50 protein-coding genes and 1 riboswitch (2 of these 51 cut by a window edge) are annotated in these 56,363 nt (G+C 71.0%); of the genes, 39 read left to right on the top strand and 11 right to left on the bottom strand.

The features are described from left to right. Window positions 1–992, bottom strand: partial view of an alanine racemase gene (locus J7654_RS05210; RefSeq protein WP_209738803.1) — the 5' portion only. It extends 79 nt beyond the left edge of the window; only the first 992 of its 1,071 coding nucleotides appear in the window; its start codon is at window positions 990–992; its stop codon lies beyond the left edge, outside the window. A gap of 115 nt (window positions 993–1,107) precedes the next feature. Here J7654_RS05210 and J7654_RS05205 point away from each other — a divergent pair, with 115 nt between their 5' ends. Genes J7654_RS05205 through J7654_RS05165 form a run of 9 tightly spaced genes read left to right on the top strand, consistent with a single transcriptional unit; the run spans window position 1,108 to window position 10,299 of the window. Continuing rightward, on the top strand, window positions 1,108–1,491 hold the full coding sequence (locus J7654_RS05205) for a RidA family protein (protein WP_209738802.1): 384 nt from the start codon (window positions 1,108–1,110) through the stop codon (window positions 1,489–1,491). Then, the gene (locus J7654_RS05200) at window positions 1,488–2,288 is read left to right on the top strand and encodes an IclR family transcriptional regulator (RefSeq protein ID WP_245195654.1); all 801 of its coding nucleotides are present in this window, start codon (window positions 1,488–1,490) and stop codon (window positions 2,286–2,288) included. Before J7654_RS05205 ends, J7654_RS05200 begins: the two co-directional genes overlap by 4 nt. 2 nt (window positions 2,289–2,290) lie before the next feature. Continuing rightward, entirely contained in the window at window positions 2,291–3,772 is a 1,482-nt protein-coding gene (locus tag J7654_RS05195) for a M81 family metallopeptidase (RefSeq protein ID WP_209738800.1), read from the top strand. Between the two features lie 46 nt (window positions 3,773–3,818). Then, window positions 3,819–5,339: an ABC transporter substrate-binding protein gene (locus J7654_RS05190; RefSeq protein WP_209738798.1), complete on the top strand. Its 1,521-nt coding sequence runs from the start codon at window positions 3,819–3,821 to the stop codon at window positions 5,337–5,339. Between the two features lie 11 nt (window positions 5,340–5,350). Then, window positions 5,351–6,301, top strand: a complete 951-nt coding sequence (locus J7654_RS05185) for an ABC transporter permease (RefSeq protein ID WP_377946501.1) — start codon at window positions 5,351–5,353, stop codon at window positions 6,299–6,301. Further along, window positions 6,298–7,158 carry an ABC transporter permease gene (locus tag J7654_RS05180; protein WP_209738797.1) on the top strand — a complete coding sequence of 287 codons (861 nt, stop codon included), beginning with the start codon at window positions 6,298–6,300 and terminating at the stop codon, window positions 7,156–7,158. Before J7654_RS05185 ends, J7654_RS05180 begins: the two co-directional genes overlap by 4 nt. A 3-nt stretch (window positions 7,159–7,161) precedes the next feature. After that, a complete protein-coding gene (locus tag J7654_RS05175) occupies window positions 7,162–8,958 on the top strand; it encodes an ABC transporter ATP-binding protein (RefSeq protein WP_209738795.1) in 1,797 nt (598 codons plus the stop codon). Further along, window positions 8,955–9,908 (top strand): sugar kinase, encoded by a 954-nt coding sequence (locus J7654_RS05170; protein ID WP_377946502.1) that lies wholly within the window; start codon window positions 8,955–8,957, stop codon window positions 9,906–9,908. The genes J7654_RS05175 and J7654_RS05170 overlap by 4 nt, the downstream gene beginning before the upstream one ends. Window positions 9,909–9,948: 40 nt before the next feature. Next, window positions 9,949–10,299, top strand: coding sequence for a RidA family protein (locus J7654_RS05165; RefSeq protein ID WP_209738793.1), 351 nt, complete (start codon window positions 9,949–9,951; stop codon window positions 10,297–10,299). 55 nt (window positions 10,300–10,354) lie between these two features. Here the strand turns inward: J7654_RS05165 and J7654_RS05160 are convergent, their stop codons facing one another. From J7654_RS05160 to J7654_RS05150, 3 genes are all read right to left on the bottom strand, one after another. After that, complete coding sequence (locus J7654_RS05160; protein ID WP_209738791.1) at window positions 10,355–11,788, bottom strand: NAD-dependent succinate-semialdehyde dehydrogenase; 1,434 nt, start codon at window positions 11,786–11,788, stop codon at window positions 10,355–10,357. Between the two features lie 91 nt (window positions 11,789–11,879). Beyond that, complete coding sequence (locus tag J7654_RS05155; RefSeq protein WP_209738789.1) at window positions 11,880–13,922, bottom strand: TRAP transporter permease; 2,043 nt, start codon at window positions 13,920–13,922, stop codon at window positions 11,880–11,882. A gap of 85 nt (window positions 13,923–14,007) precedes the next feature. Beyond that, on the bottom strand, window positions 14,008–15,042 hold the full coding sequence (locus J7654_RS05150; protein ID WP_377946503.1) for a TAXI family TRAP transporter solute-binding subunit: 1,035 nt from the start codon (window positions 15,040–15,042) through the stop codon (window positions 14,008–14,010). Between the two features lie 218 nt (window positions 15,043–15,260). On the opposite strand from J7654_RS05150, the gene J7654_RS05145 reads away from it, so the two are divergent. The 6 genes from J7654_RS05145 (at window position 15,261) to J7654_RS05120 (ending at window position 19,548) form a co-directional block, all read left to right on the top strand. Beyond that, the gene (locus J7654_RS05145) at window positions 15,261–15,716 is read left to right on the top strand and encodes a thiol-disulfide oxidoreductase DCC family protein (RefSeq protein ID WP_209738787.1); all 456 of its coding nucleotides are present in this window, start codon (window positions 15,261–15,263) and stop codon (window positions 15,714–15,716) included. Between the two features lie 177 nt (window positions 15,717–15,893). Further along, window positions 15,894–16,622 carry a GntR family transcriptional regulator gene (locus J7654_RS05140; protein ID WP_245195653.1) on the top strand — a complete coding sequence of 243 codons (729 nt, stop codon included), beginning with the start codon at window positions 15,894–15,896 and terminating at the stop codon, window positions 16,620–16,622. Window positions 16,623–16,642: 20 nt separating this feature from the next. Further along, window positions 16,643–17,428 carry a transporter substrate-binding domain-containing protein gene (locus J7654_RS05135; RefSeq protein ID WP_209738783.1) on the top strand — a complete coding sequence of 262 codons (786 nt, stop codon included), beginning with the start codon at window positions 16,643–16,645 and terminating at the stop codon, window positions 17,426–17,428. A 65-nt stretch (window positions 17,429–17,493) separates the two neighbouring features. Beyond that, complete coding sequence (locus J7654_RS05130; protein ID WP_209738782.1) at window positions 17,494–18,165, top strand: amino acid ABC transporter permease; 672 nt, start codon at window positions 17,494–17,496, stop codon at window positions 18,163–18,165. Further along, a complete protein-coding gene (locus J7654_RS05125; RefSeq protein WP_209738780.1) occupies window positions 18,165–18,824 on the top strand; it encodes an amino acid ABC transporter permease in 660 nt (219 codons plus the stop codon). Before J7654_RS05130 ends, J7654_RS05125 begins: the two co-directional genes overlap by 1 nt. Beyond that, entirely contained in the window at window positions 18,802–19,548 is a 747-nt protein-coding gene (locus tag J7654_RS05120; RefSeq protein WP_209738778.1) for an amino acid ABC transporter ATP-binding protein, read from the top strand. The genes J7654_RS05125 and J7654_RS05120 overlap by 23 nt, the downstream gene beginning before the upstream one ends. Window positions 19,549–19,599: 51 nt before the next feature. Here J7654_RS05120 and J7654_RS05115 read toward each other — a convergent pair whose 3' ends face one another. Beyond that, window positions 19,600–20,283, bottom strand: a complete 684-nt coding sequence (locus J7654_RS05115) for an SH3 domain-containing protein (protein WP_209738776.1) — start codon at window positions 20,281–20,283, stop codon at window positions 19,600–19,602. 180 nt (window positions 20,284–20,463) lie between these two features. On the opposite strand from J7654_RS05115, the gene J7654_RS05110 reads away from it, so the two are divergent. Then, window positions 20,464–22,827, top strand: a complete 2,364-nt coding sequence (locus J7654_RS05110) for a bifunctional diguanylate cyclase/phosphodiesterase (RefSeq protein ID WP_209738774.1) — start codon at window positions 20,464–20,466, stop codon at window positions 22,825–22,827. Here the strand turns inward: J7654_RS05110 and J7654_RS05105 are convergent. The 3 genes from J7654_RS05105 to J7654_RS05095 all read right to left on the bottom strand — a co-directional run bounded on the left by J7654_RS05105 (window position 22,802) and on the right by J7654_RS05095 (window position 25,396). Beyond that, complete coding sequence (locus tag J7654_RS05105) at window positions 22,802–23,185, bottom strand: response regulator transcription factor (RefSeq protein WP_209738772.1); 384 nt, start codon at window positions 23,183–23,185, stop codon at window positions 22,802–22,804. The genes J7654_RS05110 and J7654_RS05105 overlap by 26 nt on opposite strands. A gap of 95 nt (window positions 23,186–23,280) precedes the next feature. Beyond that, a complete protein-coding gene (fixJ, locus tag J7654_RS05100) occupies window positions 23,281–23,901 on the bottom strand; it encodes a response regulator FixJ (protein ID WP_209738770.1) in 621 nt (206 codons plus the stop codon). After that, window positions 23,891–25,396 carry a PAS domain-containing sensor histidine kinase gene (locus J7654_RS05095; protein WP_209738768.1) on the bottom strand — a complete coding sequence of 502 codons (1,506 nt, stop codon included), beginning with the start codon at window positions 25,394–25,396 and terminating at the stop codon, window positions 23,891–23,893. The genes fixJ and J7654_RS05095 overlap by 11 nt, the downstream gene beginning before the upstream one ends. A gap of 147 nt (window positions 25,397–25,543) precedes the next feature. Between J7654_RS05095 and J7654_RS05090 the strand changes: the two genes are divergently transcribed. The 5 genes from J7654_RS05090 to J7654_RS05070 are packed head-to-tail and all read left to right on the top strand — an operon-like array spanning window position 25,544 to window position 31,959. Continuing rightward, window positions 25,544–26,215 (top strand): helix-turn-helix domain-containing protein, encoded by a 672-nt coding sequence (locus J7654_RS05090; protein WP_209738766.1) that lies wholly within the window; start codon window positions 25,544–25,546, stop codon window positions 26,213–26,215. 31 nt (window positions 26,216–26,246) lie between these two features. Then, a complete protein-coding gene (locus tag J7654_RS05085; RefSeq protein ID WP_209738764.1) occupies window positions 26,247–28,937 on the top strand; it encodes a cation-transporting P-type ATPase in 2,691 nt (896 codons plus the stop codon). An 18-nt stretch (window positions 28,938–28,955) separates the two neighbouring features. After that, window positions 28,956–29,804 carry a universal stress protein gene (locus J7654_RS05080; protein WP_209738762.1) on the top strand — a complete coding sequence of 283 codons (849 nt, stop codon included), beginning with the start codon at window positions 28,956–28,958 and terminating at the stop codon, window positions 29,802–29,804. A 41-nt stretch (window positions 29,805–29,845) separates the two neighbouring features. Further along, window positions 29,846–30,802, top strand: a complete 957-nt coding sequence (locus J7654_RS05075; protein ID WP_245195652.1) for a bifunctional enoyl-CoA hydratase/phosphate acetyltransferase — start codon at window positions 29,846–29,848, stop codon at window positions 30,800–30,802. Further along, complete coding sequence (locus tag J7654_RS05070) at window positions 30,799–31,959, top strand: acetate/propionate family kinase (protein WP_209738758.1); 1,161 nt, start codon at window positions 30,799–30,801, stop codon at window positions 31,957–31,959. Before J7654_RS05075 ends, J7654_RS05070 begins: the two co-directional genes overlap by 4 nt. A gap of 94 nt (window positions 31,960–32,053) precedes the next feature. Here the strand turns inward: J7654_RS05070 and cydC are convergent, their stop codons facing one another. Together cydC and cydD are read right to left on the bottom strand one after the other, a co-directional pair. Next, complete coding sequence (gene cydC / locus J7654_RS05065; protein ID WP_209738756.1) at window positions 32,054–33,721, bottom strand: thiol reductant ABC exporter subunit CydC; 1,668 nt, start codon at window positions 33,719–33,721, stop codon at window positions 32,054–32,056. Then, window positions 33,718–35,487: a thiol reductant ABC exporter subunit CydD gene (gene cydD, locus J7654_RS05060; protein WP_209738754.1), complete on the bottom strand. Its 1,770-nt coding sequence runs from the start codon at window positions 35,485–35,487 to the stop codon at window positions 33,718–33,720. Before cydD ends, cydC begins: the two co-directional genes overlap by 4 nt. Before the next feature lie 151 nt (window positions 35,488–35,638). Between cydD and J7654_RS05055 the strand changes: the two genes are divergently transcribed. From J7654_RS05055 to cydX, 3 genes are read left to right on the top strand one after another with little or no spacing between them, the layout of a single operon-like run. Then, window positions 35,639–37,225, top strand: a complete 1,587-nt coding sequence (locus tag J7654_RS05055) for a cytochrome ubiquinol oxidase subunit I (protein WP_209738752.1) — start codon at window positions 35,639–35,641, stop codon at window positions 37,223–37,225. Window positions 37,226–37,255: 30 nt separating this feature from the next. Then, on the top strand, window positions 37,256–38,404 hold the full coding sequence (gene cydB / locus J7654_RS05050) for a cytochrome d ubiquinol oxidase subunit II (RefSeq protein ID WP_209738750.1): 1,149 nt from the start codon (window positions 37,256–37,258) through the stop codon (window positions 38,402–38,404). A gap of 12 nt (window positions 38,405–38,416) precedes the next feature. After that, the gene (gene cydX, locus J7654_RS05045; protein WP_209738748.1) at window positions 38,417–38,575 is read left to right on the top strand and encodes a cytochrome bd-I oxidase subunit CydX; all 159 of its coding nucleotides are present in this window, start codon (window positions 38,417–38,419) and stop codon (window positions 38,573–38,575) included. Between the two features lie 40 nt (window positions 38,576–38,615). Here cydX and J7654_RS05040 read toward each other — a convergent pair whose 3' ends face one another. Then, the gene (locus J7654_RS05040) at window positions 38,616–40,097 is read right to left on the bottom strand and encodes an MFS transporter (protein WP_209738746.1); all 1,482 of its coding nucleotides are present in this window, start codon (window positions 40,095–40,097) and stop codon (window positions 38,616–38,618) included. Window positions 40,098–40,208: 111 nt separating this feature from the next. Between J7654_RS05040 and J7654_RS05035 the strand changes: the two genes are divergently transcribed. From J7654_RS05035 to J7654_RS04965, 15 genes are all read left to right on the top strand, one after another. Then, on the top strand, window positions 40,209–41,045 hold the full coding sequence (locus J7654_RS05035) for a universal stress protein (RefSeq protein WP_209738744.1): 837 nt from the start codon (window positions 40,209–40,211) through the stop codon (window positions 41,043–41,045). A 201-nt stretch (window positions 41,046–41,246) separates the two neighbouring features. After that, window positions 41,247–41,981 carry a FadR/GntR family transcriptional regulator gene (locus J7654_RS05030; protein WP_209738742.1) on the top strand — a complete coding sequence of 245 codons (735 nt, stop codon included), beginning with the start codon at window positions 41,247–41,249 and terminating at the stop codon, window positions 41,979–41,981. Continuing rightward, window positions 41,978–42,988, top strand: a complete 1,011-nt coding sequence (locus J7654_RS05025; RefSeq protein WP_209738740.1) for an ABC transporter ATP-binding protein — start codon at window positions 41,978–41,980, stop codon at window positions 42,986–42,988. Before J7654_RS05030 ends, J7654_RS05025 begins: the two co-directional genes overlap by 4 nt. Next, on the top strand, window positions 42,985–44,124 hold the full coding sequence (locus J7654_RS05020; protein ID WP_209738738.1) for an ABC transporter ATP-binding protein: 1,140 nt from the start codon (window positions 42,985–42,987) through the stop codon (window positions 44,122–44,124). The genes J7654_RS05025 and J7654_RS05020 overlap by 4 nt, the downstream gene beginning before the upstream one ends. A 57-nt stretch (window positions 44,125–44,181) precedes the next feature. Continuing rightward, window positions 44,182–45,696 carry an ABC transporter substrate-binding protein gene (locus J7654_RS05015; protein WP_209738736.1) on the top strand — a complete coding sequence of 505 codons (1,515 nt, stop codon included), beginning with the start codon at window positions 44,182–44,184 and terminating at the stop codon, window positions 45,694–45,696. A gap of 35 nt (window positions 45,697–45,731) precedes the next feature. Next, a complete protein-coding gene (locus J7654_RS05010) occupies window positions 45,732–47,237 on the top strand; it encodes an ABC transporter substrate-binding protein (protein WP_209738734.1) in 1,506 nt (501 codons plus the stop codon). 63 nt (window positions 47,238–47,300) lie between these two features. Beyond that, the gene (locus J7654_RS05005; RefSeq protein WP_209738732.1) at window positions 47,301–48,806 is read left to right on the top strand and encodes an ABC transporter substrate-binding protein; all 1,506 of its coding nucleotides are present in this window, start codon (window positions 47,301–47,303) and stop codon (window positions 48,804–48,806) included. Window positions 48,807–48,875: 69 nt separating this feature from the next. Then, on the top strand, window positions 48,876–49,820 hold the full coding sequence (locus tag J7654_RS05000; protein WP_209738730.1) for an ABC transporter permease: 945 nt from the start codon (window positions 48,876–48,878) through the stop codon (window positions 49,818–49,820). Then, on the top strand, window positions 49,820–50,707 hold the full coding sequence (locus tag J7654_RS04995) for an ABC transporter permease (RefSeq protein ID WP_209738728.1): 888 nt from the start codon (window positions 49,820–49,822) through the stop codon (window positions 50,705–50,707). The genes J7654_RS05000 and J7654_RS04995 overlap by 1 nt, the downstream gene beginning before the upstream one ends. 20 nt (window positions 50,708–50,727) lie before the next feature. Next, window positions 50,728–52,521 carry a gamma-glutamyltransferase family protein gene (locus tag J7654_RS04990; protein ID WP_209738727.1) on the top strand — a complete coding sequence of 598 codons (1,794 nt, stop codon included), beginning with the start codon at window positions 50,728–50,730 and terminating at the stop codon, window positions 52,519–52,521. A gap of 50 nt (window positions 52,522–52,571) precedes the next feature. Next, a riboswitch (TPP riboswitch) is annotated at window positions 52,572–52,684 on the top strand. Beyond that, entirely contained in the window at window positions 52,679–53,296 is a 618-nt protein-coding gene (locus J7654_RS04985) for a YkoF family thiamine/hydroxymethylpyrimidine-binding protein (RefSeq protein ID WP_209738725.1), read from the top strand. (Overlaps the previous riboswitch by 6 nt.) Before the next feature lie 48 nt (window positions 53,297–53,344). Continuing rightward, window positions 53,345–53,917, top strand: coding sequence for an ECF transporter S component (locus J7654_RS04980; RefSeq protein WP_209738723.1), 573 nt, complete (start codon window positions 53,345–53,347; stop codon window positions 53,915–53,917). Then, a complete protein-coding gene (locus J7654_RS04975; protein ID WP_209738721.1) occupies window positions 53,910–55,565 on the top strand; it encodes an ABC transporter ATP-binding protein in 1,656 nt (551 codons plus the stop codon). Before J7654_RS04980 ends, J7654_RS04975 begins: the two co-directional genes overlap by 8 nt. Beyond that, complete coding sequence (locus J7654_RS04970; protein ID WP_209738720.1) at window positions 55,559–56,284, top strand: energy-coupling factor transporter transmembrane component T family protein; 726 nt, start codon at window positions 55,559–55,561, stop codon at window positions 56,282–56,284. Before J7654_RS04975 ends, J7654_RS04970 begins: the two co-directional genes overlap by 7 nt. Before the next feature lie 43 nt (window positions 56,285–56,327). Beyond that, window positions 56,328–56,363, top strand: partial view of a response regulator transcription factor gene (locus J7654_RS04965; RefSeq protein ID WP_209738718.1) — the beginning only. It continues 639 nt past the right edge of the window; only the first 36 of its 675 coding nucleotides appear in the window; it begins with the start codon at window positions 56,328–56,330; the stop codon falls past the right edge of the window.

The raw sequence follows: 56,363 nt of genomic DNA, 5'->3' as shown, positions 1-56,363 counted from the left end.
ATGTTGGTGACGACGCAGGCGTGGTTGGGAACGATGGACAGGCGATCGCCCACCGCAAGGCCGACCGGCCCGTCGCAGACGATGCGGCCATGCTCCTCGGAGAGCTGGTCGATGGCCAGGTCCGGCCGGCCCAGCACCGCGCCGTGGCCCGTCAGCCCGAGAAGGTCGGAGGTCAGCACTTTGGAGCCCGCGTCGATGATGGCGCGGCCGGGCGCGGGAACGGAGACGACGGTGGCCAGCACGGTGAGCGCGCATTCCTCCAGCGTGGCCACGCCCCGCGCAACCAGCGAGCGGTCGTTGTAGACATAGGTGCCGGGCCGGTACTCGGTGAGGATGTCGTCGGTGCGCGACTGCCAGATGTCGGGCGTGCCGCCCGAGGTGACGCAGGGCACGGGCAGGCCCTCCGCCTCGATCAGCGCCTTGGCCGCCTTGAGGAAATCGGCCGCCCGCGCCGCGCCGCCGGCGGCCGGATAGGTCATCAGCCCGCCGAAGGCGAGGCCCGGCGCGGCGGCGATGGCGCGCGCCAGCGAGCGCGCAGCCTCCGGCGAGGCGACGCCGCAGCGCTGGCCGCCCGTATCGCACTCCACCAGCACGGCGAGCGGCTCGCCCGCATCCGCGAAGGCGCCCGAGAGGCCCGCGACCACCGCGTCGCTGTCGGCCACCACCGAGAGGCGGACGCGCCCGGCCAGCGCGCGCAGCCGGGCGAGCTTCTCCTGCCCGAGGATGTTGTAGGTGATGAGGATGTCGCGGATGGCCGGGTCTCCGGCCGCCATCGCCTCCGCCTCGCTCACCTTCTGGCAGGTGATCCCCACCGCCCCGGCCTCGATCTGGAGGCGGGCGAGCTGCGGCAGCTTGTGGGTCTTGATGTGCGGGCGCGCCGCAAGGCCGGCCGCATTCGCATGGGCCTGGAAGCGCAGGATGTTGGCCCGCGCCTTTTCGAGATCGACCACCACGGCGGGGGTCTGGAGGTCGAGGAGAGCGCGGTCTGCCATTGTTCGGACCCTTCGTCGAAAAGCGATTGACAACAAATGAAGCAGGCCTCCTTATACGTCAATCCGAAATTTCAGACTGATGTCCACTATAATGGACACTATGGCAGGCCCCTTCATGACCCTCATCCGATACGGCGCCGGCGAATCGGGCGCCGGAAAACAGGCCCTCCCCTTCGCCCGCGCGGTGGAGGCCGACGGCTGGCTCTACGTCTCCGGCCAGGTGGCGATGGAGAACGGGGAGATCGTGGGCGGCGGCATCGTGGCCGAGACGCGAAAGGCGATGGAGAACCTCGTCGCGATCCTGAAGGAGGCCGGCTACGGGCTGGAGGACGTGGTGCGCGTCGGCGTCTGGCTCGACGACTCGCGCGACTTCTGGAGCTTCAACGGGGTCTATGCCGAGTATTTCGACGGCCACCCGCCGGCCCGCGCCTGCGTCCAGTCCTCCATGATGGTGGACTGCAAGGTGGAGATCGACTGCGTGGCCTACCGGAAGAAGTGAGGGCGCGCGCGGTGGACGGCTCGGGGCAGGACAAGGCGAAGACCCAAGGGGCGGCCCGCTCGCGCGGGTTGGACCGGGCGCTCGACATACTGGACGCGCTGGCCTCCGCGCGCCGTCCCCTGCGGGCCAACGAGATCGCCGCGCTCCTGGGCGCGCCGCGCTCCTCCATCTACGAGCTGACCGCGCTTCTCCTCGGCCGTGGCATGCTGGAGGACGCAGGCGACGGGCGCCTCTTCCTCGGCGAGAAGCTCTATCTCCTCGGCGCGGCCTATGCGGCCGTCTCCGGCCGGCAGGTGGCGGTGGAGGCCGCGCTCAAGCGCATCGTGGAGGAGACCAGCGAGACGGCGCAGTTCTGCCGGCTCGACGCCAACCGCTATTATGTCGCCGCCATGCGCGAGGGCTCGCGCCCCTTCCGCATCTCCACCGATATCGGCGAGCGCGTGCCCCTCACCTGGACCGCCTCGGGGCGCGTCCTGCTGGACCATCTGCCGCGCGAGGGCGTGCTCGCCTTCCTTCAGGAGGGCGACCTCTCCCTGCCGGACGGCAGGCCCATCGAGCGCGAGCGCTTCCTGCGCGAGGTGGAAGGTGCGCGCGCGGACGGGCATTTCACCTTCGACAGCGCGCTCGACAGCTACACCCATTGCTTCGCCGTGCCGGTGCGCCGGGCGGACGGGCAGGCCGTCGCCACCTTGTGCATCGTCGCCCCGCGCGAGGACGCCCGGCGCAACCACGAGGCCTATCTCGCCAGCCTCAAGGGCGCGGCCGCCGCGCTCGCCCCGCATTTCGCCAACGGTTAGCCATGCGCATCTTCACCGCCTCCCTCGCCACGGAGACCAACACCTTCTCGCCGGTGCCGACCGACCTCGATTCCTTCAAGGCGGCCTTCTACGCCGGGCCGGGCGAGCACCCGGACACGCCCACGCTCTGCTCCTCGCCCGTGCCGATCCTGCGCCGCCGGGGCCGCGCGGAAGGCTTCACCGTGATCGAGGGCACCTCCTGCTGGGCCGAGCCCGCCGGCCTCATCCAGCGCCGGACCTACGAGACGCTGCGCGACACCATCCTGTCCGAGCTGAAGGCCGCCCTGCCCGTGGACGGCGTGGTGCTGGGCCTGCACGGGGCCATGGTGGCGCAGGGCTATGACGACCCGGAGGGCGATTTCCTCGCCCGCGTGCGCGCGCTCGTCGGCCCGGACGTGGTGGTGGCCGCCGAGTTCGACCCGCACAGCCATCTGACGCCGCTGCGCGTGGCGCAGCTCGACCTCATGGCCGCCTTCCTGGAATTTCCGCATACGGATTTCGAGGAGCGCGGCGAGCATGTGGTGGAGCTTGCGCTGCGCGCCGTGCGCGGCGAGATCCGCCCCGTGATCTCCACCTTCGACTGCCGGATGATCACCATCTACCCCACGAGCCGGGAGCCGATGCGCTCCTTCGTGGACCGGCTGAAGGCGCTGGAAGGCAAGGCGGGCGTGCTCTCCGCCTCCGTCATCCACGGCTTCATGGCCGGCGACGTGCCGCAGATGGGCACGCGCATCGTGGTGGTGACGGACGGCGACGGGCAGGCGGGCGACCGGCTGGCCGAACGGCTCGGCCGGGAGCTCTACGCGATGCGCCGCGACACCGCCATGCCCATGCTCGACACCGAGGCGGGGCTCGACCGGGCGCTGGCCCTGCGCGCGGCCGGCGCGGACAAGCCCGTCGTGATCGCCGATGTCTGGGACAATCCGGGCGGCGGCGTGGCGGGGGACGCCACCCATATCCTGCGCCGCATGATCGAGCGGGGCATGGACAGGATCGCGCTCGCCACGATCTGGGACGCCGTCGCCGTCTCCTTCGCCCACGCGGCGGGCGAGGGGGCCGAGATCGAGCTGCGCTTCGGCGGCAAGTCCTCGCCCCATGGCGGCCAGCCGCTCGACGCGCGCGTGAGGGTGCTGCGCACGGTCGAGGCCGGCTGGCAGAGCTTCCGCAACAGCCGCGTCACGCTCGGCCGCGCGGCGGTGGTGCGCATCCTGGGCACGCAGATCGACATCGTGCTGATCACCAGCCGCACCCAGACCTACGAGCCGGACATCTTCTCCAACCTCGGCGTCGACTTCGCGGGGAAGGACATCCTCCTCGTGAAGTCCACCAACCATTTCCACGCGGGCTTCGCCCCCGTCGCCGCCGAAATCCTCTACGTCGCGGCCCCGACGAGCTACCCCACCGACCCCGCGACGACCCCCTACGCCAAGGCCAGCCACGGGCTATGGCCGCGCGTGCCGGACCCGCTCGGCCTCGAAGGCTGACGCGAACCCCATCGCCATCCCAGCCCCCAAGACAGGAGCCATCGCCATGAAGAGAATGCTTCTTGCAGCCGGCCTCGCCGCCCTGATGGCGGGAACGAGCGGCATCGCCCTCGCGCAGACCGCCGGCGGCGGCGTCCTGACGGTCGCCACCATCGGCGAGCCGCCCTCGCTCGACGTCATGCAGACACCGACCGACATCGTGCTCACCATCACCCAGCACATCTTCGAGACGCTCTACATCTACGACGCCGAATGGCAGCCGCAGCCGCTGCTGGCCGCCGACATGCCGGAAATCTCCGAGGACGGCCTCACCTACCGCATCCCCCTGCGCGAGGGCGTGACCTTCCACGACGGCTCGGCCTTCGATTCGGCCGACGTGGTGGCCTCGCTCAACCGCTGGATGGAGATCAACTCCAAGGGCCGGCAGGTCGCCGAGGTGATCGAGACCATCGAGGCGGACGGCGACAACGCCGTCGTCGTCACGCTCAACTCGCGCTATTCGCCGCTCCTGGCCACCTTCTCTCAAGGCTCGCCCATCCTGCCGTCCGAAACCCTGGGCGGCGAGCTGACCGACTTCATCGGCACCGGCCCCTACCGGCTTCAGGAGCGCCGCCCCGACCAGTACACCCAGCTCGTCCGCTTCGAGGACTACGTCTCGCCGGAGGGCGAGCCCTCCAACTACGCCGGGCGCCGCGAGGCCATCGCCGACGAGATCCGCTTCGTGCCCGTGCCGGACGCCAACACCCGCGTCGAGGGCCTGATCGCGGGCCAGTACGACTATGCCGACTCCCTTCCCGTCAGCGCCTATGAGCGCGTGGAGGCGGCGGGCAATGTCGAGCCGGTGATCTTCGAGAATGCGGGCTGGACCTCGCTCAACATGAACATGGCCGAGGGTCCGCTGACCGACAAGGCGCTGCGCCAGGCCGTGCAGGTGGCGCTCAACCCCTCCGACATGATGCTGGCCGCCTTCTCCGACGAGCGCTTCTTCGCCGTGGACGGCGCCCTCTTCCCCGAGGGCTTCTTCTGGCACACGCAGGCGGGCGTGGAGCGCTACGGCGAGGGCGACCCGGAGGCGGCGGCCGCGCTGATGGAGGAAGCGGGCTACGACGGCACGCCGATCCGCATCCTCACCAGCCGCCAGTACGGGTTCCACTATTCCACCGGCGAGGTGGCCAAGGCCTATCTGGAGGCGGCGGGCTTTGCGGTGGACCTTCAGGTCGTGGACTGGGCGACCCTGACCACGCGGCGCGCCGACAAGGGCCAGTGGGACATCTTCATCACCCACTCCAACTTCCCGGGCGACCCCACCACCCTCAACACCATCACCGACACCTATCCGGGCTGGTACACCTCCGAGGCCAAGTCGCAGGCCGTCGCCGCCTTCATGAACGCGGTGACGAACGAGGAGCGCTTCACCGCCTGGGAGGGCATCCAGAGCGTCATCTACGAGGACGCGCCGCTGGTGAAGGTGGGCAATTTCAACGCGCTCGGCGGGCTGGCGAGCGGGGTTTCCGGCTATGAGCCGGCCTACTGGCCGCGCTTCTGGAACGTGGCGCCGAGGGGCTGAGGAGAGCGGCGATGCCACGGGTGTTCATGGCCCTCCTGAAGCGGGCCGGCGGCATGGCGGTGGTGCTGGCGCTCGTCGTCACCGTCGTCTTCCTCATCGTGCGGGTGACGCCGGGCGATCCGGCGGCCGTCATGCTGGGGTCGGACGCCACGCCCGAGGACATCGCCGCCCTTCGCGCCAGGCTCGGCCTCGACGCGCCGATCCTGGTCCAGTACGGCCGCTTCGTCCTCGACATCCTGCGGGGCGATCTCGGCCAGTCGATCTTCCTCGGCCAGCCGGTGACGACGGCGCTGGCCGCGCGGGCCGAGCCGACCTTCTTCCTCACGCTCTTCTCCATCCTCATCGCCGTGTCCATCGCCCTGCCCGTGGGCATCCTCTCGGCGGTGAAACGGGGCACGCTGTTCGACCAGATCGTGGTGGGCGCCACCATGGTGGCGGCCAGCGTGCCGAGCTTCTGGCTCGGCCTCATCCTGATCCAGACCTTCGCGGTCGGGCTCGGCTGGTTCCCCGCCTCCGGCTATGGCGGGCCGGGCACCCCCTTCCTCGAACGGCTCTCGCACCTCGTCCTGCCGGCCGTGGCGCTCGGCATCGTCAATTCCGCGCTCATCACCCGCTTCACGCGGGCCGCCATGCTGGACGTCCTCTCCGAGGACTATGTGCGCACCGCCAGGGCCAAGGGCGCCGGGCCGTCCCGCGTCATCCTCAAGCACGCGCTGAAGAACGCGATGATCCCGATCATCACCGTCATCGGCCTGTCCGTCGCCCTCCTCGTGGCCGGCGCGGTGGTGACGGAGACGGTGTTCGGCCTGCCGGGCGTCGGCAATCTCGTGGTGCAGGCGGTGCTGCGGCGCGACTACCCGGTGATCCAGGGCACGCTCCTCGTCGTCGCCGCCATCTACGTGCTCATCAATTTCGCGGTGGACATGCTCTATCTCACGGTCGATCCGAGGGTGCGCACATGACGCTCCTGTCCCTCTCCTCCCCCTTCGCGGCGGGGCTGCGCCGGTTCCTGGGCAACCGCGCGATCCTCATCGGCGTCCTGATCCTCGGCATCGTGGTGATCGCCGCCGCGCTCGCGCCGCTGATCGCACCCCATGCGCCCAACCGACTGTCCATCGTCAACCGCCTCCAGGCCCCCTCGGCCGCGCATCTCTTCGGCACCGACGAGTTCGGCCGCGACATCTTCTCGCGCGCCATCCATGCGGGGCGCGTCTCGCTGATGGTCAGCCTGGGCGTCGTGGCCATCGCCACGGTCATGGGCGTCTTCCTCGGCCTTCTGGCCGGCTATTTCCGGCGGCTGGACGCGCCGATCTCGCGCCTTCTGGACGCGATGATGTCGTTTCCCGACATCCTGCTCGCCATCGCGCTGGTGGCCGCCCTCGGCCCCTCGCTGGTGAACGTCATCCTGGCGCTGGGCATCACCTACGCGCCGCGCCTGGCGCGCATCGTGCGCGGCTCCACGCTGGTGCTGCGCGAGCTGCCCTATATCGAGGCGGCCGTGGCGCTCGGGCTGCCGACATGGCAGATCCTCCTGCGCCATGTGCTCCTGAACCTCGCCTCGCCCATCCTGGTGCAGGCGACCTTCGTCTTCGCCGCCGCCATGCTGGCCGAGGCAAGCCTGTCGTTCCTGGGCATCGGCGCCTCCTCCGACATGCCGACCTGGGGCACCATGCTGGCCTCGGGCCGGGAATACATGAACAACGCGCCGTGGCTGATGCTCTTTCCCGGCCTTGCCATCGTGCTGGCCGTCCTGTCCCTCCAGCTCGTCGGCGACGGGTTGCGCGACCTCGTCGATCCGCGCCTCGCCCGGGAGGTCTGAGCCATGGCCGATCACCAGCCCGTGCTCTCCGTCGAGAAGCTGACGACCTCCTTCCGCTCCGGCGGCGAGTGGCGCTCCGTCATCCGCGACATCTCCTTCACGGTGGATGCGGGCGAGACGGTGGCCATCGTCGGCGAATCGGGCTCGGGCAAGAGCGTCACGGCCCTCTCTGCCATGCGCCTCCTGCCCGCCGGCAAGGCGCGCACGCAGGGGCGCGCGATCCTGGAGGGGCAGGATCTCCTGGCCCTGCCCGAAAAGCAGATGCGCGCGGTGCGCGGCGGGCGCATCGGCATGATCTTCCAGGAGCCGATGACCTCGCTGAACCCGGTCTTCACCATCGGCAACCAGTTGGCCGAGGCGCTGGTCCTGCACCGCGACATGTCGTGGGCGCAGGCGGAGGCCGAGGCGCTGCGGATGATGGAGCGGGTGCGCATTCCCGCCGCGCGCTCGCGCCTCGGCGAATATCCGCACAAATTCTCCGGCGGCATGCGCCAGCGCGTGATGATCGCCATGGCGCTGGCCTGCCGGCCGAGGCTCCTCATCGCCGACGAGCCCACCACCGCGCTCGACGTGACCATCCAGGCCGAGATCCTGCACCTCATCCGCGAATTGCAGCGCGAGGAGACCATGGCCGTCCTCTTCATCACCCACGACATGGGCGTGGTGGCGGAGGTGGCCGACCGCACCGTGGTGATGCTGCGCGGCGACATGGTGGAGACGGGGGAGACGGCGGCGATCTTCGCCGCGCCGCAAAAGCCCTACACCAAGGCGCTTCTCGCCGCGATCCCGCGCCTCGGCACGATGGGCGAGACGCCGTTCCCCCGGCGCTTTCCGTCCGTGGACCCGGCGACCGGGGCGGTGGAGGAGGGGCGCGAAACGCGCGCCCCGCAAGCGGAGGCCCGGCCCATCCTCGAGGTGGAGAACCTCAGGAAGCGCTTCGACGTGCGGGGCGGGCGCATCCACGCGGTGGAGGATGTCTCCTTCTCCATCCAGCCGGGCGAGACGCTTTCGCTGGTGGGGGAATCGGGCTGCGGCAAGTCCACCACCGGCCGCTCCATCCTGCGCCTCCTGGAGCCGAGCGGCGGCACGGTGCGCATCGAGGGGCAGGATTTGGCCACGGCGGGGCGCAAGGGCCTGCGCGACATGCGCCGCGCGGCGCAGATGATCTTCCAGGACCCCTTCGCCTCGCTCAACCCGCGCCTCACCGTCGGCGCCGCCATCGCCGAGCCGATTCTCTCGCACGGCCTGATGGGCCGGGCGGCGGCGCGCGAGCGGGCGGTGGAGCTGATCGAGCAGGTGGGCCTGCCCGCCTCCGTCGCCGGGCGCTATCCGCACGAATTCTCCGGAGGCCAGCGCCAGCGCATCTCCATCGCGCGCGCGCTGGCGCTGGAGCCCAGGCTCATCGTCGCCGACGAGGCGGTCTCGGCGCTCGACGGGTCGGTGAAAGCGCAGGTCGCCAACCTCCTTCTCGACCTCCAGGAGAGGATGGGCCTGGCCTATCTCTTCATCAGCCACGACATGGCGGTGGTGGAGCGGATCAGCCATCGCGTGGCGGTGATGTATCTGGGCGAGATCGTGGAGATCGGCCCGCGCCGCTCGGTCTTCGACACGCCGCGCCACCCCTATACGCGCCGGCTGATCGAGGCCGTTCCGCTGCCGGACCCCGCCCGACGGGGCAGCCTGCCCCCGGCCCTGTCGGAGGAGCTGAAAAGCCCGATGCGCCCGCTCGACTATGCGCCGCCGCAGCGCCGCTACGAGGAGGTGGCCCCCGGCCACTTCGTCCAGATGGCCGCCGCGTGACCGGGCTGGGGCCGCGCCAGATCGTCGCCATCGGCGAGTGCATGATCGAGATGGCCGCCGGCGAGGCCGGGGCATGGAAGCTCGGCTTTGCCGGCGACACGCTGAACACGCTCTGGTACGCGCGCTCGGGCCTCGACCCGGCGGCGGGCGCGCTGGACTACGCGAGCGCGCTCGGAGACGATTCCTTCTCCGGGCGCATGGTCGCCTTCCTCGAGCGGCACGGGATCGGCACGGGGCACATCGCCCGGCTGCCCGGCCGGCGGCCGGGCCTCTACCTCATCGAGCAGCGCGAGGGCGACCGGCACTTCGCCTATTGGCGCGAGGCCTCCGCCGCCCGCAGCCTGGCCGATGACGAGGCGCGCCTCGCCCGTGCGGTGGACGGCGCAAGGGCCGTCTATTTCTCGGGCATCACGCTGGCCATCCTCGCCCCGCAAGCCCGCGAGCGGCTGTTTGCCGCCCTGTCGCGGGCGCGCCAGGCGGGCAGCCTCCTCGCCTTCGACCCCAATATCCGCCCCGCTTTGTGGGAGGACATGGAGACGGGGCGCGCGGCGATCCTGCGCGCCGCCGGCCTTGCCCATATCGTCCTGCCGAGCTTCGACGACGAGGCCGCCGCCTTCGGGGACGCCGACCCGGCCACGACCGCGCGCCGCTACCGCGCGGCCGGCGCGGCCGAGATCGTCGTCAAGGACGGCGCGCGGGCCGTGACGATCCTTGCCGGCGAAAGCCTCGACCACGTCCTGCCGCCCGCCGGCGTCAAGCCTGTGGACGCAACGGCCGCCGGCGATTCCTTCAATGGCGCCTATCTCGCCGCCAGACTAGGAGAACAGTCGGCGGCGCGGGCGGCGCGGGCCGGATGCCGGATGGCCGCCGCGGTGGTCGTCCGGCACGGCGCGCTCATCCATGCGCCGGACATGGAGCGGTGGAACAAGCCCGCGCCGCAGGGCGCGTGACCTCCCTCGCACGAAGATCTACGCAAACCAGGAGAATGACATGACCATCCAGCGCTTCAGCATCGGCAAGCGGATGAGCCAGGCCGTGCGGGCCGGCGACACGCTCTATCTGGCGGGACAGGTGGCCGATGACGGCCGCGCCACGATCGAGGATCAGACGCGCCAGGTGCTGGCCAAGCTCGACGCGCTCCTGAAGGAGGCGGGCGCCGACAAGTCGCGGCTCCTCGCCGTCAACGTCTTCCTGCCCAACATCGCCGATTTCGACGCGATGAACACGGTCTACGACGCCTGGGTCGATCCGGCCAACCCGCCCGCGCGCGCCTGCGTGGAAGCGCGCCTCGCCGATGCCGACCTGCGGGTCGAGATGACCGCCGTCGCCTATCTGGGCTGACCGAGGGGGGGTGCCATGCCGGCCGGTCCCCGAAGGGAGCGGCCGGCACGGATTTTCAGACCGCCTGCGTGACGAGCTTGGTGTTGAGATAGGCCTCGATGGCCTCCAGCCCCCCTTCCGAGCCGTAGCCGGAATCCTGCACGCCGCCGAAGGGCACCTCGGGCAGGCCGAGCCCGTGATGGTTGACCGAGAGCATGCCGCTCTCGATGTCGCGCGAGAGGTCCGAGATGGTCCTGGCCGAGCGCGTATAGGCGTAGGCCGCCAGCCCGTAGGGCAGCCGGTTCGCCTCCTCCACCACGCCCTCGTAGGAGGAGAAGCGGTTGACGAGGGCGAGCGGGCCGAAGGGCTCCTCGCTCATGGCCCGCGCCTCCAGCGGCACGTCGGTGAGGATCGTGGGCTGGAAGAAATAGCCGCGATTGCCGATGCGCTCGCCGCCGGCGCGCAGCGTTGCGCCCTTGGCGAGCGCGTCCGCCGTCAGCGCCTCGATGGCGTCGATGCGCCGCGAATTGGCGAGCGCGCCCATGGTGACGCCCTCGTCCAGCCCGTTGCCCACCCGGATCGCCTCCGAGGCCTCCACCATTCCGTCGACGAAACGGTCGAACACCGCCTCGTGCACGAGAAAGCGCGTGGGCGAGATGCAGACCTGGCCGGCGTTGCGGAACTTGGCGCCGGTCAGAAGCCTGGCCGCCTTCTCCACGTCCGCATCCTCGAACACGATGGAGGGCGCATGGCCGCCCAGCTCCATCGTCACCCGCTTCATATGCTCGCCCGCGAGGGCCGCCAGCTTCTTGCCGACCGCCGTGGAACCGGTGAAGGAAATCTTCTTCACCGTGGGATGCGGGATCAGATAGCCGGAAATCTCGGCCGGAACGCCGAAGACGAGCGAGAGGACGCCCGCGGGAAGCCCTGCGTCCTGGAAGGCCTTCGCCAGCTCCGCGCAGCTCGCCGGCGTCTCCTCCGGCCCCTTCAGGATCACCGAGCAGCCGGCGGCGAGCGCCGCCGAGACCTTGCGCACCGCCTGGTTGAGCGGGAAATTCCACGGCGTGAAGGCGGCCGCGACCCCGACCGGCTCCTTGATCACGAGCTGGGTGACGTTCGTGGCGCGCGAGGGCACCACGCGGCCATAGGCGCGGCGGGCCTCCTCGGCGAACCAGTCGATCGTGTCGGCCGCGCCCAGCGTCTCGGCCTTCGCCTCGGCGAGCGGCTTGCCCTGCTCCTGCGTCATGATGCGCGCCACGGCGTCGGCCCGCTCGCGCAGAAGCTCGCCCGCCCTGCGCATCAGCCTGGAGCGCTCGTAGGCGGAGGTATCGCGCCACAGGCGCAGGCCCTTCTCGGCCGCCGCCAGCGCCTCGTCGAGGTCGGCGCGCGAGGCGTGGGCCAGCGAGCCGATCCGCTCGGCGGTCGCCGGGTTGATCACCTCCAGCGCCTCGCCGCCGCCCTCGCGCCACTGGCCGTCGATCAGAAGTTTGGTGTCAGGATAGGATGTCATTGTCGGCTCCCGTCAGGCTGCTGGTGCGGTTTCCAGGATTTTCCCGCTCCCGTCCAGAGTCTCCGCCCGAATCATGAGGGGCGCGCCGCCCTTATGCCGCGCGCGTGGGCACCTTGCCCTCATGCTTCTTCCAGATGAGGGGGCGCAGGGCGACGGGGATGAAGATCGCCGTCCCGATGATCGTGGTGGTCAGCTCGGGGGCCACGAGCAGGAGCGCGGCGAAGGCGAGGAGAAGGCGCTCCCAGCCGAACAGGCGGTCGAGAAGATAGTCGGAGAAGGCGGCCGAGAGCGCGGTGATGCCTAGGATGCAGCCGAAGGTGGCGAGGAGGAACTCGTTCAGCGAGAAATCCTGCACCATGATCAGCATGGAAGGCGAGAAGACGAAGACGAAGGGCACGAGGATCTTGCCCATGCCGAGGCGAAACGCCGTGTTGCCGGTGGAGAACGGGTTGGAGTTGGCGATGCCGGCCGTGGCGTAGGCGCACAGGGCCACCGGCGGGGTGATGTCGGCCAGGATGCCGTAGTAGAAGACGAAGAAATGGGCGACCAGCGGCTCGACGCCCAGAAGCCCGAGGATCGGCGCGGCGACCGTCACCATGATGAGGTAGTTGGCGGTGGTCGGTACGCCCGTGCCCATCACGATGCACACCACGCCCGTCAGGATCAGCGTCATCAGGAGGGTCAGCCCGGCGGTCGTCATCAGGCCGAAGGGAATGAACGGCTCCACCGCCGCGGCCCAGCTCGCCGCCGTGCCGGTGACGATGTAGGCGACCTTGAAGGAGACGCCGGTCAGCGTCACGACGCCGATGACGATGCCCACCGTCGCGGCCGCCGCGCCCACCGCCAGCGCGTATTTCGCGCCCGTGACGAAGGCCTCGAACACGTCCGAGGGGGTCAGCCTGTTGCGCGGGTTGAGGAAGCCGATGACGATGCAGGCGGTGATGCCCCAGAAGGCGGCCAGATACGGCGTATAGCCGTTCATCAGGATGCCGACGAGGAGGAAGAGGGGAAAGAGCGTGGGCCAGTCGCGCTTCAGCACCTCCCATATCCTGGGCATTTCCTCCCTGGTCAGGCCGCGCAGGCCCTGGCGTTTCGCCTCGAAATGCACCTGCATGAGGACGCCGAAGAAATGCATGAAGGCCGGCACCAGCGCGGCGATCATGATGTGGGTGTAGGGAATGCCGAGGAACTCGATCATCAGGAAGGCGGCCGCGCCCATGATGGGCGGCGTGATCTGCCCTCCGGTGGAGGCCGCCGCCTCCACCGCCGCCGCGAAATGGCGCGGATAGCCGATGCGGATCATGGCGGGGATGGTCAGCGAGCCCGTCGTCACCGCGTTGGCGATGGAGGACCCCGTGATCGTGCCCATCATGGCCGAGGAGACGACCGCCACCTTGGCCGGCCCGCCCGAGAAGCGGCCCGCGATGGTCGTCGCCGCGTCGATGAAGAGCTGGCCGAGGCCCATGCGGGTCGCCAGCACCCCGAAGAGCACGAAGTGGAAGACATAGGTCGCGACCACCCCGACAGGCAGGCCGTAGATGCCCTGGCTGGTGAGATAGAGATGGTTGACCATCGCCGACCAGGAGGCGCCGGGATGCACCAGGACGCCGGGCGCGTAGCGGCCGAACAGGCCGTAGGCGATGATGAGGATCGCGATCACCGGCAGCGGCCAGCCCATGGAGCGGCGCGTGGCCTCCAGAAGCACGACGATCAGCATCGTGCCCATGAAGACGTCGACGGGCAGCGGGTTGCCGACGCGGAAGGCGAGCTCGGAGAAGATATACGGCACGTAGAGCGTGGAGACGACCGCCGCGGCCATCAGCGCCCAGTCGGTCAGCGGAATGCCGGCGGGCCGCCAGAGCGAGGAGGCGTAGAGGGTTCGGTCGCCGCGCTTGCCGGAGAAGACGAGGAAGATCAGCGCCAGCACGAAGGACATGTGGACGCCGCGATGGGTGACTTCGCGCAGGAGGCCGAAACCGGCCGTGTAGTAGTGGAAGAGCGACAGCGAGAAGAGTGCGACGGCCGCGATCCACGCCGCCACCGGCCCCAGGGGGCGGAACCGCACTTCCGGGTCGAACTTCTCCTCCAGCTCGCGCGCCTTCGCCTCGTCGAACGCGACTTCCTGTGCCGCCATGGCGATCGATCCCCGCTTCGTTCCAGCCTGCCGGGCGGAAGCGGGACCGGCCGGTCCCGCCTCGTCCTTCACGTGCCGGGCAGCCCTATTCGGCGGCTGCCGTCTCGGGCAGCTCCAGGCCCGCCTCCTCGTAGAAGCGCGCGGCACCCGGATGAAGCGGGATGCCGATGCCGTCCAGCGCGTTCTCCAGCACGATCTCCCGGCCCTTGGCGTGGCCGGCGTCGAGCAGCGCACGGGTGTTCTCGTTCCATATCGCCTTGGTGATCCCGTAGACGAGATCCTCGCCTTGGTCGGCGCTCGTCACCCATTGCGCGCCGACGGCCAGCGTCTGCACGTCCTCGGCCACGCCCTCATAGGTGCCGCCCGGCACGGTGTTGACGGAGAAGAAGCCGTATTCCTCGGTGATGGCCTGCGCCTCGGGCCCGGAGATCGGCACGAGGGCGATGTCGAGGCTGGTCGCCAGCTCCGCGATGGCGCCGGCCGGGAAGCCGCCGACGAAGAAGAAGGCGTCCATATTGCCGTCGCGCATCAGGTCGGCGGCCTGGTTCGGCTTCAGATATTCCGGCTCGATGTCCGTTTCCGACAAGCCGTAGGCCGCCAGGATCAGCCGCGCGTCGACGAGCGTGCCCGAGCCCGGCTCGTCCATGGAGACCTTCTTGCCGGCGAGGTCCGCGACGCCCTCGATCCCCGCATCGGCGCGGGCCACGAGATGGATGCTTTCCGGATAGAGATTGGCGATGGCTCGCAGGCCCTCCACCGCCGGCTGCCCCTCGAACACCCCCGTGCCGGTATAGGCCCAGTAGGCGACGTCCGATTGCGAGAAGCCGGATTCGAGCGCGCCGCCCGCGATGCCGTTGATATTGGCGAGCGAGCCGTTCGAGGCGACCGCCGTCGCCACGAGGCCCGGCACGCCGCAGCTCCCGCCATCCTCGCAGCCGCGCGAGCCCGGCGGGCTGGAGATGGCGTTGGCCAGAAGGCCGCCGATCGGAAAATAAGTGCCGGCCGTGCCACCGGTCGCGATGCGGAAGAAAGCGATCTCCTGCGCCGCCACGGAACTCGCCAGCAGGCCCGCGCCCGCCACCAGGGCGCCCAGCCATCCCGCCGTCTTGTGCATCGCCATCCGCTCTTCCCCTCTCGGCATCATCGCGCCCGTCAAGTTTAAGGCGAAAAAACGGCGGGCGACAAGCCGCTTCTGCGTTCGCCGCGCCGTTTGCCCCGGGCAAGGCGCGCGTGGAAGCCTTGGACGCGCGCAATGGGCCGGCCTATGCTGCGGGCGAGCGCATGGCTTGCCGCAGGGGCTCCCACGCGTGCTGCGATGGAACGAAGGAGCGCGAACCGGTGGAGAGGCATGGCGTCGAGCCCGGTGCGCGGGAGGGGCCGGACGGGCTCATGGTGTTCGACGGGCTTTGCAATGTCTGCTCCGCGCAGGTGCAGTTCCTCCTGCGGATCGATCCGCGCGGCCAAATCCGCTTCACCTCCATCCAGTCGCCCTATGGGCGCCATCTCGCCCGGCGCCACGGCATCGACCCCGACGATCCCTCGACCTTCCTCTTCTTCGAGCGCGGGCGCCCTCTGCAAGCCAGCGAAGCGGTGGTCGCGATCTCCCGGCGCCTGCCGCGCCCCTGGCGCTGGCTGCGGGGGCTGTCGGTGCTTCCGCGCCCCATGCGCGACAGGGTCTATGGCTGGATCGCGCGCAACCGCTACCGCATCGCCGGCCGGCGCGCGGCCTGCATGGTCCCCTCGCCGGAGATGCGCGCCCGCTTCATCGACGACATCCCGCCGCAGGAAGGCTGAGCCGCCCGGCTCTCGACGCGCACGCCGGGCCCGTTTTCCCGGCGGAAGGCGGACGAACGGCGGTGGTCCGGCCGTTCTGTAAGCGTATTGCACAAGAGCTGGGCACTCCCCTGCCTTCGAGCCGCCGTGAAACGGCGCCGAGGTCGCGCCAAGGCCGTGGCACGAAGCTTGCTTACCTTGCATACAAGACTGGTATGCGAGGTCGAGTTGCAGGATATCGAGACGGCCATCGTGGACGCGATCCTCGCCGGGCGGATGCGCCCGGGCGCGCGTCTCGGCGAATCCGAGCTCGCGCGCCTCTTCAACGTGTCGCGCACGCGGGTGCGCGAGGCGATGATGGGGTTGCAGTCCCGCAAGGTGGTGGAGGTGCGCGCCCGCAAGGGCTGGTACGTGGTCGATCCCTCGCCCGAGGAGGCGCGCTTCGTGTTCCAGGCCCGCCGTGTCATCGAATCCGGGCTGGTCGCCGCGCTCGCGCCGCCGACGCGCGAGCAATGCGAGCGGCTGCGCGCGCATCTGGCGGCCGAGCGGGCGGCGCTCGACGCGGGCAACCAGCATCTCGCCACCTGCCTGATGGGCGACTTCCACATCCTGCTCGCGCAGATGTTCGGCAACCCGATGCTCGCGGGCATCCTGACGGACCTGACCGCGCGGACCATCCTGATCTCGATGCTGTCGCAGACCGCTGTCGAGACCGAAGCCTCGCATGACGGTCATCGGCGCATCGTCGAGGCGCTCGAAGCCCACGACCTCGCGCGCGCGGCGCGCCTGATGATCGAGCATATCGACGAGGTCGAGCAGGGCCTCGACCTCGCCGGGCCCCGCGCCGACGCGGCGGAAGAGCTGCGCCGCATCCTCACCCCCGCGCCGCCGCCGCCGGCGCGCGTCCCCGAACCCCTGTCCCGCTGAAGCACCAACCGGAGAACGACATGATCCATCGCCGCCTCTTCCTCACCGCCGCCGCCCTCGGCCTCGCGCTCGGGCTTGCCGCCCCCGCGAGCGCCGACGCGCTGGAGGACATCACCGCGCGCGGCACGATCCGCGTGGCCGTGCCGCAGGACTTCCCGCCCTTCGGCTCGGTGGGCACAGACATGGCGCCGCAGGGCTACGACATCGACATGGCGCGGCTCATCGCCGAGGCGCTCGAGGTGGAGTTGGAGCTTGTGCCGGTGACGAGCGCCAACCGCGTGCCCTATCTCCAGACGAACCGCGTGGACCTCGTCATCTCCAGCCTGGGCAAGAATGCCGAGCGCGAGGCGCTGATCGACTTCTCGCAGGCCTACGCGCCCTTCTACAACGGCGTGTTCGCGCCCGCCGACATCGAGATCGCGGAGGTCGCCGACCTCTCCGGCATCTCGGTGGGGGTCACGCGCGGCTCGGTGGAGGATCTGGCGCTGACCGACCTTGCGCCGGCGGATTCGGAAATCCGGCGCTACGAGGACAATAACGGCACGATCTCGGCCTTCCTCTCCGGCCAGGTGGAGACCATCGCGACGGGCAACGTGGTCGCCGCCGCCATCCTGGAGCGCAACCCGCCGCGCCTGCCGGAGCTGAAGTTCCTGATCCAGAACTCGCCCTGCTATATCGGCCTCAACAAGGACGAGCCGGCGCTTCTCGAACGCGTCAACGCCATCATCGCCGAGGCCAGGAGCGACGGTTCGCTGAACGCCATCTCGCAGGAATGGCTGGGCGCCGACCTGCCGGCCGACCTCTAGGGAGACCGCCGCCGCCCGCCATGGCGGGCGGCCCCTTCAGGCCACCGGCAAGAAGCGAGGCCTCCTTGCGCTACCAATTCGATTTCGGCTGGCTGCCGCAATACTGGCAGCTCCTGGCGAGCGGCATCGGCATCACGGTGCAGCTCATCCTGGTGGGGGCGGTGTTCGGCATCGCCCTTGCCATCCTGTGCGCCTGGGTCCGGTCCGAGGGCCCGCGCTGGCTGCGCCCGCTCGTCGCCGCCTATGTCGAGCTGATCCGCAACACGCCCTTCCTGATCCAGCTCTTCTTCATCTTCTTCGGCCTGCCCTCGCTCGGGCTGCAACTCGGCGAGCTTCAGGCGGCCAACATCGCCATGGTGGTCAATCTGGGCGCCTATGGCTGCGAGATCATCCGCGCAGGCATCCAGGCCACGCCGCGCGGCCAGTTCGAGGCGGGGGCGAGCCTTGCGATGACGCGGCTGGAGACCTTCCGCCACGTGGTGCTGGTGCCCGCGCTCCAGCGCATCTGGCCCGCCTTGTCCTCGCAGGTGGTCATCGTCATGCTCGGCTCGGCCGTGGTGTCGCAGATCGGCGCGGAGGACCTGACCTACGCGGCGAGCTACATCCAGTCGCGCAATTTCCGCGCCTTCGAGACCTATATCGCCTCCACGCTCATCTATCTCGCCCTCGCCATCCTCCTGCGGCAGGCGATGGCGCTTCTGGGCGCGGCGATCTTTCCCCGGAGGCTCGCGCGCTGATGGTCGAGTTCACCCTCTGGGACATCCTGCGCAACCTGCTTCTGGCCACGCGCTGGACGGTGGCCCTTTCGCTGGCCGCCTTCATCGGCGGGGGCCTCGTCGGCCTGCTGGTGCTGTTCCTGCGCATTTCGAAGGCCAGGGCCGTGCGCGTCTTCGCCAAGGGCTATATCGAGCTGTTCCAGGGCACGCCGCTCCTGATGCAGCTCTTCCTCGCCTTTTTCGGCCTCTCCCTGTTCGGGGTGAACCTGCCGGCCTGGCTGGCGGGGGGCCTTGCCCTCATCCTGTGGACGGCCGCCTTCCTCGCCGAGATCTGGCGCGGCTGCGTGGAGGCGATCCACAAGGGGCAGTGGGAGGCCTCGGCGAGCCTGGGCATGGGCCGGGTGCAGCAGATGCGCCACGTCATCCTGCCGCAGGCGCTGCGCATCGCCATCCCGCCGACGGTCGGCTTCTCGGTGCAGGTCATCAAGGGCACGGCGCTGACCTCGATCATCGGCTTCGTGGAGCTGACGCGGGCGGGCTCCATCGTGACCAACGCCACCTTCCAGCCCTTCACCGTCTACGGGCTCGTCGCCCTCATCTATTTCGCGCTCTGCTGGCCGCTGTCCAAGTCGAGCCAGATGCTGGAAAGGAAGCTCAATGTCGCTCATCGCGGTCACTGAGGTCAGGAAGCGCTTCGGCGACAACGAGGTGCTGAAGGGCATCGATCTCGACATCGCGCCCGGCGAGGTGGTCGCCATCATCGGCAAGAGCGGCTCGGGCAAGTCCACCCTCCTGCGCTGCATCAACGGGCTGGAGATGATCGACGGGGGCTCCATCTCGGTGGCGGGCGCCCAGCTCCTGCCCGACGAGACGCATCTGAAGGCGCTGCGGCTGAAGGTCGGGATGATCTTCCAGCAGTTCAACCTGTTCCCCCACCTCACGGCCGGGCGCAACGTCATGCTCTCGCAGACGGTGGTGAAGAAGACGCCGAAGGCCGAGGCCGAGGCGATGGCGCGCCGGCAGCTTGAGCGGGTGGGCCTCGCCCACAAGTTCGACGCCTATCCGGACGAGCTTTCGGGCGGCCAGCAGCAGCGCGTGGCCATCGCCCGCGCGCTCGCCATGCAGCCGATGGCGCTGTTGTGCGACGAGATCACCTCGGCGCTCGACCCCGAGCTGGTGGCCGAAGTGCTGGCCGTGGTGCGCGAACTGGCGGCGGAGGGCATGACGCTCGTCATGGTGACGCACGAGATGAAGTTCGCCCGCGACGTGTGCAACCGGGTCGTCTTCATGCATGAGGGCCGGGTCCACGAGATCGGCCCGCCCGAGACGGTCTTCGCCGCACCCCGAACGCCGGAGCTGCGCCAGTTCCTCGGCGTGGCCCCGCCGGCCTCCGCCGAGGCGTAGAGAGGGCCGGCGCGCGCATCGCCACGGGCGGCCACGGCGCGCGGGTGCGGTTCAGGGCGCGGGGCGGGGGATGGCGCCGGGGGGAACGGGCTGCCCCCTTTGCGGCTGCGCGGCGGCGGCGCGCCTCGGGGCGGCCTCGGGCCGGGTTCGCGTTTCCACGAGCCCGGCGTCGATCCAGCCGGTGAAGATGCCCGATTCCACCCGGCGCCACGCGCCCTGCCGGCCGGTGACGCGCAAGGGGCGGCCCGCTTCCAGCGTGACCCAGACGGGGGCCCCGGCCGAGGGCTCGCGGCGCAAGGGCGCGCTCGCGCGCGTCACGGTGAGGGAGCCGCCGGACGCTCCGGCCGGCGCGCCCGCCGCGTCTGGCGCCCTTCCCGCGCCGGGCCGCGTCGTGGGCACGATCCGGGCCGGCCGGGGCGCCGCATCGAGGGCGGCGGTCCTGACCGGGGCGGCGGGCGCCGCTTTCGCCGGCGCGCGCGCAGCCTCCTGCGGCGCGGGCGCGCGCGGCCTTGCGGGCGCTGCCGCCGGAGGCGTCGCGGCCGGCCGCGCGGCCGCCACGCGCCCCTCCGGCTCCCCGGCGGAGAAGGTGGGCAGGTGGTCGAGAATCAGGGCGCGGTTGGCGTCGAAGGCGATCCAGCCCAGCGCCAGCGCCCCGATGCCCCACCAAAGCGGGCCGACCGTGCGCGCGGTCTTGCGGGGCGGCGTCTTGCGGCGGGCGGGCTTGCGCTTCGTCATGGCTGAGGTCCAGCTTGCGGTGTCTGCTCGCCTCCGTGCCTATCTCAGGAAAGTGGACATCCGATAAATGCGCCGCCGTGCGGGCGGGGCCATGGCGCAAGGCACCCTGCGATGCAACCTGCGGTAACATAAACACAACCTTTCACGGCCACCCTTCGAGGCAGGAAGGAGAAGGGCGCGATGTTCACGGTTCTCGAATGCGTTCTGGTCCAGCACGACCGGCCGACGGTGGTCCTGGCGGCGGGTATCGCCCTTGCGGGAATGGCGGCCTTCTTCCTCCTGCTGGCGCGGGCGGAGGAATGCGACGCCCGCCGCCGCGGCCACTGGACCGACGTCGCCGCCTGCGCCGGGGGGCTGAGCATCTGGGCCACGCACTTCGTCGCCATGCTCGCCTATCGCGGCAGCGTTCCGCTCGAATTCGGCCTCGCGCTCACCGTCGTTTCCGCCGCCATCCCGGTCCTCGGGTTCCGGCTCGCGCTCCTCGCGCTCAAGATGCCCTCGCTCGCCGGCTGCGTGCTGGCCGCGCTGGCGGCGGCCGGCTCCATCGCGGCCATGCATTTCATCGGGATGTCGGCCATCCGCGCCGCCGTGACGGTGCGCTACGAAACGGGGCCGATCCTGATGGGCGCTCTGGCGAGCGCGGCCTTTTTCGGGGGCGCGTTCCAGGCGTTCCGCCGCCTCGACGGGTGGACGCGCGTGGCCGCGCCCGCGGGGCTGGGGGTGCTGGGCATCTGCGTCCTGCACTTCACCGGCATGTCGGCCACCCAGCTCGCCTGGGACGCCGCGCGCGCGCCGGCCGCCGCTCAGGGCCTCGGCCGCGCCTGGCTGGTGGGCGTGATCTCGGCCGTGGCCGTCGCCGTGACGCTGATGACGGCGCTGGCCGTGGTGGTCGACCGCTACCTGACCGATCTGAAGGGGCTGGCCGACGCGACGCTCGAAGGCATGGCCATCGTGCGGGACGGGCGCATCGTGGAGGCCAATGCGCGTTTCGCCGCGCTGATGGAGACGAAGGAGAGCGCGCTCCTCGGCCGCTCCCTCGACGAGTGCCTGCTGGCGGCGGACGGGCGGCCGGCGGCCGCGCCGCGCGAGGGGGCGGTGGAAGCCTCGCCGTGCCTGGGCGCCGCCGGGCGGGTCTTCGAGATGGCGGTCCATACGATCGAGTATCGCGGGCGGCCCTGCCAGGTGCTGGCGATCCGCGACCTCACCGAGAAGAAGGCCGCCCAGCGCCGGATCGAGCATCTGGCCCGGCACGACGCGCTCACCGACCTGCCCAACCGCATCCTGTTCGCGGAGCGGGCGAACCACGCGCTCGCGCGCGCCCGGCGCTCCGGCGAGGCGGTGGCGGTGCTCGCTCTCGACCTCGACCGGTTCAAGGCCGTCAACGACCTGTTCGGCCACGCGGAGGGGGACCGGGTGCTGAAGGCCGTCGCCGACATTCTCCAGCGCAACGTGCGCAGCGTCGACACGGTGGCGCGCATCGGCGGCGACGAGTTCGTCATCCTCCAGGTCGGCGCCGAGCAGCCGCAGGGCGCCCGCTTCATGGCCGAGCGCATCCTGGAAACCTTCCGGGCCGAGATGAACACCGCGCTCGACCCCACGGCCGTGGGCGTCAGCATCGGGGTGGCGCTGTTCCCGCGCGACGGGGAGGACGAGCAGGCGCTGCGCTGCGCGGCCGACATCGCCCTCTACCGCGCCAAGTCCGGCGGGCGGGGCGCGGCCGCCTTCTACGACCCGGAGATGGACCGCCAGGTCGGCGAGCGCCGCGCGCTGGAGAACGATCTGCGCTACGCGGTGGCGCGCCGCCAGCTCCGCCTCGTCTACCAGCCGCTGATGGTGGCGGCCGACGGCACCTGCGCGGGCTACGAGGCGCTGCTGCGCTGGACCCACCACGAGCGCGGCGAGGTGCCGCCGGACGTCTTCATCCCCTGCGCGGAGGAGACGGGCGCCATCATCGGCATCGGGGAATGGGTGCTTGCCGAGGCCTGCCGGGCGGCGGCCGGCTGGGACCCCCGCCTCTCGGTGGCGGTCAACGTGTCGGCGGTCCAGTTCCGGCTTCCCAACCTGGCCGACACGATCCTCGACATCCTGTCCGAAAGCGGGCTCGACCCGGCGCGGCTGGAGCTGGAGATCACCGAGACGGCGCTGATCAAGGACCGGGCGACCACGCTGGCCACCCTGCACCGGCTGAAGGAGAGGGGCGTGCGCGTGGTGATGGACGATTTCGGCACGGGCTACTCCTCGCTGCGCAACCTGCACGTCTTCCCCTTCGACAAGATCAAGATCGACCGGGGCTTCATCACCGCGATGGAGGACGACGGCGGCGCGCGCGCCATCGTGCGCGCCGTCATCGGCCTCGGCCGCAGCCTCGCCCTGCCGGTCGTGGCGGAGGGCGTGGAGACGCGCCGCCAGCTCGATCTCGTCACCGAGGAGGGCTGCACCATCGCGCAGGGCTTCCTGTTCGGCGAGCCGGGCATCCCGCAGGGCGCCTCCGCCCCGGCGCAAGGCGCCGAGCCGCCCCTCAGGCCGCGCCAAGCAGGCGGTTGACCTCGTCCATGAGCTGGTTTTCCAGAAAGGGCTTCTCGATGACGACGACGCCCATGGCGGCGGCGCGCCCGCGCACCTCGGCCCTGGGGCCGGAGGTGATCAGGATGGCCGGCATGGCGGCGCGGTAGCGGCGCAGCCTGTCGATCAGGGTCAGGCCGTCGCAGTCGGGCAGCTTGAAGTCCACGATGAGGCAGCCGCAGCCCTCGACGCCGGAGCGGCGCAGCACCTCGCCGCCGTCCGCGAAGCTTTCCACCGCGTAGCCCTCCAGGTCGAGGACGAATTCGAGAGAGCGGCGCACGGCCTTGTCGTCCTCGATGACGAAGACGACGCGCCGTGGTTTCTCTGCCGGAAGGATCATGCGCGCATCGGCCCCGCGGAAGACTGGAAGGCGCATAAGGGCCGGTGGCCGCGCGGCGCGCCTTGATCCGCGTCAAATCGGCGCGGGAATCGTCGTCAGGCCGGCGGGGCGGGTTCCGCCTTCAGCGCCAGCCGCACCAGCTCGGGAAGGCTGCGCACCTTCATCTTGGTCATCACGTTGGCGCGGTAGATCTCCACGGTGCGTGCGCTGATATCCAGCTCGAAGGCGATCTGCTTGTTGGCCTTGCCCTCCACCAGGCCGGCCAGAACCTGGCTCTCGCGCGCCGTCAGCGAGGCGATGCGCGCGTCGATCTCGGCCTGCTCCTCCTGGCAGCGGAAGGTGCCCTCCTCCTGCTCCAGCGCGGCCTGCACCGCCGCCAGCAGCAGCTCGTCGTCGAAGGGCTTCTCGATGAAGTCTGCCGCGCCCTCCCGCATCGCCTCCACCGCCAGCGGCACGTCGCCATGGCCGGTCATGACGATGACGGGCAGGCCGAGCCGCTGCGCCCTGAGGCGCTTCAGGAGGTCGATCCCCGTCATGTCGGGCATGCGCACATCGGTGACGACGCAGCCGCGCGCGGGCGCGGCCAGGGCCGCCAGGAAGGCGGGGGCGGAAGGGTAGGTGGCCACGTCGAGGCCGGCCGTGTCGAGAAGGAAGGCCAGCGAATCGCGGACCGCCGCGTCGTCGTCGATGATGTGGACCTTCGGCTCAGCGCTCATCCGCCAACTCCTGCCGTGACACGCCCGGAACGGTGAAGCGGAAGACGGTTCCGCCGCCCGGATTGGGCTCGGGCCAGATCTGCCCCCCATGGGCCTCGATGATGGTGCGCGAGATCGACAGGCCGACGCCCATCCCGTCGCGCTTGGTGGAGACGAAGGGCTGGAACAGGCGCTCGACCATCGCCTCGGCGATGCCCGGCCCCGTATCGGAGACGCTGATGCGCACCATGCCCCCCTCGGCCGCGTCCACCGCCACGCCCAGCTCGCGGCGGGGCGAGGCCTCCATGGCGTCCACCGCGTTGCGGATGAGATTGAGGATCACCTGCTGCACCTGCACCCTGTTGACGAGCACGAACTCGCACGAGCCGCTCGAAAGGCTGATGCGGATATTCTTCTCCCGCGCGCCGACGAGCGCCAGCGCGCTCGCCTCCTCCAGGAGCTTGGGCAGGCTCTCTATCTTCTTTTCGGTCTCCCCGCGCGTGACGAAGTCGCGCAGGCGGCGGATGATCTCGCCGGCCCTGAGCGCCTGCTCGCCCGCCTGGTCCAGCGCGCCCGACAGCCGCCCCGCCACCTCCTCCGGCCTGCCCGAGGCCAGGAGGCGGCGCGAGCCCTTCAGGTAGTTGGCGATGGCCGAGAGCGGCTGGTTCAGCTCGTGCGCCAGCGTGGACGCCATCTCGCCCATCGCGGTGAGGCGCGAGATGTGCACCAGCTCGCTCTGCAGGTCCTGCAGCCGCCCCTCGGCCTCCTGGCGCTCGGTCAGGTCGCGGATGAAGCCGGTGTAGAAGGGCTGGCCCGTGCCCTTCGCCTCGCCCACCGCCAGCTCCATCGGAAAGGTCGAGCCGTCCTTGCGCTCGCCCACCACAACGCGGCCGGTGCCGATGATGCGCCGCTCGCCGGTGCGCTCGTAGCGCGCGATGTAGCCGTCGTGGTCCCGCCGGTAGGGCTGGGGCATGAGGAGGCTGACATTGCGCCCCACCGCCTCCTGCGCCGTCCAGCCGAACAGCGCCTCGGCGGCCTTGGAGAAGGAGCGCATCGTGCCCGCGCCGTCGATCACGATCATCGCGTCGGGCACCGTGTCGAGGATCGACTGGAGATGCGCCTCGCGCAGCGCCAGGTCCGTGGCCGCCACCCCCACGGCCGCGCGCGTGCGCGAGAGACGCGCGCCGAGCGCGGAGACCGAGAGGCCGACGGCCGCGAAGGTGACGAGGGACCCCAGATGCCGCGGCTCGCTGACCCCCGCATCCAGGAAGAGCGGCGCGGCGAGCAGCGCCAGGAGCGTGGCGGCCGCCCCGGCCCAGGGGCCGGCCAGCCAGACCGAGGCGATCACCGCCGGCACGAAGAGGATGAAGGTCTGCTCGTCGCCGAAATAGGCGGACAGGAGAACGCGCACCGCCCCCGCCGCCGCCACGCACAGGCCGGCGACCGCGAGCCCCTTCAGGAGGGACCGGACGGGATGGCCGAAGGAGAGAACGGAAACGGCGTTTGAGGCGGTCATGGCGGCTCGGGAGGCGGTCGGGGCCCGGTCTTCGCCGGGTCGAGGACAGCCTCTACGGGATTCTCCTTAGGGACAACATCTCAATGTCGCGGCGCGCGCCTCCATCGTAGGCATGCTCGAGTGCAATTCCCAGAAGGAACCGGACCGATGCAAGTGCTGCGCACGCTCAGCCCCGCCGCGACACGGGCCCCCGGGCGCATGGGCGCATGGGCGCCGCGCTCGATCGCCGACCTCTTCGCCATGCACGGGCGCACGCTCTCCTTCGAGCGCAATGGCGAGATCTACCGCCAGGAAGCGCTTGCCGACCATGTCTACCGCGTCGTCAGCGGCACGGTGCGGATCGCCCGCTACCTGCCGGACGGCAAGCGCCAGATCAGCGCCTTCCAGTTCGCCGGCGAGATGTTCGGGCTCGAGCCCGGCGTCAACCACCGCTTCTGCGCCGAGGCGGTGGGCGAATGCGTGGTTCTCGCCATGCGGCGCGCCACGCTGGTGGAGGCGGCGCGCGCCGACGCGGCCCTGGCCGGGCAGCTCTGGGACGGGGCGCAGAGAGAGCTTCAGCGGGCGCAGGAGCACATGATGCTGCTCGGCCGGCAGAGCGCCGCCGAGCGCATCGCCAGCTTCCTCGACGCCGTGGCGGAGCGGCTGGGAGACCGCCATTGCGTGGACCTGCCCATGGGCCGCCAGGACATGGCCGACCATCTCGGATTGACCATCGAGACCGTCTCGCGCACGATCACCCAATTGTCTGATATCGGAGCCGTCGAGGTCGAGGGCACGCGCCGCATCCGTCTGAGCCCACGCTCGCGCCTCGCCGCCTGAACGGCTCCCCAGCCTTCCCGGAAGAGGCCTCATGAAACACGACCCCCGCGCGATCCCCGCCGAGGACGCGCCGTCCTTCCACGCCCTGCCCGCCGCGCAGGCCCTGGCGCTGCTCGGCACGCCCGAGGGGGGCCTCTCCCAGGCCGAGGCGCGCGAGCGGCTGGCGCGACACGGGCCCAACCGCCTGCCCGAGCCCAGGCGCCGCCATCCGGTGCTGCGCTTCCTGTCGCATTTCAACAACGTCCTCATCTATTTCCTCCTCGCCTCGGCGGTGGCCGCCTTCCTGCTCGACCACGCCATCGACGCCTCGGTGATCGTGGCCGTCGTGCTCATCAACGCGGTGATCGGCTACGTGCAGGAGGGCAAGGCCGAGCGCGCGCTCGACGCCATCCGCGACATGATCGCCCCTCATGCGGCCGTCCTGCGCGAGGGCACGCGCCACGAGGTGGAGGTGGCCGACATCGTGCCGGGCGACATCGTGCTCTTGGAGGCGGGCGACAAGGTTCCGGCGGACCTGCGCGTCCTCTCGGCGCGCAACTGCCTGGTGGACGAGGCGATCCTCACCGGCGAATCGGTGCCCGTGGTCAAGCAGGAGGGCGCCGTGGCCGGCGCCTCGGCGCTCGGCGACCGCACCTCCATGCTGTTCTCCGGCACGCTGGTGGCCACCGGCCAGGCGCGCGCGCTGGCCGTGGCCACGGGCGGGACCACCGAGATCGGCAAGATCAGCAGCCTCATCGGCGAGGTGCAGACGCTGACGACGCCGCTGCTGCGCCAGATCAACCGCTTCGGCACGCTCTTCACCTGGTTCGCGCTCGCCCTCTCCGCGCTGCTCTTCGCCTTCGCCACGCTGGCGCGCGGCTACTCGCCCGTCGACGCGATGATGGTGGTGGTCTCGCTGGCCGTGGGCGTGGTGCCCGAGGGCCTGCCCGCCGTCATCACCATCACGCTGGCCATCGGCGTGCAGCGCATGGCCCGCCGCCACGCCATCGTGCGCCGCCTGCCGGCGGTGGAGACGCTCGGCTCCACCTCCGTCATCTGCTCCGACAAGACCGGCACGCTGACCAGGAACGAGATGACCGTGCGCCGCGTCGTCACCGCCGGGGCCACCCACATGGTGGAGGGGTCCGGCTACGCGCCGCTCGGCGCCATCGGCGAGGGGTGGCGCGCGGGCGACGGGGCACAGGACGATCTCGACGGCCTCGTCCACGCCGCCGCCCTGTGCAACGACGCGGAGCTGAAGGAGAAGGACGGCCACTGGATCGTCCTCGGCGACCCGATGGAGGGGGCGCTCGGCGCGCTGGCGATGAAGGCCGGGCTCGACCCGCGGTCCCTGCGCGCCGCCTGGCCGCGCCTCGACGCCATTCCCTTCGACGCCGAGCACCGCTTCATGGCGACGCTCAACGCCGCACCCTCGGGCGAGCGCTGGGTGTTCGTGAAGGGCGCGCCCGAGCGCGTGATGGCCATGTGCGGCCTGCGCGAGGCCGCCGACTGGCACGAGAAGATCGCGCAGGCCGCCGCGCAGGGCGAGCGGGTGCTGGGCTTCGCCGCGCGCCGCGCGGGGCCCGAGCTCGCCGCGCTCGGCATGGACGCGGTGGAGGAGGAGCTGCGCTTCCTCGGCCTCGTCGGCCTCATCGACCCCCCGCGCGAGGAGGCGCTGGCCGCCATCGCCGACTGCCGCAGCGCCGGCATCTCGGTGAAGATGATCACCGGCGACCACCAGGAGACGGCCACCGCCATCGCCCGCCAGCTCAACCTCGCCGACGACCCGGTGGCCGTGACGGGCGTGGAGCTGGACCGCGTGCCGGACGAGGCGCTGCCGGCGCTGGCCGCGCGCACCAGCGTCTTCGCCCGCACCAATCCCGAGCACAAGCTGCGCATCGTGCGCGCCCTGCAATCCACCGGCGCGGTGGTGGCCATGACCGGCGACGGGGTGAACGACGCGCCCTCGCTGAAGCAGGCGGATGTGGGCGTGGCCATGGGCCGCAAGGGCACCGAGGCCGCCAAGGAGGCGGCCGAGATGGTGCTGGCGAACGACGATTTCGCCTCCATCGTGGCCGCCGTGCGCGAGGGGCGCACCGTCTACGACAACATCCGCAAGGTCATCGCCTGGACGCTTCCCACCAATGGCGGCGAGGTGATGGCGGTGGTGCTGGCCATCATCCTGGGCCTCGCCCTGCCGATGACGCCCGCGCAGATCCTGTGGATCAACATGATCCTCACCGTCACGCTCGGCCTCGTGCTCGCCTTCGAGCCGCCGGAGCCCGGCGTCATGGCCCGCCCGCCCCGGCCGCGAAACGCGCCGCTGCTGTCGCGCTTCCTCCTTTGGCGGGTGGTCTTCGTCTCCGTGCTCTTCACCGCCGGCGTCTTCGCCATCTTCCAGTTCGCGCTGTGGCGCGGCCTCGGCGAGGCGGTGGCCCGCACCATGGTCGTCAACACGCTGGTGGTGATGGAGATCTTCTACCTCTTCAACGTGCGCTACCTGAACGCGCCCTCCATCAGCCTCACCGGCATCGTCGGCACGCCGGTGCTTCTGGGCGCGCTGGCGGCGGTGACGCTGGCGCAGATCGCCTTCACCTATCTTCCGATCATGCACACCCTCTTCGCCACGGCGCCGATTCCCTTTATGGACGGTCTCGTCATCATCGCGATCGGCATCGTCGTGCTTGTGATACTGGAAGCGGAGAAGTGGCTGCTGGGCCGGCGCCACATCGCAACGGACTGACGGAACGGGAGACAACCCATGCCCCACGCCTACAAGAACATCCTGCTCACCCTCCTGCCGGAAGCCGAACTGCGCGACGCGCCCAGCCCCGCCACGCGGCTGGCGGTGGAGATGGGGCGGCACTTCGCCGGCCACCTGACCATCGACTTCCTCTCGCCGCAGTCGGCCTGGGTGCCCTACAGCCTGCTCACCGACATGCCGCTCCAGCTCCTGGCCGAGCAGACCAAGCGGCTGGACGAGCAGGCGCGGGCCGGCATGAAGCTGGCCGAGGCCGCCGCCGCCGAGGCGGGCGTCCCGGCCGAGACGCACCTCATCTCGCTCGACTTCCTGGCGCTCGTCGGCCGCGCGGCCATCCGCGCCCGGCTCCAGGACGTGATCGTGGTGGATTCGGGCGCCAGCGCCCTGCGCGAGGAGCGCGAGATCGTGGAATCCCTGCTCTTCCGCACCGCCCGCCCGCTGATCCGCGTGCCGGCCTCCTTCGAGGGCGCCCTGCCCCGCAAGGTGCTGGTGGCCTGGGACGGCTCGGTCCCCTCCACCCGCGCCGTGCGCGAGGCGCTGCCGCTCCTCCAGGCGGCCGAATCGGTGGAGATCGTCACCGTGCAGGGCGAGAAGGACGTGTCCGAGGTGCCGCCGGGCGAGAAGCTGGCCCGCTATCTCTCCCACCACGAGGTGCCCGCGACCCAGACCACGCTGACCGCCCCCCGGCGGGACGTGGCCGGCGCGCTGCGCGGCCATGTGGCCGAGACGGGCGCGCAGATGATCGTGATGGGCGCCTACGCCCATTCGCGGCTTCAGCAGGCCGTGCTGGGCGGCGTCACCTCCTCGCTGCTCGAGGACAGCCCGGTGCCGCTCCTCCTCGCCCATTGAGGCCCGCCGCCCCTTCGCAACATCGCACCGGGAGCATCGCCTTGGCCGAGGACGAGACGCGCGGCGGCCAGGGCCGGACATCGCAACTGGACCGGCTGCTGGCGCTTGCCGCGCAGCCGGCCCCCGCCCGCACCGCCGTCGTCCACCCGGTGGACGACGTCTCGCTCAACGGCGCGCTGGAGGCGGCGCGCCGGGGGCTGATCGTGCCGGTGCTGGTCGGCCCGGAGGGCAAGATCCGCAAGGCGGCCGAGGCGGCCGGGGAGGATCTGTCCGGCGTCGATATCGTGGATGTGGAGCACAGCCACGCCGCCGCCGGGAAGGCGTGCGAGCTGGCGCGCTCGGGCGCCGTCGAGGCGCTGATGAAGGGCAGCCTGCATACGGACGAGCTGCTCGGCGCGGTGGTGGACGGGCGCACCGGCCTGCGCACCGACCGGCGCATGAGCCACGTCTTCATCATGGACGTGCCCACCTATCCGCGCCCCCTGCTCATCTCGGACGCGGCGATCAACATCGCGCCCGACCTCGCGACCAAGCGCGACATCGTGCAGAACGCGGTGGACTGCGCGCGGGCGCTGGGGGTGGAGACGCCGCGCGTGGCGATCCTCGCCGCCGTCGAGACGGTTCATCCCACCATGCCGGCCACCATCGACGCGGCGGCCCTGTGCAAGATGGCCGATCGCGGCCAGATCACGGGCGGCCTTCTCGACGGGCCGCTCGCCTTCGACAACGCCATCTCGGAGGAGGCCGCCCACACCAAGGGCATCGTCTCGCCCGTCGCCGGGCGCGCCGACATCCTGATCGCGCCCAATATCGAGGCCGGCAACATGATCGCCAAGCAGCTCGCCTATCTGGCCAACGCGCAATCGGCCGGCATCGTGATGGGCGCGCGGGTGCCGATCATGCTGACCAGCCGGGCGGACGGGCGCGTCTCGCGCCTGGCCTCCTGCGCGGCCGCGCTCCTGGTCGCGCATTGGCAGAGGGGAAGGCCGGCCGAATGAGCGATTCGATCCTCGTCCTCAACGCGGGCTCCTCCAGCCTGAAATTCGCAGTCTACGAGCGCGATCTGCGCCCGGCGCTGAAGGGCGCGATCTCGGGCCTCGGCCATGCGCCGAGGCTGGCCGTCAGGCCCTCCTCCTGGAGCCCCCGGGAAGAGGCGTTGCGCGCGGGCCCGATGGAGATGCGCGAAGCCGTCTCCACCGTGTTCGACGCGCTCGCCGGCGAGGGGCTGCTCGCCGGCGTTTGCGCGGTCGGCCACCGCATCGTGCACGGCGGCGCGCGCCATGTCGCGCCGGTGCGGCTCGACGAGGAGATTCTCGCCTATCTGCGCACGCTCAACGCCATGGCGCCGCTGCACCAGCCGTTCAACCTCCAGATCGTGGACGCCTGCCGGGCGCTGATGCCGCAGGCGGCGCAGATCGGCTGCTTCGACACCGCCTTCCACGCCAGCCGCCCGGCCATCGAGACGCTCTATGGCCTGCCGCGTGCGCTCCTGGACGAGGGGCTGGTCTCCTACGGCTTCCACGGCCTGTCCTACGGCTTCATCGCCCATGTCCTGCGGGAGCGCTTCGGCCCCTCGGCGGGCGGGCGCGTGGTGGTGGCGCATCTGGGCAGCGGCTCCAGCCTGTGCGCCATGCGGGAGGGGCGAAGCGTCTCCACCACGATGGGCTTCTCGCCGCTGGACGGGCCGATCATGTCGACGCGCTGCGGGGCCATCGACCCGGGCATCCTGCTGCACCTGATGACCGCCCGGGGCATGAGCGGGGAGGACATGCAGGCGCTGCTCTACAAGCAGTCCGGCCTTCTGGGCGTCTCGGGCCTCTCGGGCGACATGCAGGTGCTGCTGGCGAGCGGGGCGCCTCATGCACGCGAGGCGCTCGACCTCTTCGTGCTCAGCGTCTCGCGCCAGATCGGCCAGCTCGCCGCCTCGCTCGGCGGGCTCGACGCGCTGGTCTTCACCGCCGGCATCGGCGAGAACTCCCCCGCCATCCGCGCCCGCATCTGCGAAGCCGCCGCCTGGCTGGGCGCGGCCATGGACGACGCGCGCAACGACGCCGGCGTGGAGGACATCGCCGCCCCACACTCGCGCCTGCGGCTCCTCGTCATCCCGACCGACGAGGAAAAGGCGGTGGCCGAAGGCGTCCTCGCCGCCCTGTAGCGACGCCCTTTCCAAGAGCTGGCGGAGGGGTGGTGCAAAGGGGCGGGAGCGCGGCTGTCGATCGGAGAGCCTGACGGTTCGGCCCTCGGCCTGTTCAGGCGCTCCGCTCCTCGACCAGCTTGCCCGCCACCATTCGGAAGGTGCGGTCCACCGTGCCGGCCGGCAGCGCGGCGTGGGTGACGAGGACGACCGTGCGTCCCTCCGTCGCGCGCTTGAGGTCGGCGAAGAAGGCGAGTTCGGTGTCGCGGTCGAGGCCGCTGGTGGGCTCGTCCAAGGCGACGACCGGCGCCGGGCTCAGGAGCGTGCGGGCCAGGCACAGGCGCCGCGCCTCGCCGGCCGAAAGCGTGCGGCCGGCCTCGCCGAGCGGCGTGTCGAGCCCCGCCGGCAGGCTGCGGACGTGGTCGGCCAGGCGCGCGGCCTCCAGCGCCTGCCACAGCGCCGCGTCGCTCGCCTCGGGGCGTGCGATCAAAAGGTTGTCGCGGATCGTGTCGGTGAAGACCGGCGCGTCCTGCGCCATGAAGGCGACGCGCTCGTGCAGCGCGCCCTGCGCGACGGTGCGGATATCCGTGCCTCCCACGCGCACCCGGCCGCCCTGCGGGTCGGCCAGCCGCAGGAGCAGGGTAAGCAGCGTGGACTTGCCGCTGCCGCTGGCGCCGAGGACCGCGACGCGCTCGCCCGGCGCGACATCGAGGTCGAGCCCCTGGAGCACCGGCCGGCCGCCCTCGAAACCGAAGGTGACGGCCTCGAAGGAAACCTCGCCACCGCCCGCCAGCGCCACGGGCCGCGCGGGGTCGCGAACCGGTGCTTCGGCCGTCACGATGCGGCGCAGGCGCCCGGCGGCCGCGCGCGCGGCCCCGAACTTGGCGACGCTGCGCACGATGGCCCCGCTCACCTCGAAGCTGCCCAGCGTGGCGAGCAGGAGCCCGGCCAGGAGCGGGCCGGACAGGGCGCCGGCCTCCAGCGCCTCCAGCCCGAACCAGAGCACGGCCAGGAACGCGCCGGCCGTCAGCGCCATGACCGTGAAGGAGGCGAGCGCCGAGAGGCTGGCGATGCGCCTGCGGGCCTTCGAAAGACGCGCGCCGCTCGCCGCCAGCCCCGCCCGGGCGTCATCGACGAGGCCGAGGGTCACGAGGTCGGTGTGCCCCTCCATGCCGTCGATGACGGCGGTGCGAAGCTCGGCGGAGGTCTCCACCGCCCGCGCGCCCGCGCGCCCCGTGGCCAGCACCAGCGCGCCCGGCACGGCCAGCGCGCAGAGGAGCGACGCCGCCGCCACGAAGGGCGCGGCCGCCGGCAGCAGGAGATGCAGGCCCAGCGTGAGCCCGCCGCCGATGGCCAGCGCCGAGGCGATCGGCACGATGGCGGTGAGGAAGGCGGTGTCGAGCGCCTCGACATCGGCGACGAGCCTGGAGACGAGGTCGCCGTGCCGCGCGTCGCGCTCGCGCACGGGCAGGCGCGGGAAGAGCCCGGCGAAGACGAAGGCGCGGATGTCGGCGAGCAGCCGCAGCGTGGCGTCGTGGCCGGCCAGCCGCTCGCCGTAGCGCGAGGCGATGCGCAGGAACGACATCATGCGCACCAGCGAGGACGGCACGAACAGGTTGAAGGCGGCGATGGAGCCGGCGAGCGCCGCGCCGGTGAGGAACCAGCCCGAGACGCCGAGCAGCATCGTGCCGAAGAACAGCGTCAGCGCGGCCAGAAGCAGCGAAAGGGCGAGGCGGCCCGCCTGCCGGCGGAAGAGCGGCGCGAAGAAGAGGAAATCGGTCATGCGGCGCCCTCCAGCGCGAGGTCGTCCACGCGGCGGCGCTTGTGCGCCGCCTCGATGAGCGTGCCGCCCGCCACGCGGAAGACACGGTCCATGCGCGCGGCCACCGCCGCCGAATGGGTGACGAGGACGAGCGTGCGCCCGGCGCAGAAGCGCTCCAGGCCGTCCAGCACCAGCGCCTCGGTCTCCGCGTCGAGATGGGCGGTCGGCTCGTCGAGGAGCACCAGGCCCGGATCGCGCAGGAAGATGCGCGCGAGCGCGAGGCGGTGCGCCTCGCCGCCCGAAAGCCCGAGCCCGGCCTCGCCGACCAGCGTGTCGAAGCCCTCCTCCAGCGTGCGCGCGAAGGGCAGGACGCCGGCCAGCTCCGCGGCGTGCCGCAGCTCGGCCCCGCTCGCCCCGGCGCGCCCGAGCCGGATGTTGGCGGCCAGCGTCGCGCAAAAGATGCGCGGGCGCTGGCCGAGGAAGGCCACGCGCCGGCGCAGGGCCGGCTCCGGCGTCTCGCCCAGGGGAACGCCGTCGATGCGGATGGTGCCGCCATGGGCACGAAGGCCCGCCAGCGCCTCCAGGAAGGTGCTCTTGCCGATGCCGCTGGGGCCCAGGATCGCGATCCGCTCACCGGGCGCGATGTCGAGATCGACGCCCGAAAGAACGGGCCGGGCGCCGTCCGGGGTGGTGACGCAAAAGCCCTCGATCCGCACCCGCGCGGGCCCCGCCGGCAGGGCGGGAGCGCTGGCGGGCAGCGGCGGCGCCTCGGCCCGCACCTCCGGCAGGCCCTCGAACTGGAGGGCGATCTCCTCCACCGCGGCCTTCGCCGCCGCGCGGTCGTGGTAATGGGCGGCGAGCGTGCGCAGCGGCTGGTACACCTCCGGCGCCATCAGGAGGCAGAAGAGGCCCATCTGGAGCGTGAGCACCGAGCCGCGCAAGTCGATCATGCCCAGATAGGTGAGCCCCACATAGAGGGCCACGCCCGCCACGCCCAGCGCGGCGAAGAACTCCAGCACCGCCGAGGAGAGGAAGGCGATGCGCAGGACGCGCATGGTGCGCAGGCGCAGCTCCTCGCCCGCCGCCCTCGCCTCGTTCGTCTCGTGCGCCTCGCGCCCGAGGAGCTTGAGCGTCAAAAGGCCGCGCAGGCGGTCGGCGAAGCGGCCCGAGAGCCGCGTGAAGGCGGCCGCCTGCGCCTTGGTCGCCGCCTCCGCGCCCCAGCCGGCCAGCGCCATGAAGACGGGGATCAGCGGCGCGGTGCACAGGAAGAGCAGCGCCACCACCCAGTCCACCGGGAACAGGACCGCCGCGAAGGCCAGCGGCAGCACGGCGGCCTGGATGGTGGCGGGCAGGAACCGCGCGAAGAAGCCGTCCAGCGCCTCCACCTGGTCGACGATCACCGAGGAGCGCGCGCCGGAGGAGCGGCGGCCGAGCCGGGCGTTGCGCTCGGCCAGCGTCCGGGAGAAGAGCGCGCCGCGCAGCACCGCCTTGATGCGCTCGGCGGCGGAGACGCCGGCCCGCTCGGCCAGCGCGCCAAGCGCCGCGCGCGCCAGGAAGATGGTCGCGACGAGGCCGATGGCGGGCAGCAGCGCGGCGCGCGGCGCGCCCTCCTCGATCGCCTCGTGCAGGATATCGGCCACGAGCCAGGCCTGCGGCACCAGGAGGGCGCCGGCCAGGAACGGCAGGAGGAGGGCGAGGGCGAGGGGCGCGCCGCCATGGCGGCGCAGCGCGCCGAGCCAGCGCATGTCGGCGCGCCCGTCTCCCGTGGCCTCGTGCGTCTTCGCCATGCCCGGCACCCTTCAGCGTCCCCGTGTCCCCGCAAGCCTTAGGAGGCGGGGGCGGACGCCGCTTTGATCCAGATCAAGGTGCCTTGTCTGGAACGGGTCTAGCCACGAGGAGACCGGCGCTCGGCCGGCCTTCCGTTCAAGGCGACCCTCCATGATCGATCTTACCGTGGTGGAATTGTCGCGGCTGCAATTCGCGGCCACCGCGATGTACCACTTCCTGTTCGTGCCCCTGACGCTGGGGCTTTCCTTCCTCATGGCCATCATGGAGAGCGTCTATGTGATGACCGGCCGCGAGATCTGGCGGCGCATGACGCTGTTCTGGGGCACGCTGTTCGGCATCAACTTCGCCATGGGCGTGGCCACCGGCATCGTCATGGAGTTCCAGTTCGGCATGAACTGGGCCTATTACAGCCATTATGTCGGCGACGTCTTCGGCGCGCCGCTGGCCATCGAGGGGCTGATGGCCTTCTTCCTCGAGGCCACCTTCATCGGCCTGTTCTTCTTCGGCTGGGACCGCCTCTCCAAGGTGGCCCACCTCATCGTCACCTGGCTGGTCGCGCTGGGCGCCAACCTCTCGGCGCTGTGGATCCTCATCGCCAACGGCTGGATGCAGAACCCGGTCGGCTCGCGCTTCAACCCCGACACGATGCGCATGGAGATCACCGATTTCGGCGCGGTGATCTTCAACCCCGTGGCGCAGGCCAAGTTCGTCCACACCGTCTCGGCGGGCTATGTGACGGGCGCCATGTTCATCATGGCGATCAGCGCCTGGTTCCTGCTGCGCGGCCGGCACGTGGACCTCGCCAAGCGCTCCATGGCGGTGGCGGCCAGCTTCGGCCTCGCCTCGGCCCTGTCGGTCGTGGTGCTGGGCGACGAGAGCGGCTATGCCGCGACCGAGCACCAGAAGATGAAGCTCGCGGCCATCGAGGCCATGTGGCACACCGAGCCCGCGCCCGCCGGCTTCAACCTCTTCGCCATTCCGGGCGACCAGCAGAACTCCTGGGAGATCCAGGTGCCCTTCGCGCTCGGCATCATCGCCACGCGCTCGCTCGACGGCGAGATTCCGGGCATCCTCGACCTCGTGGAACTGGCCGGGCAGCGCATCCAGAGCGGCCTCGTCGCCTACCAGGCGCTGCAGGACATCCGCGCCGACGGCACCGACCAGGCGGCCCGGCAGGTCTTCGAGGAGCGCTGGTCGGACCTCGGCTACGCGCTGCTCCTGAAGCGCTATCGCGAGGACGTGGTCAACGCCACGGACGAGGAGATCACGCAGGCCGCGTTCGACACCGTGCCCGGCATCGCGCCGCTCTTCTGGACCTTCCGCATCATGGTGGTGATCGGCTTCTACCTCATCGCCTTCTTCGGCTACTCCTTCTGGCTCGCCTCGGCGCACCGGATCGGCGACAACCGCACCTTCCTCCAGATGGCGCTGTGGAGCCTGCCGCTGCCCTGGATCGCGATCCAGTCCGGCTGGTTCGTGGCCGAGTACGGGCGCCAGCCCTGGGCGGTGGAAGGCGTGCTGCCCACCTTCTACGCGGCCTCCGACCTCTCGGTGCTCGACCTGTCCATCAGCCTGGGCTTCTTCACCACGCTCTACACGGTGCTGGCGGTGATCATGGTCATCCTGATGCTCAAGGTGATCAAGGCCGGCCCGTCCAAGACCAACCAGCTCATCGACGGCTTCACCGGCGGCTCCCACGTACCGCGCGGCGCGGCGGCCTCGCCCGACCGCTCGTAGAAGCCCGGCGCTCAAGGAAAGAACGAACCCATGACCTCCCTGCCTCTCGACTACGAGACGATGCGGCTGATCTGGTGGGCGCTGCTCGGCATCCTCCTCATCGGCTTCGCGCTGACCGACGGCTACGATCTGGGCGTCGGAACCCTCCTGCCCTTCGCGGCCAGGACCGACGAGGAGCGCCGCATCCTCGTCAACCTCATCGGCCCCACCTGGGAAGGAAACCAGGTGTGGCTGGTGCTGGGCGGCGGCGCCATCTTCGCCGCATGGCCGGCGCTCTACGCCGTGTCCTTCTCCGGCTTCTACCTGGCCATGATCACCATCCTGCTCGCGCTGATCCTGCGGCCCGTCGGCTTCAAGTTCCGCGGCAAGGTGGAGGACCCGCGCTGGCGCGCGACATGGGACTGGTGCCTGTTCATCGGCGGCTTCGTGCCGGCGCTGATCTTCGGCGTGGCGGTGGGCAACGTGCTTCTGGGCGTGCCCTTCGGGCTCGATTCCTCGCTGCGGCCGAGCTACGAGGGCAATTTCTTCGGCCTCCTGCGCCCCTTCGCGCTCCTGGCCGGCCTCCTCTCGGTCTCCATGCTCGTCATGCACGGGGCGGGCGTCATCGCGGCGCGCACCTCCGGCCCGGTGGCGCAGCGCTCACGCACCTACGGGCGCCTCGCGGCGCTGGCCACCCTCGTGCTCTTCGCGCTGGGCGGCGTGTGGATCGCGCTGGGCATCGACGGCTATGTGGTGACGAGCGTGCAGGAATACGCCCTGCCCTCCAACCCGCTCGCCAAGACGGTGGCGCTGGTGCCCGGCGGCTGGATGTCGAACTTCTCGGCCTATCCGTGGATGATCGCCGCCCCGGTGCTGGGCCTTTGCGGCGCGGCCCTGGCCTTCCTCGGCTTCTCGCGGCCGGGCTGGCGCACCACCATGCTGGGTTCCAGCCTCTCGGTGTTCGGCATCGTCTCCACGGCGGGGCTGGCGCTCTTCCCCTTCCTGCTGCCGTCCTCGCTCAACCCGGACGCCAGCCTGACGGTGTGGGACGCCTCGTCCAGCCACTTCACCCTGTTCATCATGCTGGTCTCCACGGTGATCTTCCTGCCGCTGATCATCGCCTACACGATCTGGGTCTACCGGGTGATGAGCGGGCCGGTAACGGCCGAGAGCATCGGCCGCAACCCCAACGCCTACTGAGGAACGCGACGCATGTGGTACTTTTCCTGGATCCTGGGCGTCGGCCTCGCCTGCGCCTTCGCCATCCTCAACGCCATGTGGTTCGAGATGAAGGAGGACCGGCGCCTCTCCGCGCTGCCGCCCTCGCCCGTCACGCCCAACGTGAACACGCCGGGCGACCCGGCGGCCTGACCGGGCCGAATGCGAGCGCCGCCCCCTTCGGGCGGCGTTCTCATATCCGGCGCAGCGGAATGGTCCAGGCGAGGATGGCCGCGATCCCGGCAAAGCCGGCGATGCCGAGAAAGGCCGTGCGGAAGGCGGCCGCGACCTGCCCCTGCGCCGCCGCCCGCTCGGCCTCGCCCAGCCGGTCGAGCACCGCCGGCCCCTCCTCCAGCACCCCCTGGAAGAGCCGGGCGGCCTCGGGGTCGGCCCCCGAGAGGGTGGCGAAGAGCAGCGTGCCGATGAGCGCGGTGCCGATGGCCGCGCCCAGAGAGCGCGAGAACTGGACCGAGGCCGCGCCCGCGCCCAGCATCCGCGCCCCCGCCGCGGTCTGCACCGTCACCTGCACCACGCCCATCACCGTGCCCATGAACACCGCCGAAAGGCCGAGCAGCGCTGCCAGCGCATGGGCCGAGATCTGCGCCGACCACAGCGCGATGCCCACCAGCATGGCCGTGACCACCACCAGCCCCCAGGAGGGGATGACCGCCGTGCGGCCCGTGGCGCTGACGATGCGGCCCGTGACCAGCGAGCCGACGCCGATGCCGATGGTGAAGGGCAGGAGGAGGATGCCCGTCTCGGCGGCCGACAGACGATGCACCACGAGAAGGTAGATGGGCAGGAAGGTGAGGAGCGAGACGAGCATGGCGCCATGGCAGGCGGCCAGCGCGTCGGCCCGCCAGATGGAAGGATTGCTCAGGAGCGGAATGGGCAGGAGGGGCGAGCGCGCCCGCTTCTCGCGCCAGATGAGAAGGCCGAGCGAGACGGCCGCCAGCCCGAGGAGCCCCAGGATGGAGAAAAGCGCCCCCTCGTCGAAGGCGCGCACCTCCTCCAGCATCACCAGCATGGAGACCACGAAGCTGGCGAAGAGGATGAGACCCGCGAAATCGAAGCGGAACGACTCGCCGCTGCCCGGCCGCAGCGGCAGGCGCAGGGTGAGGAAGACGGCGGCCAGCCCAACCGGCACGTTGACGAGGAAGACCGACTGCCACCCCAGATGCTGGGTGAGGAAGCCGCCCGCCACGGGCCCGAAGGCGCTGGAGGAGACGACGACGGCGGCCAGATAGCCCTGGTAGCGGGCGCGCTCGCGCGGGGGGATCGCCTCGCCCACCAGCGCCTGCGACAGCGTCATCAGCCCGCCGCCGCCCAGGCCCTGGAGAACGCGCGTCGCGGTCAGCATCTCGATGCTGGTGGCGAAGGCGCAGGCCACCGAGGCGCTCATGAAGATGGCGAGCGCCACCAGCATCAGCTTGCGCCGGCCGATGAGGTCGCCCAGCCGCCCGTAGACCGGCGCGGCGATGGTGGTGGCCACCAGATAGGCGATCACCACCCAGGACACGCGCTCCACGTCGCCCAGCGCGCCGGCGATGGCCGGCAGCGCCGTCGCCACGATGGTCTGGTCCACCACCGCCAGGAACATCGGCAGCATGATGGAGGGGAAGATGGTGAAGAACCCGCCGTTTGCGGCTGGAGGAGACGGCGGGGATGGTGACATAATGGGATCGGACCGGATCGTGGCGAGGAAGCGGAACGCGGATGCGTGGACGGCTCCGGGAACATCGCCCTTCTCTTGTCGCGATGTCGAGACCCGAAGGAGCAGAACAGGATGAAGAGCCTTCTCGTTCCGGTCGAGCGCCATGGCCAGATGCGTGCGACGCTGGCGACCGCCTGCCTCCTGGCCCGCCGCTGCGGCAGCCTGATCGAGGGCCTCGCCCTGCGCCCGGCCTTCCTGCCGCCGCTGGGCATCGAGCCGGCCAGCGCCATCGTCCTGCAGGGCGCGGATGAGGAGGACGGCGCCGCGCAGGAGGAGGCGCGCGCCGAGTTCCTCGCCGCCCTTCGGGAGAACGGCGTGCCCCTCTCGGAGGGGGCGCCGCCGGCGGGGCCGGCCGGCGTGTGGAACGCGGAGGCCGGCGCGGACGACGACTTCCTCGGCCGCCACGCCCGCGCCTTCGACCTCACCATCGTCGGCCGGCCGGACGCCAAGGGCGGCGGCCCGCGCATGACCACGCTGGAGGCGGCGCTGTTCGACAGCGGCCGCCCCATCCTCATCGCCCCGCCGCAGGCGCCCGCCACCATCGCCACGCGCATCGCCATCGCCTGGAACGGCTCGACGGAAACGGCGCGGGCCATCTCCTGCGCCCTGCCGCTGCTGAAAAGGGCCGAGAGCGTGTTCGTGCTGGCGGGCGAGGACACGCGGCCGGGGCCCTCGGGCCCGCAGATCGTGCGGCATCTGAGCCTGAACGGGGTGGCGAGCGAGCTTCGCCGGATGGAGCCGGCGGCGATCCGCTCCGGCGATGCGATCCTCGACCAGGCGCGCGCTCTGTCCTGCGACCTCCTGGTGAAGGGCGCCTACACGCAGAGCAGGCTGCGCCAGATGATCTTCGGCGGCGCCACCAGCAGCATCATCGCCAGGACGACCCTGCCGGTCCTCATGGCGCACTGAGCGCCGCCCGCGCCGGCGGACGCCCCCCTCGAGGCACCGCACGGTGAGGTTGTGCACAATTTCAGCGCATTGGTCCCCTCGCGGCCCGCCGAATGGGCAGGGGCGGCGTTGACTCGGCTCGTCCGCGAAGCCAGCATGGCGAGCGAACCAATTGGATCAAAGGTCCCGGAGCCTGGCGCGCGTTTGACCGGCAAGAAGCCCATGGCGAATTCCTCTCTCGCGCTCGAGAAGCTGCGCGCGATGGTTCGCGAGCACCGGGACGAGGCGGAATTCCGCCTGCCGCCCGAGCGGGATCTTGCCCTTTCCATGGGCGTGGGCCGGCGCGCCGTGCGCCGCGCCATGGAGGTGCTGGAGGCCGAGGGCACCATCTGGCGCCAGCAGGGCAAGGGCACCTTTGTCGGATGTCGTCCCATGGCGGCCAACGGCAATCTGAGCGCGCTGGCCGAGCGCACGAGCCCGGCCGAGGTCATGGAGACCCGCCTGATCCTGGAGCCCGGCCTCGCGCGGCTGGCGGCGCTACGCGCCTCGCGCGACGACATCGACGCGCTGGAACGGCTCGCCCGCAAGACCGCCTCGGCCGGCGACGACGACGGCTGGGAGCTGTGGGACAGCGCCTTCCACCGGCGGATCGCGGAAGCGGCGGGCAACATGATGCTCCTGTCCGTCCTCGACGCCATCCAGCGCGTGCGCAAGGAGCCCGAATGGCGCCGTCTGCGCGCCTCGGCGCGCACCGAGGAGGGCCGCCGCGTCAACGCACTGGAGCATGACGAGATCGTCGCCTCCATCGCCCGGCGCGACGGGCTGGGCGCCCAGCGCGCCATGGCCCGACACATCGCCACGGTGGACTTCAATCTTCGCCACCGGATCGTGGGCTCGCCCGACGAGCCGGCCTTCGAGGCAAGCCCCGCCGCCCTTCTCGAACGGAGCGAACCATGAGCCCTGCCGCCTCGGAACGCGAGCCGCTTCTCGACGTGCGGGACTTCTCGCTCAGCTTCTCGGCCGCCGCCCCCGTCGACCTGATCGACGGCATCTCCTTTTCCGTGCGCCGGGGCGAGACGCTGTGCATCGTGGGGGAATCGGGCTGCGGCAAGAGCGTCACCTCGCTGGCGCTGATGGGCCTGTTGCAGACGCCGCCCGCGCGCATCAGGTCGGGAACGGCGCGCTTCGAGGGGCGCGACCTCTTCGCGATGAAGGAGCGCGAGCGCGCCGACCTGCGCGGCAACGAGATCGCCATGATCTTCCAGGAGCCGATGACCTCGCTGAACCCGGCGTTCACCGTCGGCCACCAGTTGGCCGAGGGCATCATGCGCCACCGCAGCCTCTCCCGCCGGCAGGCGCGGGCCGAGGCGCTGAAGATGCTGGAATGGGTGCGCATCCCCGCGCCGGAGAAGCGGCTCGACGCCTTTCCGCACCAGCTTTCAGGCGGCATGCGCCAGCGCGTGATGATCGCCATGGCGCTCGCCAACCGGCCCAAGCTGCTGATCGCCGACGAGCCCACCACGGCGCTCGACGTGACCATCCAGGCGCAGATCCTCTCGCTCGTGTCCAAGCTCCAGCGGGAGACCGGCACGGCGATGATCCTCATCACCCACGATCTGGGCGTCGTCGCCGAGGTGGCCGACCAGGTGGCGGTGATGTATGCGGGGCGCATCGTCGAGCAGGGCCCGGTGGCCGCCATCTTCGACGATCCGCAGCACCCCTACACGATCGGCCTCCTGGGCTCGATGCCCTCGCTCGGCCGGCGCGAGGGCGCGCTCGCCACCATCGAGGGCTCGGTCCCCCCGCTCGACGCCATGCCCAAAGGCTGCCGCTTCGTGGAGCGCTGCCCCTTCGGCGATGCGCGCTGCGCGGAGGAGGCGCCGCCCTTGCGCCCGCTCGGCCCCGGCCACGGCGCGGCCTGCTGGTACGCGCCCCTCGAACTCTCCTTCGGAGCGGCGGCATGAGCGCGAACGGCCTGCCGGCGGGTACGCCCCCCATCATCGAGGCCCGGGGCCTGCACCGCCGCTTCGGCGGCCGGCGCGGCCTGTTCAGGACCGAGCCCACCGTCCACGCGGTCAACGACGTGTCCATCGCCGTGCGGCCGGGCGAGACCTTCGCCATCGTCGGCGAATCGGGCTGCGGGAAATCGACGCTCGGGCGCCTGCTCCTGCGCCTGATCGAGCCGAACGAGGGCCGCGTCCTCTACAAGGGACGGGACATCACCGACATCTCGAAGGGCGAGATGCGCAAGCTGCGCCGGGAGATGCAGATCATCTTCCAGGACCCCTTCGCCTCGCTCAACCCGCGCATGAGCGTTTCCGACATCGTCGGCGAGCCCGTGCGCCTGCACGGGCTGGCGCGAGGCGGGCAGGTGAACGAGCGCGTGGCCGAGCTTCTGCGCACGGTGGGCCTGCGTCCCGAATTCGCCGCGCGCTATCCGCACGAATTCTCCGGCGGCCAGCGCCAGCGCATCGGCATCGCCCGCGCGCTCGCCTCCGAGCCCGACCTCGTGATCGGCGACGAGCCGGTCTCCGCGCTCGACGTCTCGGTCCAGGCGCAGGTCATCAACCTCCTGGAGGAGCTGAAGGACCGGCTGGGGCTCACCCTCGTCATCGTCGCCCACGATCTGGCGGTGATCCGCCACATGAGCGACCGCGTGGCGGTGATGTATCTGGGCGAAATGGTGGAGCTGGCGGGGGTGGACGAGCTCTACGACAATCCGCTGCACCCCTATACGCAGGCGCTCCTGAAGGCGATCCCCAGCCCGACGGTGGGCGAGCGCGGCCCCCGCGAGCTTCTTCAGGGCGACGTGCCGAGCCCCACCGCGCTGCCCTCCGGCTGCCGCTTCCACACGCGCTGCCCGCACGCGCGGCCGCGCTGCTCCTCCGAGCATCCCAGCCTGCAGGCGGTGGAAGGCGGGCGGCGGGTGGCCTGCCATTTCTGGCGCGAGATCGCCGATGCGGGCGCCAGCGCGCCGGTGCTGGCGAGCGCGGTGGGCACGCGGCGCGAGATGCGCCTCGATCTCTACAAGCGCGCGCAGGCCGGCCGGGTCTCGTCCCTGCCGGTCGCGGGGCGGCAGGCCGTTTCGGCGCAGGGCTGAGACGGGCAGGACCGATGGCGGCGCGGCCGCCGATCGCGGGTTGAAAGGAAAGGCGACATGCGTTTGCCCTCGGGTTCCATCACAAGACGCGCACGGCTTGCGCTCGCCGCCCTCGGCCTTGCCCTGGCATCGGGCCCGGCGGGGGCGCAGACGCTCTCCATCGGGTTACAGGACGATCCCGACATCCTCGATCCGCACCGGGCGCGCACCTTCGTGGGGCGCATCGTGTTCACCTCGCTGTGCGACAAGCTGGTCGACATCACGCCGGAGCTGGAGCTGGTGCCCTCGCTGGCGACCGGCTGGAGCGTGAGCGAGGACCGGCTGACGCTGACCTTCGAGCTTCGCGAGGGCGCGCTCTTCCACGACGGCACGCCGATCGACGCGGCGGCCGTGAAGGCCAATCTCGACCGCGCGCGCGCGCTTCCCGACAGCCTGCGCAAGAGCGAGCTGGCCTCGGTGGAAAGCGTCGAGGTGGTGGACGAGGGCACCGTCGCGCTGCATCTCTCGGCGCCGGACGCGGCCCTTCTCTCCCAGCTCTCCGACCGCGCCGGCATGATGATGTCGCCGGCCAGCTTCGAGAACGCCTCCCCCTCGGCCGCGCCCGTGTGCTCGGGCCCCTACCGCTTCGTGGAGCGGGTGCAGAACGACCGCATCGTGCTGGAGAAGTTCCCCGAGCACTGGGACGCGCAGTCCTATCTCGTCGAGCGCGTCGTCTTCCGCGCCATCCCCGACAACACGGTGCGCTTCGCCAATCTCCAGTCCGGCGACCTGCAGCTCATCGAGCGGCTGGGGGCCAACGACACCGAGGCGGCCGAGGCGGCGGCGGGCATCACCGTCGTGCCCGTCACGGGCCTCGGCTACCAGGCGCTGGCCTTCAACCTGCGCGACGAGGCGAGCCCGCTGGCCGATGCGCGCGTGCGCCGCGCGCTGGACCTTGCCATCGACCGCGACATCATCAACCAGGTGGTGGGCGCGGGCACCTACCAGCCCGCCTACCAGCCCTTTCCGCCCGCGAGCTTCGCCCATGAGGAGGGGCTGGAGCGCGCCGGCCGCGACGTGGAGGGGGCCAAAGCGCTGCTGGCGGAAGCCGGGCACGAGCGCGTGGCCTTCGAGCTGTCCTTCGGCAACAACACCGCGATGCAGCAGGTGCTGGAGCTGGTGCAGGCGATGGCGGCCGAGGCGGGCTTCGACATCTCCCTGCGGCCCACCGAATTCGCCGCATTGCAGGGCGAGCTGCGCGAGGGGCGCTTCGAGGTGGCGCAGTCGGGCTGGTCGGGCCGGGTCGATCCCGACGGCAACATCCACCAGCACGTCACCTGCGGCGGCAGCCTGAACGACGGGGCCTATTGCAACGAGGCGGTGGACCGCCTCCTGAACGAGGCGCGCGAGACGAGCGACCCGGCCGAGCGCGAGCCGCTCTATGCCGAGGCGCAGGCGATCCTCGCCGCCGACAAGCCCATCGTCTACCTCTACTACCTGCCCTACCCCTTCGCCCACACCACGCGGCTGGAAGGTTTCGTCGGCTATCCCGACGGGATGATCCGCCTGCGAGGCGTCGAGATGAAGCTCTGAACCGCGAACCGAAACAACAAGGAAGGACCCCCCGCATGAGCCTGAAGAAGACCCTTCTCGTCGCCGCTCTCCTGGCCGGAACCGCCGTGCCGGCACTGGCGCAGAGCTCGACCCTCAGGATCGGCCTTGCGGAGGACCCCGACCTCCTCGATCCGCATCGCTCGCGCACCTTCGTGGGGCGCATCGTCTACGCCTCGCTCTGCGACAGGCTGATCGACATCTCGCCCGAGCTCGAATTCGTGCCGGCGCTCGCCACCGACTGGGAGTGGAGCGAGGACGGGACGCAGCTCACCTTCAACCTGCGCCAGGACGCGCTCTTCCACGACGGCACGCCCTTCAACGCAGAGGCCGTGAAGGCCAATGTGGAGCGCGCGCTCACCCTGCCCGACAGCCTCGTGCGCACCGACATCTCGGCCATCCGGAGCGTGGAGGTGGTGGACGAGTTCACCGTGCGCTTCCAGCTCGACGAGCCGAACGCGCCGCTGCTCGCCCAGATCTCCGACCGCGGCGGCATCATGATGTCGCCCGCCTCCTTCGAGCAGGAGGGAAGCTGGACGCCCGTGTGCTCGGGCCCCTACAAATACGAGACCCGCGTGCAGAACGACCGCATCGTCCTGTCCAAGTTCGAGGACCATTACGCGGCGGACGAATACGCCTTCGACCAGGTCATCTTCCTGCCCATCCCGGACGGCACGGTGCGCCTGGCCAATCTCCAGTCGGGCGACCTCGACATGCTGGAGCGCATGACGCCGAGCGACGCGCAGACGGTGGAGGGCGACGCCAATCTCGAGCTCGTGGTCGCCCCGACGCTGGGCTACCAGGCCATCCGCATCAACACCGACAACGGCCCGCGCTCGGAAAACCCGCTCGGCCAGGACCCGCGCGTGCGCAAGGCGCTGCAGCTCGCCCTCGACAAGTCGATCATCACGCAGGTGGTCGGCAACAATATCTGGGAGCCGGCCCAGCAGCCCTTCCCGCCCACCAGCCCGTATCACGCCGAGGAATTCCCGGTGACGACGCGCGACGTGGCGGCGGCGCGCGCGCTGCTCGACGAGGCCGGCCTCGACCGCGTCCCCTTCGAGCTGACCATCGCCACCTCCACGCAGGCCGGGCAGCTCGGCGAGCTGGTCCAGGCGATGGTCGCCGAGGCGGGCTTCGACGTGACGCTGCGCCCGATGGAGTTCGCCTCGCTGCTGGCCGAGATGCAGGGTGGCAATTTCCAGGCGACCGCCAGCGGCTGGTCCGGCCGCGTCGATCCGGACGGCAACACCTACTCGCACCTGGCCTGCGACGGGGCGAACAACGATTCGCGCTATTGCAACGAGGAGGTCGACCGCCTCTTCACCGAGGCGCGGCAGGTCTCCGACCCGGCCGAGCGCAAGGCGCTCTACGACGAGGCGCAGGCGATCCTGCAGGAGGACCTGCCGATCATCTACACCTATCACCAGAACTCGCCCTTCGTGCTGCGCGCGAATGTCGAGGGCTTCACGCCCTATCCCGACAATCTCATCCGCCTGCGCGGCATGACCAAGGCGGACTGACGCGGCGCCGGGCGCCGGCCCGCGGCCGGCGCTCCCTTTCCCCCATCCGACGGAGACACCCCGATGCGCATCACCCGCCCCCTTCTCCTCGCCGCCCTCCTGGCCGGGACCGCGACGCAGGCCCTCGCACAGGGGACGACCTTGCGCATCGGCCTTCAGGAGGACCCGGACGCGCTCGACCCGCACCGGGCGCGCACCTTCGTGGGCCGCATGGTGTTCTCCTCGCTCTGCGGCAAGCTGGTGGACGTGGCGCCGGACCTGTCCATCGTGCCCGAGATGGCCACGCAATGGTCGTGGAACGAGGACAACACCGTCCTCACCCTGGCGCTGCGCGAGGACGCCGTGTTCCACGACGGCACGCCCTTCGACGCGCAGGCCGTGCGCCTCAACATCGAGCGCGCCATGGAGCTGCCCGATTCGCTTCGCCGCTCGGAGCTCGCCTCGGTGGAGAGAGTCGAGGTCGTGGGCGAACACGCCGTCGCCTTCCACCTGTCCGAGCCGGACGCCACGCTTCTCTCCCAATTGTCGGACCGTGCGGGCATGATGATGTCGCCGGCCAGCTTCGAGGGCAATTTCGCGCAACAGCCCGTATGCTCGGGGCCCTACCGCTTCGTGGAACGGGTGCAGAACGACCGCATCGTCCTGGAGAAGTTCGAGGACCACTGGGAGGCGGACGAGTATCATTTCGACCGGTTGGTCTTCCTGCCGATCCCCGACGCAACGGTGCGCCTGGCCAATCTCCAGTCTGGCGACATCGAGCTTCTGGAGCGCCTCGCGCCCAACGACATCGCGGCGGTGGAGGCCGACCCGAACCTCGTCTTCCTTCAGGAAGCGGGCACGGGCTACGTCTCGCTGCGCATCAACACCGGCAATGGCGAGCTGGCCAGAACGCCGATGGGGCAGGACGCGCGCGTGCGCCGGGCCTTCCAGCTCTCCATCGACCGCGACGTGATCAACGAGGTGGTGGGCTTCGGCATCTTCACGCCCGCCCAGCAGCCCTTCCCGCCGGCCAGCGCCTTCTACGACGAGAGCATCCAGCCGACGAGGCGCGACGTGGAGGCGGCCCGCGCCCTTCTGGCGGAAGCGGGCCACGAGCGCGTGCCGGTGGAGCTGACCTTCGGCATCACCACCACCAACCAGCAGGTTTCCGAGCTGATCCAGGCCATGGCGGCGGAGGCGGGCTTCGACGTGACGCTGCGCCCGACCGAGTTCGCCGCCATGCAGCAGGAGATGACGGCCGGCAATTTCACGGTGGCGCAGGCCGCATGGTCCGGCCGCCCGGACCCGGACGGCAACATCCACCCGTTCGCCACCTGCGAGGGCAGCCTCAATGACGGGCGCTACTGCAACGAGGAGGTGGACCGGCTGCTGACGCAAGCCCGGCGCGTGACCGACACGGACGAGCGCGTGCGCCTGTACAGCGCGGCGCAGGCCATCCTCCAGGAGGAACTGCCCCATATCAGCCTCTACTACCAGGTGCGCGCCTTCGGCGTGTCGGCGCGCCTGCAAGGCTTCGCCGCCCATCCCGACGGCATGATCCGGCTGAAGGGCGTCACCCTCTCGGACTGACGCCGCGCCTTCGCGCAAGGCCGCCCGGCCTTCCGCCCCCATGACCCCCCAGCACAGACGGGCCAGCCCATGCTCCAGATCATCGCCAAGCGGGTCGCGATCGCCATTCCGACGCTCGTCCTCGTCTCGCTGATCGTCTTCGCGCTCCAGAAGCTCCTGCCGGGCGACCCGATCCTGACGCTGGCGGGCGAGGAGCGCGACCCGGAGGTGCTCGCCTATCTGCGCGAGCAGTACCGGCTGAACGACCCGATCCATGTTCAGTATTTCCACTGGGTCTGGCAGGTGCTGCAGGGCGATTTCGGCGTTTCGCTGCGCACCGACATCGCGGTGACGACGCTCATCGTCCAGAAGCTGCCGGTCACGATCCAGCTCGCCACCATGGCGATGTTCTGGGCCATCGTCATCGGCATTCCGGTGGGCATCCTCGCCGCGGTGAAGAAGGGGACGTGGGTGGATTACCTCGCCAATGTCTTCGCCCTGTCGGGCCTGTCGATCCCCAATTTCTGGCTCGGCATCCTCCTGATCTTCTTCATCTCGGTGCGGATGCAGTGGCTGCCGGCCTCGGGCTACGTGCCGCCCTCGGAGGATCTGTGGCAGTCGCTGCGCACCATGCTCATGCCCTCCATCGTGCTCGGCACGGCCCTGGCCGGCAACCTCATGCGCCACACCCGCTCGGCCATGCTGGGCGTGTTGACCTCGGACTATATCCGCACCGCCCGCGCGAAGGGCCTGCTGCCGGCCGTCGTGGTCTACAAGCACGCGCTGCGCAACGCGCTGGTGCCCATCGTGACGCTGCTGACGCTCATCTTCGGCGAGTTGATCGCCGGCGCGGTGCTGACCGAGCAGATCTTCACCATTCCCGGCTTCGGCAAGCTGATCGTCGACGGCGTCTTCACCCGCGACTATGCCGTCGTGCAGGGCGTGGTGCTCGTGACCGCCATCGGGTTCATCTTCATGAACCTCGTCGCCGACGTTCTCTACGTCCTCATCAACCCCCGCCTGAGGCATGCCTGATGAGCGCCGTCACCTCCTCTCCCAAGGCCGCCCTCCCGCCGGTGGCGCCCCGGCGCGTCCGCAGCCGGGGGCTCGCCAAGTTCACGCGCAACAAGGCGGCGGTGGCCGGCGCCTTCATCGTCGGCTTCTTCGCGCTCTGCGCGATCCTGGCGCCGCTCATCGCGCCCTACGACCCGTTCCAGACGAGCTTCCTGACGATACGGCAGGCGCCCTCGGCCGCCTTCTGGTTCGGCACGGACGAGCTGGGCCGCGACATCTTCTCGCGGATGCTCTACGGCGCGCGTGCCTCGCTGATGGCGGGCGTCGTCTCGGTCGGCATCGCGGTGGCCATCGGCGTGCCGCTGGGGCTGGTGGCGGGCTATTTCGGCTCCTGGACGGACATGGTCATCTCGCGCTTCACAGACGCGCTCCTGGCCATCCCCTTCCTGATCCTGGCCATCGCGCTCGCCGCCTTCCTCGGCCCCTCCCTCACCAACGCGATGATCGCCATCGGCCTGTCGGCCGTGCCCATCTTCATCCGCATCACCCGCGCGCAGACGCTCTCGGTGAAGGCGGAGGACTATGTGGAGGGCGCGCGGGCCATCGGCCTGCCGAATGTCTGGATCATCGTGCGCTACGTGTTCCCCAACACGCTGCCGCCCATCATCGTGCAGGCCAGCCTCACCATCGCCGCCGCCATCATCGCGGAGGCCTCGCTCTCCTTCCTCGGCCTCGGCCAGCAGCCGCCCAATCCCTCCTGGGGCTCGATGCTGAACACGGCCAAGAACTTCATGAGCCAGGCGCCCACCATGTCCGTGTTCCCGGGCGCGGCGATCTTCCTCGTGGTGCTGGGCTTCAACCTCCTCGGCGACGGCCTGCGCGACGCGCTCGACCCGCGCGAGATCTAGAAAACAAGCGAGCAGCGTTCATGTTCACCACCCGTCCCGAACTCCTCGGCACCTTCGGCGCCGTCACCTCCACCCACTGGCTGGCGAGCGCGAGCGGCATGTCGCTGCTGGAGCGCGGCGGCAACGCCTTCGACGCCGGCATCGCGAGCGCCTTCGTGCTTCAGGTGGTGGAGCCGCATCTCGTCGGCCCCGGCGGCGACGTGCCCATCCTGTTCCATTCGGCCAGGACCGGCAGGACCGAGGTCCTGTGCGGGCAGGGTCCGGCGCCCGCCGGCGCCACGATCGAGCACTACCGCGCCGAGGGCCTGGCGCTGATCCCCGGCAACGGCCTGCTCGCCACCGTCATTCCCGGCGCCTTCGACGCCTGGATGACGCTCCTGCGCGACCACGGCTCCATGAGCCTGCGCGACGTGCTGGAGCCCGCGATTTATTACGCCGAGCACGGCCACCCGATGCTGGCGCGCGTGGCCAACACCATCGCCGGGCTGAAGGACTTCTTCGAGGCCGAGTGGCCCACCACGGCCGCGCTCTACGTGCCCGGCGGAGCGCTGCCGCAGGCCCGCCGCCTCTTCCGCAACGCGCCGCTCGCCGCCACCTGGAAGCGCGTCCTGAAGGAGGCCGAGAGCGCCGGGGGCAGCCGCGAGCGCCAGATCGAGAAGGCCCGCGAGGCCTTCTACAAGGGCTTCGTGGCCGAGGCGATCGACGCATTCGCCCGGACGAACGAGGTGATGGACCAGAGCGGCGCGCGCCATCGCGGCGTCATCACCGCGGACGACATGGCGGGGTGGGAGGCGAGCTACGAGGCGCCCGCCACGCTCGACTACGGCGATTTCCGCGTCGCCAAGACCGGGCCCTGGGGCCAGGGGCCGGTCTTCCTCCAGACCCTCTCGATCCTGAAGAATTTCGACCTCGCCGCCATGGGGCCGGCCTCGGCCGACTTCATCCACACGCTGAGCGAGGCCATGAAGCTCGCCTTCGCCGACCGCGAGGCCTATTACGGCGACCCGGCCTTCGTGGACGTGCCGCTGGAGGCGCTGCTGTCGGACGCCTATGGCGCGCGGCGGGCGGAGCTGGTGGGCGCGCAGGCCTCGCGCGACCTGCGCCCCGGCACCGTGCCGGGCTACGAGGACCAGGTGGCCCGCGTCGTGGAAGCGCTGGAGCGCCTCTCCAAGGTCGGCACCGCCTCGGCCGCCAACGAGCCGACGACCGCCGAGATGCGCTCGGCCCGGCGCGGCGACACGGTGCATGTCGATGCCGTGGACCGCTGGGGCAACATGATGGCGGCCATGCCCTCCGGCGGCTGGTTCCAGTCCTCGCCCGTCATCCCCGAGCTCGGCTTCATGCTCAACACGCGCGCGCAGATGTTCTGGCTGGAGGAGGGGCTGCCGGCCTCGCTGGCGCCGGGCAAGCGCCCGCGCACCACGCTCACCCCCACCTTGGCGGAGAAGGACGGCAAGCCCTACATGGTCTTCGGCTCGCCGGGCGGCGACCAGCAGGAGCAGTGGCAGCTCCTGCTCTTCCTGCGCCATGCGCATCACGGGCTGAACCTGCAGGAGGCCATCGACCTGCCGATGAGCCACACGGCCCACTTCCCCTCCTCCTTCTACCCGCGCGAGCGCCGGCCGGGGAACCTCACCATCGAGGAGAGCTTCGGCGAGGTGGTGCTGGCGGACCTTGCCCGGCGCGGCCACGATGTGGAGCGGGCTCCCGCCTGGACGGTGGGGCGGCTCGTGGCCGCCGCGCGCGACGCGGACGGGCTCATCCACGCCGCCGCCACCCCGCGCCTGATGCAGGCCTACGCCATCGCGCGCTGAGCCCGCCCGCCTTCGCCGTTGCGCGCGGGCGGGCGAGCCTGTAGAAGCCGGGCCATGAACAGGGGTGCTCCGTCAGGCCGGGGCTGAGAGGAGGGCGCCAGGCCCTCAAACCCTTCAAGCTGATCTGGGTAATGCCAGCGGAGCGAGGGCAAGGCCGATGTTTTCGGGCGCGCAGATGTCCCTTTACCCGATGACGGACGATTTCGTCCCCGTCATCCTCGGCGCCCTCTCGGCGCTCGATCCCTATCGGGACCGTTTCCGCATCGAGACGGACGACCTGTCCACGCTGCTCGTCGGCCCGCCGGGCGAGCTGTTTCCCGCCATGCGCGACCTCTTCGTGGCGGCGGCCGGCACGGGCCGGCACACCGTCCTGTCTGCCACCGTCTCGCGCGGCTGCCCGGGGGAGCCGGACGCCGACATCTGCACGCCGGCCGAAGGCTTCACCGTCCTCGGAAGCCTGGAGGAGCGGGTGGCGCAAAGCCTGGCCGCCGTCGGTGCCGCGCGGGAAACGGGCCGGCGCGTGGCGGCGCAGTTCTCCTACTATCCGCTGGGCGCGGGCCGCCACATGGACGAGATCTACGCCTGCATCGACTTCCTGAAGGCGTCGGGCGTCTTCGGCCGCTCCAAGAACTTCTGCACCCGGCTCGACGGCGACGCCGGCCCGGTCTTCGAGACGCTGGCGCAGGCCTTCCTGCGCTTCGCGCCGGCCGAGGCGCATCTGGCGCTCGACCTCACCGTCTCGGCCAACAGCCCCTCGGCGGCCGCCCGGCCCTGAGCGGCCCTGCCTCCTGCCCCGCCTTACGCCCCCCGGGAGAATGCCGCCATGCGCTGGACCTTGCGCGAAACCCTGATCATCGCCGTGCTCGGCGCCGTCTTCGCCGTTCTCTATCTCGCCTGGGTGCAGCTCTGGCTGGTGGCGCAGGCTGCCTTCGGGGCAATCTCCATGGACGTGTTCATGGGCTTCTGGTTCATCGCCTCCATGGTGGCCGCCGCCATCGTGCGCAAGCCCGGCGTCGCCTTCGGGGCCGAGGTGCTGGCCGCCGCCGTGCAGATCCTTCTCGGCAGCCCGGCGGGGCTCCTGCTCATCGTCACCGGCATGGTGCAGGGGGCCGGCGCGGAGCTGGTCTTCGCGCTGACGCGCTGGCGCAGCTACAGCCTGCCCGTCCTGATGGCGGCGGGCGTGGGCGCCGCCGTCTTCAGCTTCGCCTATACCTGGGTGCGCTTCGACTACGGCGCGCTGGAGCCCGGCCTCATCGTCACCATGTTCGTGCTGCGCTGCCTGTCCGGCGCGCTGCTCGGCGGGCTTCTGGGCCACGCCATCGTCCAGGCGCTCTACAGGACCGGCGTCCTGCACGGGCTGCGGATCGACGAGGACCGGCGGGCCGGCCGTGCCTGAGGGCCCGGCCGGGGCTCCCGGCCCGGCGGCGGAATGGCGGGGCGTCTCCATCGCCTTCCCCCATGCCGGACGCGCCGCCGTGGGGCCCGTCTCGCTCGCCCTCGCGCGGGGGGAGCGCGTCCTCCTGCTCGGCCCCTCCGGCTCCGGCAAGTCCTCGCTGCTGCTCGCGCTCACCGGCCTCGTGCCGCACTCGGTGCCGGCTACGGTCGAGGGCGAGACCTTCATCCTCGGCGCGCCCTCCGCCTCGCGCCCGCCGGCCGGATGGTCCGACGCGGTGGCGCATTACTTCCAGGACGCGGACCAGGTCCTGTGCGGGATGCGGGTGAAGGACGAGATCGCCTTTTCCGGCGAGAATCGCGGCCTCGCGCCCGAGGCCATCGAGGCGCGGGTGAAGGAGGTCTCGGCGCTTCTGGGCCTGCCGGCCGACTGGCTGGGGCGGCGCTCGCTCGCCCTTTCGGGCGGGGAGCGCCAGCTCGTCGCGCTCGCGGCCGTCCTGGCGCAGGACGCGCCGATCCTCATCGCCGACGAGCCGACGGCGCATCTCTCGCCTGAGGTCGCCGCGCGTCTCCACGCGCTTCTCGCCAGCACCGCGCCGTGCGACGCGGTGCTGGTGGTGGACCACCGGCTGGACGGGATGATCGAGGCGATGGACCGCGTGGTGGTTCTCGGCCGCTCCGGCACGGTGCTGGCGCAAGGGGCCCCGCGCGCGATCTTCCGCGCCCATCACGCGGCCCTCGTCCGCGAGGGCGTCTGGCGGCCGGCGGCGAGCGATCTCGACGCCTGCCTGATCGCCGCCGGGCTGACCCTGCCGCACCCGCCGCTGACAATGGAGGAGGCGCTGGCGGCCCTGCCGCGAAGCGAGGCGGCGCGGGCGGGCGTGGCGTCCTTCCTCGGCCGCCGCCTGCCGCCGCCGCGCACGGCCCCCTCCGGCCCGCCGGTGGCGCGGCTGCGGGGGGCCGACTGCGCCCCCTTCCTGGCGCCGGCCGTCCTGCATGGCGTCGATATCGGCGTGCGGGGCGGCGAGGTGCTCGCGCTTCTGGGACGCAACGGGGCGGGCAAGTCCACGCTGGGGGCAAGCCTTGCCGGCCTCCTGCGCCTCAAGGCCGGCCGGCGCGAGGGGCCGCCCGGCGCCATCGCCCTCCAGCACGCCGAAGACCATTTCGCCACTGGCTGCGTGCGGGACGAGATCGCCGCCATGCTGCCCCGCGCCATGGACGGCGGGGACCGGCAGGCGGCCATAAACGCCGCCATCGAGGCCTATGGCCTGTCGGGGCTGGAGGACCGCCATCCCTTCACCCTCTCGGAGGGGCAGAAGCGCCGGCTGTCGCTGGCCGCCATCGATGCGGCCGACCGCTGGCCGCTCATCGTGCTCGACGAGCCGACGGCGGGGCTCGACGCGGCGGGCGTGGACGGGCTGGCGCTTCGCATCGAGGCCCTGCGCGCCAAGGGCCGCGCGCTCGTCCTCATCACCCACGACATGGATTTCGCGCTGCGCCTTTGCGACCGCGCGGCCCTTCTGGGCGGGGGCCGCCTTCTGGCGGAAGGCCCGGCGCGCGACCTCCTGCTCGACGCCGGGCTGATGGGCGAGTGCGGCCTTGGCGAACCCGCCGGCGCGCCGGCGCTGCGCTGGCTGGAGGGTCGATGCTGAAGCGCCTCAACCCGCTGACGGTGCTGGCCGTCTGCCTCGTCTGGATCCTGGCCACCACGCTCGTCTTCCGCGCCCCGTTCCAGCTCGCCGCGATCCTGCTCTTCGCCGCCATGCTTCTGGCCTCGCGCGCGGTGTCGCCGCTGGCGTTCCTGGGGCTGATGGTGCCCTTCGCGCTTTTCGGCTTCGGCTTCTTCACCACCAACGTGCTGTTCCGGCAGGAGAACGCGGCGGCGGTGGCGGTGTTCTCGGCCGATCTGGCGCGCTCGGACGCGCTCGGCGCGGGGCTCGTCCTCTTCCTGCGGGCGCTGGCGGGCGGCACGATCTCGATCTTCTTCGCCTTCTCCATCGACCCCGGCGCCCTGGTCCGCGCCGCCATGGCCTATGGCCGGCTGCCGCCGCGCATCGCCTATTCGCTCTTCGCCGCCATGCAGATCGTGCCGGACCTGGCGGCGAAGGCGAACCAGCTACGCCTCGCCGAGGCGATGCGGCGCGGGCGCGGCCTGCGGCGCGTGCCGGGGCCGGGCGAGCTTTTCCGGCTCCTCATCCCGCTCATCGCCTTCGCCATCCGCCGCGCGGGCCGCACCGCCATCGCCATGGAGGCGCGGGGCTTCGACGCGGGCCGCGCGCGCACCATCCTCGACGTGCCGGGCTTCTGCCGCCGGGACGCGGCCTTCGCAGCAGTGCTCGCGGCGTGCCTCGCCCTGTGCCTCGCCCTCTGAGGCGCTATCGCGGCGGGGGCGAAGATGTGGCAGAACAGGCCTCATGCGGATGTTGCTGGTGGAAGACAACGAGGACCTC

This window comes from Aureimonas populi, from assembly GCF_017815515.1.
Classification (GTDB): Bacteria; Pseudomonadota; Alphaproteobacteria; order Rhizobiales; family Rhizobiaceae; genus Aureimonas; species Aureimonas populi.
This window is presented reverse-complemented; position numbering and strand designations above follow the sequence as displayed.

Bases quoted from the DNA above. Each gene is read 5' to 3' on its own strand.
- J7654_RS05025 (WP_209738740.1), top strand. From the start codon at position 41,978: ATGAGCCCTGCCGCCTCGGAACGCGAGCCGCTTCTCGACGTGCGGGAC.
- J7654_RS05070 (WP_209738758.1), top strand. From the start codon at position 30,799: ATGAGCGATTCGATCCTCGTCCTCAACGCGGGCTCCTCCAGCCTGAAA.
- J7654_RS04970 (WP_209738720.1), top strand. From the start codon at position 55,559: ATGCTGAAGCGCCTCAACCCGCTGACGGTGCTGGCCGTCTGCCTCGTC.
- J7654_RS05120 (WP_209738778.1), top strand. From the start codon at position 18,802: ATGTCGCTCATCGCGGTCACTGAGGTCAGGAAGCGCTTCGGCGACAAC.
- cydC (WP_209738756.1), bottom strand. From the start codon at position 33,721: ATGACCGATTTCCTCTTCTTCGCGCCGCTCTTCCGCCGGCAGGCGGGC.
- J7654_RS05160 (WP_209738791.1), bottom strand. From the start codon at position 11,788: ATGACATCCTATCCTGACACCAAACTTCTGATCGACGGCCAGTGGCGC.
- J7654_RS04985 (WP_209738725.1), top strand. From the start codon at position 52,679: ATGTTTTCGGGCGCGCAGATGTCCCTTTACCCGATGACGGACGATTTC.
- J7654_RS05110 (WP_209738774.1), top strand. From the start codon at position 20,464: ATGTTCACGGTTCTCGAATGCGTTCTGGTCCAGCACGACCGGCCGACG.
- cydB (WP_209738750.1), top strand. From the start codon at position 37,256: ATGACCTCCCTGCCTCTCGACTACGAGACGATGCGGCTGATCTGGTGG.
- J7654_RS05180 (WP_209738797.1), top strand. From the start codon at position 6,298: ATGACGCTCCTGTCCCTCTCCTCCCCCTTCGCGGCGGGGCTGCGCCGG.
- J7654_RS05115 (WP_209738776.1), bottom strand. From the start codon at position 20,283: ATGACGAAGCGCAAGCCCGCCCGCCGCAAGACGCCGCCCCGCAAGACC.
- J7654_RS05055 (WP_209738752.1), top strand. From the start codon at position 35,639: ATGATCGATCTTACCGTGGTGGAATTGTCGCGGCTGCAATTCGCGGCC.
- J7654_RS05015 (WP_209738736.1), top strand. From the start codon at position 44,182: ATGCGTTTGCCCTCGGGTTCCATCACAAGACGCGCACGGCTTGCGCTC.
- J7654_RS05135 (WP_209738783.1), top strand. From the start codon at position 16,643: ATGATCCATCGCCGCCTCTTCCTCACCGCCGCCGCCCTCGGCCTCGCG.
- J7654_RS05105 (WP_209738772.1), bottom strand. From the start codon at position 23,185: ATGATCCTTCCGGCAGAGAAACCACGGCGCGTCGTCTTCGTCATCGAG.
- J7654_RS05020 (WP_209738738.1), top strand. From the start codon at position 42,985: ATGAGCGCGAACGGCCTGCCGGCGGGTACGCCCCCCATCATCGAGGCC.
- J7654_RS05190 (WP_209738798.1), top strand. From the start codon at position 3,819: ATGAAGAGAATGCTTCTTGCAGCCGGCCTCGCCGCCCTGATGGCGGGA.
- cydX (WP_209738748.1), top strand. From the start codon at position 38,417: ATGTGGTACTTTTCCTGGATCCTGGGCGTCGGCCTCGCCTGCGCCTTC.
- J7654_RS05090 (WP_209738766.1), top strand. From the start codon at position 25,544: ATGCAAGTGCTGCGCACGCTCAGCCCCGCCGCGACACGGGCCCCCGGG.
- J7654_RS05125 (WP_209738780.1), top strand. From the start codon at position 18,165: ATGGTCGAGTTCACCCTCTGGGACATCCTGCGCAACCTGCTTCTGGCC.
- J7654_RS05150 (WP_377946503.1), bottom strand. From the start codon at position 15,042: ATGGCGATGCACAAGACGGCGGGATGGCTGGGCGCCCTGGTGGCGGGC.
- J7654_RS04990 (WP_209738727.1), top strand. From the start codon at position 50,728: ATGTTCACCACCCGTCCCGAACTCCTCGGCACCTTCGGCGCCGTCACC.
- J7654_RS05000 (WP_209738730.1), top strand. From the start codon at position 48,876: ATGCTCCAGATCATCGCCAAGCGGGTCGCGATCGCCATTCCGACGCTC.
- J7654_RS05165 (WP_209738793.1), top strand. From the start codon at position 9,949: ATGACCATCCAGCGCTTCAGCATCGGCAAGCGGATGAGCCAGGCCGTG.
- J7654_RS05195 (WP_209738800.1), top strand. From the start codon at position 2,291: ATGCGCATCTTCACCGCCTCCCTCGCCACGGAGACCAACACCTTCTCG.
- J7654_RS05030 (WP_209738742.1), top strand. From the start codon at position 41,247: ATGGCGAATTCCTCTCTCGCGCTCGAGAAGCTGCGCGCGATGGTTCGC.
- J7654_RS05035 (WP_209738744.1), top strand. From the start codon at position 40,209: ATGAAGAGCCTTCTCGTTCCGGTCGAGCGCCATGGCCAGATGCGTGCG.
- fixJ (WP_209738770.1), bottom strand. From the start codon at position 23,901: ATGAGCGCTGAGCCGAAGGTCCACATCATCGACGACGACGCGGCGGTC.
- J7654_RS05085 (WP_209738764.1), top strand. From the start codon at position 26,247: ATGAAACACGACCCCCGCGCGATCCCCGCCGAGGACGCGCCGTCCTTC.
- J7654_RS05205 (WP_209738802.1), top strand. From the start codon at position 1,108: ATGACCCTCATCCGATACGGCGCCGGCGAATCGGGCGCCGGAAAACAG.
- J7654_RS05155 (WP_209738789.1), bottom strand. From the start codon at position 13,922: ATGGCGGCACAGGAAGTCGCGTTCGACGAGGCGAAGGCGCGCGAGCTG.
- J7654_RS05040 (WP_209738746.1), bottom strand. From the start codon at position 40,097: ATGTCACCATCCCCGCCGTCTCCTCCAGCCGCAAACGGCGGGTTCTTC.
- J7654_RS05080 (WP_209738762.1), top strand. From the start codon at position 28,956: ATGCCCCACGCCTACAAGAACATCCTGCTCACCCTCCTGCCGGAAGCC.
- J7654_RS05175 (WP_209738795.1), top strand. From the start codon at position 7,162: ATGGCCGATCACCAGCCCGTGCTCTCCGTCGAGAAGCTGACGACCTCC.
- J7654_RS04980 (WP_209738723.1), top strand. From the start codon at position 53,345: ATGCGCTGGACCTTGCGCGAAACCCTGATCATCGCCGTGCTCGGCGCC.
- J7654_RS04995 (WP_209738728.1), top strand. From the start codon at position 49,820: ATGAGCGCCGTCACCTCCTCTCCCAAGGCCGCCCTCCCGCCGGTGGCG.
- cydD (WP_209738754.1), bottom strand. From the start codon at position 35,487: ATGGCGAAGACGCACGAGGCCACGGGAGACGGGCGCGCCGACATGCGC.
- J7654_RS05005 (WP_209738732.1), top strand. From the start codon at position 47,301: ATGCGCATCACCCGCCCCCTTCTCCTCGCCGCCCTCCTGGCCGGGACC.
- J7654_RS05010 (WP_209738734.1), top strand. From the start codon at position 45,732: ATGAGCCTGAAGAAGACCCTTCTCGTCGCCGCTCTCCTGGCCGGAACC.
- J7654_RS05185 (WP_377946501.1), top strand. From the start codon at position 5,351: ATGCCACGGGTGTTCATGGCCCTCCTGAAGCGGGCCGGCGGCATGGCG.
- J7654_RS05095 (WP_209738768.1), bottom strand. From the start codon at position 25,396: ATGACCGCCTCAAACGCCGTTTCCGTTCTCTCCTTCGGCCATCCCGTC.